We start from the raw sequence: 57,671 nt of genomic DNA, 5'->3' as shown, positions 1-57,671 counted from the left end.
ATTAGATCTGCATTGGATTTTACTGATTGCCTCTTTCCTGCTCAATAGATTCCCTTATACTGTCAAAGCAAACACACCCAGTTACAAATAATGCTCAGTGACAAATAATATTAAGTTATTGGTGTGAAAATACTCGCTCGGCCCCGTTCCGGCTGACGCGATGAGTAACTAAAAATAAGACATATATAACGGTAAGAGGCATCACTGGAAAACTATGGATAAGACACCTTCTGGATTTATCGGATTTATCATCCGCGGCAGTTTAGTTAAGCAGATACTGGTTGGCTTGATTGCCGGCATCATTTTAGCACTCGTGTCCACCCAAGCTGCTATTGCCGTCGGTCTGCTCGGTACACTGTTCGTTGGCGCACTAAAAGCCGTTGCACCGGTTTTGGTATTGATGCTGGTCATGGCCTCAATTGCCAACCACAAACAAGGGCAAAAAACCAATATCCGCCCAATTCTCTTTTTGTATCTGTTAGGCACTTTCTCTGCGGCGCTGATTGCCGTTGCTGTCAGTTTTATGTTCCCATCCACGTTAGTGCTGGCGACACAAAATGCAGATATCACCGCCCCCGGCGGGATTGTTGAGGTCTTAAAAGGCTTACTGAACAGCGTGATCGCAAACCCTATCCATGCGCTCCTGAATGCCAACTATATCGGTATCTTAGCTTGGGCTGTGGGGCTGGGTATCGCTTTACGACATGCAGCAGATACCACCAAGGCATTGATTACTGATATGTCGGATGCGGTGACTGTTGTGGTTCGGGTGGTTATTCGCTTTGCCCCGCTGGGTATTTTTGGTCTGGTCGCCTCTACCATCGCTGAAACCGGTTTTGGTGCATTGCTGGGTTACGCACAACTGCTCGTCGTCTTGATTGGTTGTATGTTACTGGTGGCATTGGTCATCAACCCACTGATTGTTTACTGGAAAATTCGCAGAAACCCTTATCCACTGGTGCTCGCTTGTCTGCGTGAAAGTGGTGTTACCGCTTTCTTTACCCGTAGCTCAGCGGCCAACATTCCCGTGAATATGGAAATGTGTAAGAAAATGAACCTGCATGAAGACACTTATTCTGTCTCCATCCCGTTGGGTGCCACCATCAACATGGCGGGCGCAGCCATTACCATCACGGTACTGACTCTGGCGGCTGTTCATACTTTGGGTATCACTGTTGACTTGCCAACCGCTCTGCTGCTGAGTGTGGTTGCGGCAATCTGTGCTTGTGGGGCATCCGGTGTCGCCGGTGGTTCGCTGTTATTGATCCCACTGGCTTGCGGCATGTTTGGTATCCCCAATGAAGTGGCGATGCAGGTCGTTGCCGTTGGTTTCATCATTGGTGTGTTGCAAGACTCCGCTGAAACTGCACTGAACTCATCGACTGATGTGATTTTCACTGCCGCAGTTTGCCAAGCTGAAGATGCACGATTGGCCGATCCTGATCCGTTGGCGAACCGTAAAAACGCCTAAATTAGCCGGTGACAATACATTAGCCGTGACAGTACAAATGACTCGGGGGCAATATAGCCCCCGTTTTTATTGAGTCACGCTTTCTTTCGTGGCTTTTTTCTCAACCTTAAAGGGGTCGATCCCTTTTAATTGCAAGCGGCGGAAACGGATAATATTAAACCCGTTGAGCAGCAAAAAACTCCCTTCAATTAATGAACCACCAATAGAACCCAACCAAACGTTATGGATAACCCAGCAAACGGTGGCAACCCACATCACACAACGGGTCGTCAGCCCATGAGTACGGAACAAGGCCCAAGTACTGATTACGGTGCCAAAAATCGGTAATATTTCTATCGCGTGCTGCATTCGCCAAATGCCAAACGCCAGCGTCAATATGATAAACACCATCATGGCAAAAAAACTGCGCGTTTTGGCGGCGACCAGATTACGCACTGCATTCAACATGGCGCTACTGCCCGCAGTACTGGCCCCCATCAGAAAGAAATGGCAACCAATAATGGCGCTGTAGGCAGAAAGTTGAAGTCTGAAACGCCGCTCATCGCGGTTGAAGAACATGGTGATGCCGACAAAAAATGCCAGTACACCAACGGCTTGAGCAAACCAATAGAAGGTCATGGTGGGAAAGTCCTGATGTGCGGTTGCCCACACTGTGTCTTACATCATTATCAATAAATCCCCTTAGCACTTGACGCTGTCAACAGGTTAACGACAGCGACAAGTGCTTTGGGCACCGTGTCTTATTCAATAAAAATAAAACACTGTTTCATATTAATTGAAAGACACCATTATTACAAGGTAACACCACTCTTAAAGATCGCCAGTTCGCGGAAGTCATTCACTTCATTACGAGCCGGTTTGCCGTTGGCAATATCCACAATCAGGTCAACAAATTCAGTCAGTAAGCTGTCCATGGATGTGCCATGAATCAATTTACCGGCATCAAAGTCGATCCAATGCGGTTTTTTAGCGGCTAACTCGCTGTTGGTCGCCAGCTTAACCGTCGGGACAAAACCACCGTAAGGGGTGCCGCGTCCTGTACTGAACAACACCATGTGGCAACCTGCCCCCGCTAATGCACTGGTGGCGACGGCATCATTACCCGGCGCGCTGAGTAAATTCAGCCCTGGGCGCTGTAAACGTTCACCATACTTCAGCACATCAACCACTTTGCTCTGCCCGGCTTTTTGGGTACAGCCAAGTGATTTCTCTTCCAGCGTGGTAATCCCACCCGCTTTATTGCCCGGTGATGGGTTTTCATAAATCGGTTGGTTGTGGGCAATAAAGTACTGTTTGAAGTCATTGACCATACTCACGGTCTTTTCAAATGTCGCTTCATCGCGGCAGCGGCTCATCAAAATACGTTCTGCACCGAACATTTCCGGCACTTCAGTTAATACCGATGTACCGCCATTGGCAATCACATAATCAGAGAAACGCCCCAATAATGGGTTCGCGGTGATCCCTGACAAACCATCAGAACCACCACATTCCAAGCCAAACTTCAGTTCGCTTAATTTGCCCGGTACACGCTGGTCATGGCGCATCACTTGATACAGAGCATGTAGATGTTCAAGACCGGCTTCGACTTCATCATCCTGCTGCTGGCACACCATAAAGTGCACGCGATCTTCATCCACCTCGCCCAGAGTGGTGCGGAAAACGTCTACCTGATTGTTTTCACAGCCTAAACCTATCACCAGCACCGCCCCTGCATTAGGGTGACGCACCATGTTTTGCAGCATGGTACGGGTGTTTTCGTGGTCCTGACCTAACTGTGAACAGCCAAATGGATGGCTGAACAGATAGACGCCATCAATCCCTTCAGCATCTTGTGTCTCTTTCAGGAAACGTTGCTGAATCTGACGCGCGATCCCATTCACACAGCCCACGGTTGGGATGATCCACAATTCGTTGCGGATCCCCACATTACCGTTAGCACGGCGATAGATCTGCACATCACGATCGGGCATTTGTGATGGCAACTCGCTGAATTCTGGCTGATATTGATACTCATCCAGATCGCTCAGGTTAGTTTTGGCATTTTGCGAATGGATATGTTCGCCCGGTTCGATCAGCGTTAATGCATGGCCGATAGGCAAACCATACTTAACGATCATCTGGCCAGATTCGATGGTTGTTATGGCAAATTTATGCCCGCGCGCCACCGGCTGAGCCAGCTTAACGCTAAACTCGCCGCTATCGATCACTTCATCAGCGGCCAAATCTTGTAGTGCAACGGCGACATTATCCAACGGGTGAATTTTTATAATATTTTGCATAATTAAACCTTTAGCTGTAAGTCGCTACTGCCGCTCTCATGCCGTTATCAATGATAGATTGCAGTTGCTCTGTCACTTGGCTGGACAGTTGCGGCACCGCCGTCAAATCCTGCCCCCAATGATTGGCATCAGACAACACGTTATTCACCAATTCAGCCACTGTGATGTCGCTGTGTTTTACGCCGCTCCAGAGTGTAGAGAAACGTTCCAGCCAGTGTGCATCATCCTGCAACGGGTAGGTTTGCCCCTCACGTTCGCCACGATAAAAGGCGATCAATGCAGCCAGTGCAAAGGTCAAGCGTGGGGGTAATTTGCCTTGCTGCTGCTGATAAGTCAGCAATTGAGGCAAGATGCGGGTGCGGAATTTTGTCATGCCATTCAGTGCAATAGATAACAGTTGGTGCTGAATGAACGGGTTACGGAAACGGCTCAATACCGCCTGAGAGAACGACAACAGTTCGTCTTCTGGTAAATCCAATACCGGTACAATTTCTTCGGTAATGGCTTTTTCAACGAAGCTGCTGATTTGCGCGTCGTCCATGGTCTGGCCAACGGTATCTAATCCAGACAGATAAGCCACTGGCACCAACGCGGTATGAGCACCATTCAAAATGGCCACTTTGCGTTCTTTATAAGGTTTGATGTCATCCACAATGCGCACGTTCAGATCTAATTGATCCAAACGAAGCTCTTGTGCTAACTCTTTTGGCCCTTGAATAACAAACAGATAGAAGTATTCTGCGGTATCCAAGAAACTGTCCTGATAGCCTAATTCAGTTTGTAGGGCAGCCACTTCATCACGTGGGTAACCCGTCACAATACGGTCAACTAAGGTTGAACAGAACGTATTGTTTTGCGTTAACCATTGGGTGAATTCTGCCGGCAGTTGCCAATGGCTCGCGTAGCGCAGGACTAATTCACGCAGGGCTTCGCCGTTGTAATCAATCAATTCGCACGGCAGTAATACCCAACCTTTATCTGCAGCACCGGCAAAATGTTCAAAGCGCTCGAACAGTAAACGGGTCAATTTAGCTGGGAAAGAACTCGGCGGTGCGTCGCTAAATTGGTCTGCTTCGTTCCAAGCAATACCTGCTTCGGTGGTATTTGAGAACATAAAGCGGATATTAGGATCACGGGCTAGCGCCAGATATTCATCGAATTGACGATAAATATTGATTTCGCGGTTAACGGAGCGGATCAGGCGGGATTCACGCACCGCTTCGCCCTGCTCGTTCAAGCCACGGATCACCGCAGTATACAAGCCATCCTGCGTACTGAGTGAAGGTGGGAAATCCGTGTCGATCGGGCGGATCACCACGATCCCCGCATTCAGATCGGTATGCTCATTCAGTAAATCGATTTGCCAGTCGACAAATGCGCGCAGGAAGTTACCTTCGCCGAATTGAATAATTTTATCTGGGTGGCTACGGCCGGGAAAGTCACGACGGTTCAGTGTTTGCATCAGGGTTCACCTCATAACGCATGTTGTTTGGACCGTGCATCACTGACAGTCCGTGCTTTTCAGCCAGGCGTTAAAAATAGAATAAGTTAGCGTTACCCCTTCGTCGTCGGTGTTGCAAACTGCTCACTGCCCGCAATACCAACGACGTTGGGTTTATCAATCAATGTTAATTAAGGTCAATGCTAATTAAGCGATTACAGCTCAATGGCGAAATACTGTTTCGCGTTATCGAAACAGATGTTTTTCACCATTGATCCCAGCAGTTCAATGTCTGCTGGCGCTTCGCCATCTTCCACCCAGCGGCCAATCATCTGGCACAGAATGCGGCGGAAATATTCATGACGGGTATAAGACAAGAAGCTGCGGCTATCTGTCAGCATGCCAACAAAGCGGCTCAGTAAGCCAAGCTGTGCCAGTTGGGTCATTTGACGTTGCATGCCATCTTTCTGATCGTTGAACCACCAGCCTGAACCAAACTGCATTTTTCCTGCTGCGCCTTCGCCTTGGAAGTTACCGACCATAGTGCCGATCACTTCGTTATCACGTGGGTTCAAGCAGTAAAGGATGGTTTTTGGCAGCGCATTACGCAGACCCTGTGCATCTAATAAACGGGATAGCGGTTGTGCCAGTGGTTGGTCATTGATGGAGTCGAAACCGATATCTGGGCCGACTAGATTAAACATGCGGCTGTTATTGTTACGCAGCGCACCGATGTGATACTGCTGTACCCATTCACGGCGATGATATTCGCCAGACAGGAATAACAATACGGCCGTTTTAAACTGCGCGATCTCTTCCGTGCTCGGCTGATTACCTGCCAGACGGCGCGCTAAGATAGCGTCTAACGTGGCTTCATCCGCCTCACCATAAACCACCACATCCAACGCATGGTCGGAGACTTTACAGCCGTGGGCGGCAAAGTGATCCATCCGCTTGTTCAGTGCAGTGCAAAGATCGGCAAAGCGGCTAATAGAGGTATCAGCGGCCGCTTCCAAGCGCTGCATATAGTCGTTAAAGCCAGCTGCTTCAATATTGAAGGCTTTATCCGGACGCCAGCTTGGTAACACTTTAATGTTAAAGCTGCCATCTGCGGCAATGGCTTTGTGGTGGCGCAGATCATCAATCGGATCATCTGTCGTCCCCACCATTTTGACGTTCATCTGCTGCATGATGCCACGCGCAGAGAAGCTGTCTTGAGCCAGTAATTCGTTACCACGCTGCCAGATTTCTTCTGATGTCGCAGGTGATAATAACTTACCTGTAATACCAAATGGACGGCGTAATTCCAGATGCGTCCAGTGATAAAGCGGGTTACCGATGGTATGAGGAACCGTTGCCGCCCATGCTTCGAACTTCTCGCGGTCACTGGCATCACCGGTACACAAACGTTCTGCGACACCATTGGTCCGCATCGCACGCCATTTATAGTGGTCACCTTTCAACCAGATGTCATACAGATTCTTAAAGCGGTAGTTTTCTGCAATCTGTTCTGGGGGTAAATGGCAATGATAATCATAAATCGGCTGATCTTTTGCATAGTCATGATACAGACGACGCGCGAATTCGGTGTCGAGCAAAAAGTCTTCGGTTAAAAACTGCGACATATTAGGTTCCTCACTTGAGTACATCTTAGAGCACTGCTTCCTGTTATCGCGAAGTTATCACACCAATTTCATCTATCGTCCAGTACTTTTTTATCGATAGAGATCGCAAAAAGCTAACAAAAAGAACAAATACTCAACATTTATCGTCTATTTAGTCCCTTGCGGCACTAAGTCTGTCGGGTTCTATTATTCCCTAATTGAAAAGTGGTTTTTGTGATATCACTCAACTTTTAAATCTGTATGACAAGTTATTGTTGCGTCGTCCTCAGTCAGGTCATGCGCAATGTTGGTTTAAACGCGCTGATTTGACCTAAATGGAAATCGACAAGCAAGAATGAGAGCAGTAACAGCACGACTGCTCTCAACAGGAAGGGATAACCAAAGCAGTTGAAGCAACGAATCTCATTCAAGCCTCAACTCAAGAAGAAAACATGATCCAAAGCAATGGCAGATTAGCGGCGGTAACCGCGATAGCTATTAGGAAAGATCAGGTACCACCGCATGCACAGTAATGTCGGGTTGGACCAAATTGCGCCATGAAATGCGGCTACAGACTGCGCTTCATAGCAGTAATCTTATACTGGGAGAAAGTTACAAATGATGCGTAAAATTAAAGGCTTACGCTGGTACATGATCGCGTTGGTCACTGTCGGCACCATATTGGGTTACCTAACACGTAACGCCATTGCGGTTGCCGCACCGACATTGCAAGAACAGCTACATATTACGACACAACAATATTCTTACATTATTGCCGCCTATTCTGCTGCTTATACCTTGATGCAACCGGTGGCCGGTTATGTTCTCGACGTGATGGGCACCAAAGTTGGCTATGCGATGTTTGCCGTCATGTGGGCCATTTTCTGTATGAGTACCGCATTAGCCAGCAGTTGGGGTGGATTAGCTATCGCTCGTGGTGCGGTAGGTGCGGCAGAAGCTGCGATGATCCCTGCGGGTCTGAAAGCTGCCAGTGAGTGGTTCCCAGCGAAAGAACGTTCTATTGCCGTGGGTTACTTCAACGTCGGTTCCTCAATCGGTGGCATGATCGCTCCGCCATTAGTGGTGTGGGCTATCGTTATGCACAGCTGGCAGATGGCATTTATCATCACCGGTGTGCTCAGCTTGATTTGGGCCATTGCTTGGTTGATTCTCTACAAACACCCGAAAGACCAGAAAAAACTGAGTGATGAAGAGCGTGAATACATCCTCAGTGGTCAGGAAGCACAGCACTCGACTTCTAATGCTAAAAAGATGTCTGCAATGCAGATTATCCGTAACCGTCAGTTCTGGGGGATTGCGATCCCACGTTTCTTGGCAGAACCGGCATGGGGAACATTCAACGCATGGATTCCACTGTTCATGTTCAAAGCTTATGGCTTTAACTTGAAAGAAATCGCCATGTTTGCTTGGATGCCAATGCTGTTTGCCGATTTGGGCTGCATTTTGGGTGGTTATTTGCCGCCAATCTTCCAGAAATACTTCAAAGTTAACCTGATTGTTTCCCGTAAGTTAGTGGTCACAATGGGGGGGCTGTTGATGATTGCACCAGGGACTATCGGCCTGTTCACTAGCCCTTATGTTGCTATCGCACTGCTGTGTGTCGGGGGCTTCGCTCACCAATCGCTGTCGGGTGCACTGATTACGCTGTCATCAGACGTCTTTGGTCGAAACGAAGTAGCAACGGCCAACGGCTTGACCGGTATGGCCGCTTGGACAGCCAGTACCCTGTTTGCTCTGGTGGTCGGTGCGCTAGCTGATACCTTAGGTTTCAGCCCACTGTTCGCTGCTTTAGCCGTGTTCGACGTGTTAGCGGTCGTGGTTATCTGGACCGTGCTGCAAAACCGTCCGGCAGTCGAAGCGACTATCGATCCGGTGCAGCAATCTCCGGCGGGACAGAACTAATCTGATTGACGATAGTGAGGTCTTCACCATCACGAAAACCCAGCCATGATTGGCTGGGTTTTTTTATTATCGATGGGCCTCAAATTACCGCACATTTTCCATCACAACTGTGATAGCAATGACTAGTACCCAATAGGGATAAGTGGTATAACAAGTCCCATTCTATCTCTTTCGAGATACCATACCTTCCAGACGAAATGAGCCGCTAGATTTGCGGCTTCAATTGATCCAAGAGCCTTAATCATGGAATTCACAGAAACCAGACGGTTGTACCAGCAGTTAGCCGCAGAGTTAAAGCAGCGAATCGAATCGGGTGTTTATCCGGTAGGCGATAAATTGCCTGCGGAACGCTACATTTCCGAAGAAATGAATGTCAGCCGAACCGTGGTCCGTGAAGCGATTATCATGCTGGAAGTAGAGGGTTACGTCGAAGTGCGTAAAGGCTCCGGCATCCATGTGATGTCAAATCAGCAAAAGCACTTGGTCATGCCTAATCAGGGGATTGAGTTCGCTACCGCCGGTCCTTTTGAATTACTCCAAGCACGCCAATTGATCGAAAGTAATATTGCTGAATTCGCCGCCACACAAGTTACGCGGCAGGATATCGTGCAATTAATCGAAATCCAAAAGCATGCACGGCAGGAAGACCGTTTCCGTGATTCACAATGGGATCTCAAATTCCATGTGCAGGTCGCGTTAGCGACTCAAAACACCGCGATGGCCACGATTGTCGAAAAAATGTGGAGCCAGCGGGTGCATAACCCCTACTGGCTAAAACTGCATGAGCATATTGATGATAAATCCATCGAGAGTTGGTGCGAAGATCACGACAGAATCCTCGAAGCGTTGATGCGTAAAGACCCTTACGCCAGCAAGCTTGCTATGTGGCAACATTTGGAAAATACCAAACAAATGCTGTTCCGTGCCACCACCGATGATTTCGAATTTAATGTGGACCGCTATTTGTTCGCAGAAAACCCCGTTGTTCACCTCGATATTCCCAAAGATATTGGGCTAGCAAACTCTGGGGTTGCAGGGACTGAACGCCGTTAATTTCCGCCGTAAAAGGGTTAAGATCGCAGGAAGGGAAACTGAGACTCATGTTTCTCTTCCTAGCGAAAATAGGCCACTTTGGGGTGATTAAATGTTGAGTTCTGTCAGTAAACGTCAGCATTAAGCCTATTTTTATAATACCCATCAATAAACACCCCGCTAGCATCTATATTTCCCTGTTTCATATCTCGCTATTTTGCTAAAGTGTCAGCACTTTTTTACTCGGGTGCTTTAGGAGCGAAACGCAAAGATATGCGCTGGTTGTTTGCTCTATTAGTTGCGGTATCTAGCTGGGCCGGTTCGGTCTCCGGTAGCATGATCTCGCACACGAACTCCAGCTCATCAGGTATGGCGTTATCCACGCTCAGTACTGCTTCTCCTGATGCCCCTCTTATTTGCGTTCCCCCCTCTGCTGCTGGTCAATTATCGTCCACTCTGAGTCTGAAAAATAACCTCATCTATCCGCAATTGCGTTTAGTGGGGATGCCAGCTAAAAAAACCGCCATAAAAAATCGGTTCGGTGCAGCAAAATTTACTGGCTCAGCCAGCCCTTCACTGGCGAATAGCAGCTGGGTTGGTGCAAATCTGGCGATATTACGCACCAATAGTGCAAATGAGATCTACAAGCAGCCACGGCAATCACTGCCACTGGTAAATTATTCCAACTGGATATTCCATGCCTCAACACAGCGAAATCGTGTGGGCGGCTGGAAAGAGAGTAATACTCAATATAGCGGGATGCTGACCTACCACCATGATGATGTGATGACTTTTCGATTGTCGTAGCATCAGAGTAACGACAACGAGAAGGGCATTTACCTCTTGATAGCGCGAATGGGTTTGTTTTGAATTCATTGATTAAAACCCTCGCTTAAACACGAGAATTATCGAGCCTCTTGGTAGACCGTGTTTATAAGCTAACGGATATACCCAAAGTAATTGCAGTTGCAGGCCAGCAGCAAATCAATACCCCCGCAGCTTTAAGTACCAAGGTTATATAACAATGACGTTTTAGGAATACCAGATGGACATCATTAAAGAACTCTTACATGCTTTATGGGCTCAAGACTATGAGACGCTAGCTAACCCGTCTCTGGTTTGGGCCATCTATATCTTACTGTTTGTAATACTTTTTCTGGAAAACGGCTTGCTTCCGGCTGCGTTTTTACCGGGCGATAGTCTGCTGATCCTGGTTGGCGTTCTGATTGCAAAAGGTGCCATGAGTTTCCCTGTCACGCTAGTGGTATTAACCACAGCAGCCAGCCTTGGGTGCTGGGTCAGCTATATTCAGGGTCGATGGCTAGGGAACACTAAAGTGGTACAAGGTTGGTTATCCCATTTGCCTGCCCATTATCATCAGCGCGCCCATAACCTCTTCCATCGCCACGGGCTATCCGCCCTGTTGGTCGGTCGCTTCTTAGCATTCGTGCGCACTTTATTGCCAACAATCGCTGGCCTTTCTGGCTTGAGTAATGCTCGTTTCCAGTTCTTTAACTGGATGAGTGGATTACTGTGGGTCTTGATCTTAACTACGATGGGCTTTGCGTTCGGTAAAACGCCTGTTTTCCTGAGATATGAAGATGAAGTGATGTTCGTCCTGATGTTGCTACCTTTGGCACTCTTGGTGATTGGCTTATTTGGCTCATTGTACGTGCTTTGGCGTAAAAAGAATGCTGCCGCCAGTCCCACGTCAACTGACGACGGCAACGATAAAGGTAAGCCAGAGTGATCAAGCTCAAGGGCCGTTTTAGCCGCCCAATCTGGCAGTATCTCATTCTGCCAGTAACTGCCTTGTTGCTAGCAGTACTGCTGCTTACGCCCATCATTCTGCGTACGGAAAGTGCGTTGAAGATTCGGCCTAATCAGCAGGGGTTATCGTTGCCTGATGGGTTCTCTCTGTATCAACACCTCGATCAGCGGGGGATCCGCATTAAAAGTATTGTCCCAGAAAAGGACAGCCTAGTAGTGAATCTGGAATCTCCTGAACAACAGGAAGAAGCTATCGAGGTTTTACAGGATCTTTTGCCGACGGGTTATGTCATTGTCTCGAGTGAGTCAAAAAGACGCCATCGATTGTTACCCGCATTCAGAAATAACCTACAAAATGTAGGGTAAACACTCCGGCGGGGGTATTCTCCCGTCGTGAGTCCCGCTTTATTCCCCTCTTTATTCTGCTGATATTTGATAAATCTATAAAAAATACTGTAGTAAACTTGGGTATCACATCATTCAGCGCTATGCTTAGTCATTCACGGCAACCTATTCCGTCCCGGAAACTTGCTGTAAAAAGGAAGCAATACTATGTTGTTACGTTCGACGTTATTACGTCATTCTCTCTTGTTGGTTTTACCTATCATCATGTTTACAAGTACCGCGTACGCTGCGCTTGATGATGAATGCGCTGTAAAAGCCAAAGAAATCCAACAACAGATCGATTATGCCAAACAGCATGGCAATACCCGTCGCGCCGCAGGTCTGCAAACAGCATTAAAAGAAGTGAAAAATAACTGCACTGCTGAAAGTCTAGAAGCGGATCGGCAGAAAAAAATTCGGCAAAAACAGCACGACGTCACTGAACGCCAAGAAGAGCTAAAAGAAGCTCAGCAAAAAGGTGATGCTGACAAAATTTCTAAGCAACAGAAGAAATTAGCAGAGGCACAAGCTGAGCTAAAACAGGCTAAGGAACGGAAGTAGCAACACCATTTTTACAGATGAAAACGGCGAACCACCCGAGATTATTTTAGGATGATTAACCTGTTAACCTTCGGATGAATTCGCTATGTTTGGTATTCACCTCAGTTATGTTAAGGAGCTATTACATGCCACAAGATAAAACCTCTGAACATTTGCGCGCTGAACTTAAGTCATTGGCAGATACGTTAGAAGAAGTACTGCACTCTTCGACCGACAAGCCGAAAGCTGAGTTAGACAAACTGCGGGCCAAAGCAGAAAGCGCGTTGAAAGATACTCGTGAGCGTCTGAGCGAAACTGGCGATAGAATCGCAGCCCAAACCAAAGAAATTGCTGATAAAGCTGACACTTATGTCCACGACAATCCTTGGGCTGGCGTCGGCATCGGTGCTGCCGTTGGTGTGGTGCTAGGCGTTCTGTTGTCTCGCCGCTAATTATGGCTGAACTTCCTCAAACTCAGGGCCCCGGCAAAGGGGTCTTGGACGCCGTTCAACGCATTGCCACCATTGTGGTTGGCATGGTTGAAACCCGTGTGCGTCTGGCAGCCATTGAGCTGGAAGAAGAAAAAGCAACACTGATTCAGGTGCTGCTCATGGCAGGGATCACTCTGCTGTTGACCGCTTTCGGTTTGATGAGTTTGCTGGTGTTCGTCATATGGGCGATTGACCCTGCTTATCGTTTAATGGCACTCGGCACCACAACTGCGGTGCTATTAGTACTGGCAATCATCGGCGTTATCTGGACACTCGCCAAAGTGCGCCACTCTAAGCTACTGGGTTCTACCCGTAAGCAGTTGGAAGTGGATCGCGAATTATTGGAGAAAGAGCGTTGAGCCGCCGTCACTTAGCACAGGAGAAAGCCGCATTGTTACGCGAGATCCAGCAGCAACGTTTGGATCTCGCCAATAGTGCAGCACATTGGATTGAAGTCACCGCACCTTACGATCGCGGCTGGGCAAAGATTGTCAGTATGCGAAAATATTTGATGGTGGGCTCCAGTTTGTTGGCACTATACAGTGTTCGTCACCCCAAAAAACTCATCCGTTGGTCGCGCCGAGCAGTGGGTGCATGGGGAACTATCCAATTGTTTCGCCGAACGTTTTCATTGCGTTAAAGCTTCACTGCCTCTACGTTAAGGCCATTCGTCGTATTTTATTGATAAAATTCTCTCCTCACCCCGTACTCCGCATCTACGGGGTATTTCCCGTCTTTCTTGCCTACCAATTCAGTTTTTTTGATGCAAACTAACAATTTTACTTACTAACAACTTATCAACTTCTCAACTAACATTCTTTCATCAACTCAGGGGATTGGCGGGATGACACCTGCTGGCCACTACAAACAAAACACGTTTAGATAACCATTAACGCCCGCAGATGCCAGGCATTAATACAAACAACTTTTTGGAGAAGTCGTCGATGAATAAATTACAAGATACTGGCCTGTTGGTAGCACGCATTCTGATGCCGATTCTGTTTATTGTGGCCGGTTACGGCAAAATGGGTGATGCCTATGCGGGAACTCAACAATACATGCAAGCAATGGGTGTCCCTGGTTTCTTCCTGCCACTGACAATTTTGTTAGAGTTTGGCGGCGGTCTGGCTATTTTGTTTGGTTTCCTGACCCGTACCACGGCACTGTTTACAGCGGGTTTCACCATTTTAACTGCATTGATCTTCCACACTAACTTTGCGGAAGGTGTTAACCAACTGATGTTCATGAAAAACTTGACCATCGCCGGTGGGTTCATCGTACTGGCTGTTGCTGGCCCTGGTGCTTTCAGTATCGATCGCTTGTTGGGTAAGAAGTGGTAATCAGCAGGCAGCGAAGATAACCAGCCAATAAAGACTAGAGTTAATAGTGACTAGAGTTAATAGTGACTAGAGTTAATCAAGACGATAGTTAAGATTACAGTTAATACGCCCTATCAATTGGTAGGGCGTGTTTATTTAGGGGGATAGTATGGGGCAACTCGTTGACGGCAAGTGGAAAGATATCTGGTATGACACGAAGTCTACCGGTGGTCACTTCAAACGCAGTACTTCGCAGTTCCGTAATTGGGTCACCGATGATGGTCAAGCGGGTCCACAAGGTAAAGCCGGTTTTAAAGCCGAGGCAAACCGTTATCACTTATATGTTTCTCTTGCTTGCCCGTGGGCGCACCGTACTTTGCTGATGCGCACATTGAAAGGCTTAGAATCGCTGATTTCCGTTTCTGTCGTACACCCATTAATGCTGGAGAATGGTTGGACTTTCGCTCGCGACTTCCCAGCCGCGACTGGTGATGAGCTCTATCAGCTAGACTATCTCTACCAGCTCTACCTACGCGCTGACCCTGATTATACTGGGCGAGTGACAGTGCCGGTATTGTGGGACAAACAACAGCAAACTGTCGTCAGTAATGAGTCAGCTGACATCATTCGTATGTTCAATAGTGCCTTTGATGATGTGGGTGCAATAGCGGGTGATTACTACCCTGCGGCTTTGCGCAGTGATATCGATGATATCAATAGTTGGGTTTACGATCAGGTCAATAACGGGGTATATAAGGCAGGATTTGCGACGACTCAATCTGCCTATGATGAAGCCGTAGCCACCTTGTTCGATGCCTTAGATAGGCTAGAGCAGATATTGGCAAAACATCGCTATTTGACGGGCAATACTCTCACTGAAGCAGATTTACGCTTATGGACCACACTGGTTCGTTTTGATCCGGTTTATGTCACACATTTCAAATGTGATAAACGCCGCATCAGCGATTACCCGAATCTTTATGGTTTCCTGCGCGAGATCTATCAAATGCCGGGGATTGCCGAAACCGTGGATTTCGCCCATATCCGCAATCACTATTACCGCAGCCACGGCACTATCAATCCGTTTGGGATTATCTCCATCGGCCCGCAGCAAGATTTGCTAGCAGCCCATGGCAGAGATAAAATTTTCGCTTGATGCGTACACGCAAAAGCGCCGCAAACGTCGTCATACTGAGCACGGCACAAAATCTTAGTATGACGACGCGAAACGGCTTATCCCCGCCCCAAAAGCTTAGGGATCTCTCTCAAACACCAGGATTTAGCCTCGCCCATACTGTCGCGGCGCCACGCCATAATAATATCGGCCTCACGGCTATATTCAGGCCCGACAACGCGTAAGCGACCTTCTTCGATATCTTTTTCGACCATCTCATAAGGCATGGTTGCGACGCCCAAGCCGGCTAATAGCGCTCGCCGCTTGTCTTCTATGGTACTGACGGTTAATCGCTGCTGCTTATCAAGCAATTGCACCGTTAACACCGGCCGTTCACGGGCGGTATCGGCGACAGCCACACCACGGTATTTCACTCGCGTCAGTTCTGACAGCGGCTCTGGTTCCAGATGGATGGGATGGTCTGGGCTGGCAACATAAACGCTGGTCACTTTGTACAATTTACGGCTGTTTATTTCTGAAGAGGCGCGAAAATGCATGTCTGGTGCGATGACGATATCTGCTCGCCCCTGCTCTAACCGCTCCCATGCCCCAGCCAAGACTTCGGTAAAGATAGAGACTTGCGTATTGGCTTTGAGCGCCAATTTGTCCACCAGCGGGAACAATTTCCACGCGGGAGATAACGCCTCACTGACAATAGTAATGTGAGTTTCCCAGCCACGGGCCAATGCCTCGGCATCGGTCGTGAGTTTGTCTGCCGCTTCCAACAGTACACGCCCACGATCAAGTAACATGCGCCCAACATTGGTAAATTTAGTGCGATGGCCAGAACGGTCAAATAACACGACATCCAGCTCTTCTTCGAGCTTTTGCATGGTGTAGCTCAATGCTGAAGGCACACGCCCTAGCTCGTCGGCTGCCGCTGCAAAACTGCCACGACGATCAATGGCATCCATCACTCTCAATGCTTCTAACGTTAGCGCCCGATCTTTGCCCATTATTATCTCAGTCAGGAAATTTGAACATAGCGACCAGATTAACTGGCTAACAATCCGGCGTCCAGACGCTTACCATCTGTTTACTGATTAATATCTACAAATTGTCCCCAAAATCACTGACGTTGCAGATAAACGAGAGAATCCCGATGAGCTGACACAAGTCAGTGATTCGGGTGAGTGAGTGCAGGCAACACACCTGCAACTTGAAAGATGAAGGGTATAAGGAGCAATCACTGTCATGATCACATGCAGAACAGCAAAACAATGCGGGCAGGCTGACTTTGGTTGGCTCCAAGCCCGATATACTTTTTCTTTTGGCCATTATTTTGATCCAAAACTACTCGGTTATGCTTCGCTGCGCGTTTTGAATCAGGAAGTGCTCGCACCCGGTGCTTCATTCCAACCTCGGACTTATCCTCGAGTGGATATCCTCAACCTGATTTTACAGGGCGAAGCAGAGTATAGAGATAGTTTGGGCCACCATGTCCGGGGCAAAAAGGGCGATGTGCTGCTTTTCTCGACGCAACCGGGTGTCAGCTACAGCGAGCATAACTTGAGTGCCGACCAACCTTTAACTCGCATTCAGTTATGGCTCAATGCCTGCCCTGATCAGGAGAGTCAAACGGCTCAGCAACTGTCATTATGCACGCAGCCATTACGACTACTGGCCTCCCCTGACGGCGAGCAAGGTAGCCTCAAGCTGCGCCAGCAAGTTTGGATTCATCATCTGGATTTAGCGGCTGGGGAACAATATACGATTAATCTTCACGGCCCTAGAGCTTACCTGCAATCCATCCATGGAACCGTTGCGGTAGAAGGACCACAAGTCAATGAGCCTCAACGCCTAACCTGTGGTGATGGCGCTTTTGTACAAGAAGAACAACATTTGGTGATTAAAGCAGAAACACCCTTGCGAGCACTGCTCATTGATTTGCCAGAGTAATACGGTTACCGCTTGAATCGACTTAAATGCCACAGCACCGTGGCATTTAAGTGATTGTGATGATTTAGGCTTTCAGTGATGCCATATCAATGACGAAACGGTATTTTACATCGCTTTTCACCATGCGCTCGTAAGCCTCATTTATATCTTGAATGTTGATCATTTCAATATCTGAAACGATGCCGTGTTTAGCGCAGAAATCCAGCATTTCCTGTGTTTCAGCAATGCCACCGATGCACGAACCTGCCACCGAACGCCGCGCCAGAATGAGTGGCATGGTATTTAGCATCGGGCTGAGATCCCCTAAATACCCCACCAACACCAGTGTCCCATCAACTTTTAATGTCGGGATGTAGGGCATGAGATCGTGCACATAAGGTACGGTATCAATAATTAGATCGAACTGCCCTTTAGCCGCCGTCATTTGCGCGTCTTCAGTGGATAACACAATGTGATGAGCCCCTAAGCGGCGGGCATCAGCCTCTTTGCTGGCAGAACGCGTAAAAAGAGTCACTTCAGCACCCAGCGCATTCGCCAGCTTTAATGCCATATGACCCAATCCGCCCAGCCCCACAACCGCCACTTTGCTGCCTTTGCCAATGTTCCAATGACGCAGCGGTGACCAAGTAGTGATACCGGCACACAAAAGCGGTGCAGCCGCTTTCAGATCCAAGCCTACAGGCATTTTCAGCACAAAATCTTCAGAGGCAACAATCGCTTGTGAGTAACCACCGAAAGTCGGTGTATGGTCATGGCGGTCAATACCATTGTAGGTTTGGATGTTACCGACTTCACAATACTGCTCTAAGCCCGCCTGACAGGGTTGGCATTCTCGACAGGAATCGACCATACAGCCAATGCCGGCAAAATCACCCACTTTGAATTTCGTCACCTCTTTGCCAATAGCCGTTACACGCCCAATCACTTCATGGCCTGGCACCAGAGGATAGGTGCTGAACCCCCAATCATTATGTGCCTGATGTAGATCAGAATGGCAAACGCCGCAATAAAGTACCTCCATCACTACATCATCGGGGCGTGGATCTCGACGGGTAAATTCTAACGGTGCGAGTGGGACTTGTGCTGATTTAGCGGCATAGCCGAGTACTTTCATTGTCATGGGATATCTCCAGTATTTTGAGTACGGTCAATTTCGATGCAATAAGCAGCCGAGTTATTTCCGGTACTGCTCATCACTGACTTTTTCCATCCACTCAACAGGGCTGCCATTGAGGGATTCGGCGATAGCGATGTGCGTCATGGCAGTATTGGGTGTCGCACCATGCCAATGTTTAACCCCTTCTGGGATCCAAACAATATCGCCCTGATTCATCTCTTTGATCTCATTGCCCCATTCCTGAATCCAGCCGCGCCCTTGCGTAATCATTAGAGTTTGGCCCAACGGATGCGTATGCCAAGCCGTGCGAGCACCAGGCTCAAATGTCACGACCGCGCCCCCGACACGAGCAGGAGAGGTTGCCTGAAAAGGTGCATCGATACGAACTTGGCCGGTGAAGTAGTTCTCAGAGCCGGGCTGGGAAGGTTGGGAACCACTTGGGATAATTTTCACCTTGTCCTCCACGTCGGCGAAAGCCGCCGGACTTAATATGGACAAGATAACTGTAGACGCTGTGGAGAATTTCATCGTTATTCCTTCGTTAAGATTTGACGCGACATTGTTCAAAATAGTGATAACGGTAGAAAAGGCACACCTGACCGTACCCCGCTCAAATAAGGTGAGGCATATATCAGAGCAATGGTGGTAATAGAGAAGGTAGCAAATATCTTAGTGGCGGATTAGCGGGTTAAATATGGATGCTTCTATGAGTATGGCTCATGAGTTAAGTTATACTCTTTAAAGTTCATCCTAAACAAGAATAGGAATGCGGATGTTAAAAGAGAATTTCAACGATTTAATCTCATTCCTGATGGTGGCAAGAGAACGTAGTTTTACCAAAGCAGCGGCAAAGTTGGGAGTATCACAATCTGCATTAAGCCATGCCATCCGTGGATTGGAGGAGCGCCTTGAACTTCGTCTGTTGACCCGAACCACTCGCAGTGTTGCGCCAACAGAAGCTGGGGAAAGGCTAGCAAATAGCCTTGGGCCGCGTTTTGCTGACATTGAGCGTGAACTGGATGCGCTTAGTGAAATGCGCGCACGACCGGCGGGAAATATTCGCATTAACGCCGGAGAGCATGCGGTCGATTCAGTTCTGTGGCCAGTACTGAAAACATTCCTCGCTAACTACCCTGACATCAATGTTGAAATCACCGTCGATAACAGCTTGACCGATATTGTCGCTGAGCGTTTTGATGCTGGCATTCGTTTAGGTGAGCAAGTGGCGAAAGACATGATTGCGGTACAAATTGGACCACAAATGAGTATGGCTGTTGTCGGTTCACCCGCTTATTTGGCTAAATATGGCATCCCTACCACGCCAACTGAATTACAAAGTCATCGTTGTATTAATATGCGTCTGCCCACCATGGGGGGACTTTATGCTTGGGAGTTCGAAAAAGAAGGACGCCAGATAAAAGTACGTGTTGATGGCCAATTGACCTTTAATAGTTTGCGCCAGCGTATTGATGCCGCTGCAATAGGCTTTGGTTTGGCATGTGTACCGGAAGATTCAGTCAAAACCGAGATCGCCAATGGTGACTTAGTCAGAGTATTAGAAACCTGGTGCGAACCCTTTCCAGGCTACTATCTTTACTACCCGAGCCGCAGGCAGCATACCACCGCCTTTTCACTACTGGTTGAGGCATTACGCTATCAATGTTAGTTGCAAAAACACTGTTGCAAATATCGTACGATGGTGAATTTAACGCTCACTTTGGCTGAAGGAATATAAAATTAGCTATTTCCCCAGACTATATCTTCAGAAAGAAGTACATCTAATTAATGGTATTTTTTAATTCACCCCGCCAGTCCGTATTTATACGTAGATAACGAGTAATTATACGAATTTACTCTTCATTTCAATATTACTAATCTTACCCAACCCTAAACGGGCTCAAATTTATACGTTATTTAGTGGATGCAGCAGATATCCATCTCATCAAGATCGCCTATAAATAAATATGTAAGGAACACATATCATGATTCGCAACTGTACTATTGCTATCGCCACCGGATTACTCATCGCCTCTTCAGCGCCAGCCCTTGCTGATCAAATAGATCAAGAGGGCTATTATGGTTCAATTAAACTTTTGAGAACGTTCCAAGAAGCGAAGAACATGGATACGAGTAGTCGTCCAGGTATTGGTTCATTTGTTTCGGGCCAAGATAGCGATAATTTTTATAATGGTGCGATTGCGGCCGGTTATCAATTTGGTAATGGCTGGCGTACTGAGGGTGAATACACCTTCAAGAATAAATCCACTTATACCAGTGGTTCGACTAACTTCCCGACAAGCTTTAATCATCAAAATATTAATTCCGAGCGGCTGATGTTAAACGCATATCGTGATATCGCATTGAGCTATGGCTTCGCTCTATATGGCACATTGGGTATTGGTGTTGCCAAAATCAGCTCTGATGGCTGGCAAGGTAACCCGGCACGACAATATGCGAGTAGCACGCAAAATAATCTCACCTATGCCATCGGCGCGGGCGTGAGCTATTCACCGATTGAGTCACTTATTCTTGACTTGGGTTATCGCTATGTTGACATGGGGAATGTTCAAAGCGGATTCAATCAATTTGCTAACGCCAGATCATTACAAGATGAACAAATGAAAGCCCATTTGGTTTCTAGTGAGTTCTTATTTGGTGCCCGTTATCTGTTTTAAATCCTCGCCCTCCTCATCTGAGGGGGGAGTATTCGTATCTCTGCGGCGGGAACGTATAAGGAAGAATGTGCTTATTTTTTTAAAATATTTTACATATAAAACCACAATATTATACCGATAATGATATAAAATATGTCTTCTTAAGATAATATTGCAGGGAAGAATTTATGGTATTTTGGGGACGTATTTGTCTGGCAACATTAGTGTCAGCAGCATTTGGTTTCACATTTCATGTCTTATATGGAAGAGGGTGGGCTGTAGAGTACATGGATGCTGCAACTAAAGCAGGCAGAATGGATGGTCTTTTGCAGGAGCCTTATCCTGTTTATATTGTAGTTATAGCTGCTTTAACTGCTTTAATCCCGACGCTGGGTAAAGTGTTTATTTGGTTATTTATTCGAGAGAAACTACCTGGAAAAAATCTTCTAATCAAAGGAATATGGTTTACTGTAATAATGATGATCGCTGACAGCGATTTGCTGCGTCAGGGTATTATGAATCTCCTTATAGGGATGCCTATAGATGTATGGTTTGTATACAGTGCTGAGCAGTGGATTATAGTACCCACTATGTGTTTTCTAATTGTTGCGCTATGTCCGAAGAATAAGGTTTGACGGTGAAAAGTTAGGACTTTACCCCTTTCCGATCCCATACCCCTTACCGCGCTTCGAGAAGCGGTACAATGGGTTTAAGTATCTGTCTGTTCTTCTAGAATTTCAGGGCGTAAGCCCTGAATCAATAAGAATATAATCCCCCTGACTATAAGATGTTGCAGGAGTTTGGTCTTTGTTGGTATGGCCCTTTTAGTGTGCGCGCTTAGCCAGATGTGTGCACTGCGAAGACCATTTTACGAATTTGGCGTTATAAACGGAGTCATCGTCACTGACGAACGAGATTTCACCCTCTTTCACACCTTCCTTCAACGTACCCAGCAAATCAGCCTGCACTGTCCGCGCTTCAAACTCTTTGCCTTTTTCATCGAACGCTTTGTAGCAACCGACAAATCCGGTTAATTCAATTGGCTGTTCCATTTTGCTGTACACAACAACCTTAAACGTCTTTTCGTAATTCGGCTGCCCTTCAATCGTCACCGTACCTTCCGAGGAAGGAATAGCCTGGATGATCAGTTTATTATGTAAATCTTCCGCCGCTACGGATGAAAATGAGAGTAGTACAAGCGAAGATAGAAGAACCGTGCATACCTTTTTCATTGAAAATATCCTTTATGAACAGAGTGTGATTTATTCCGTAACCAAATTACGGGAAAATACTTAAACCCAGCCCCAATGAATATTATCTAATACCTTTTGCATTCGTCATTTGCTAACACAGGTACTAAGCAGATCAGTAGAGTAATATTTACTGACAATGGCTCTTTTTCAAATATCAAGAACTATGCAGAACGGGTCCACCCTATTTTTATTTAAGGTAGCTAGAGGTAGAAAATACCGTTGCGGCGGAACGTATAAGGAAGAGTACAAAAGTTGGTGTATCCCATCATGTATCCCACTTAACGTGAAATGCAGACGGGACACACCAACTCATTGTTTTTAAAGAGGAGTGGAGTTGACCGGTAAGCCGGGTTCTGTCGTGGACAGTCATTCCTCTAGGCCAGCAATCGCTCACTGGCTCAAGCAGCCTACCCGGGTTCAGTACGGGCCGTACCATGCGAACCCCTATTTGGCCTTGCTCCGGGTGGAGTTTACCTTGCCACGAACTGTTGCCAGCCGCGCGGTGCGCTCTTACCGCACCCTTTCACCCTTACCTGATCCCACTTACGCGGGCCATCGGCGGTTTGCTCTCTGTTGCACTTGTCGTAGGCTTGCGCCTCCCAGGCGTTACCTGGCACCCTGCCCTATGGAGCCCGGACTTTCCTCCCCTTCACCTGTCTCCCCCGAAAGGGACGGCAGCGAAGCGGCGACTGTCTAGTCAACTCCGCGGCGGATTATAATGACATTACGGTTAAATGTCATCTTCCGCTTGCCCTTGGCCACCATTTTGTAGTTCAAGTGCATACTTATAGAGCGCATTCTTTTTCACGCCGTGAATTTCAGCCGCCAAAGCAGCGGCTTTTTTTAATGGCAGCTCTTTTTGCAACAGTGTCAGAGTGCGTAATGCGGCAGCCGGAAGCGCGTCATCGGTTTGGACTTTATGGCCCTCGACAATCAACACCATCTCACCACGGCGGCGAGTTTCTTCCTCCTGAACCCAAGCTAGCAACTCACCAACCGGCGCACCGTGGATAGACTCCCACGTTTTGGTCAGCTCTCTAGCCAGTACCACATAGCGTTGTGGGCCAAGTACAGTTACCATGTCCTGTAAACTTTCCAACAAGCGATGCGTTGATTCATAGAAGATCAGTGTTCGAGGTTCCTCAATCAACGCTTGCAGAGTATCCTTACGGCCTTTAGTTTTCGCAGGCAGGAAGCCTTCGTAGCAAAAACGATCTGAGGCAAGACCGGCGGCAGATAATGCTGTAATAGCCGCACAAGCGCCCGGTAATGGTACAACTCTGATGCCAGCTTCACGGCAACGGCGCACTAAATGGTAGCCCGGATCGTTAATCAATGGCGTTCCTGCATCTGAAACCAGCGCAATACTCTGGCCCTCTTGCAGTTTCGCCAGTAATTGATCGGCTTTTTGTTGTTCGTTATGGTCATGAAGTGCAAATAGGCGGGCGTTGATCGCGAAATGTTGTAACAGCAACCCTGTATGACGTGTATCTTCTGCCGCAATCAAATCAACGCTTTTCAGTACCTCTAACGCCCGGTGGGTGATATCCCCTAAATTACCGATAGGGGTAGGTACCACATAAAGCGTAGATGCAGAAATTACTGCTCGATCGTGTTGATTCATTGTTTCATCCGAATTACCGATTTAATATTGAGCATCTTGAAAAAAACATCACTGGATACAGTATGCTTTCCTCAACATTCGTTCGTTCCAAAGCAGGGCTATTCCCTGTTGTTCTCGCTGCACTGATACTGGCTGCCTGTTCAGGCAGGGCACCACAGACGCCACCACCAGCAAATATACAGGACGAAGCAAGCGCTAACGCCGATTATTATTTGCAGCAGCTGCAACAAAGCAATGATGATAACAAGGCTGACTGGCAATTACTCGCCATTCGTGCCCTGTTACGTGAAGGGAAAATCCCTCAAGCAGCAGAGCAACTCGGCACACTACCGGCTAATCTGAGCGATACGCAACGTCAGGAACAGCAATTGCTGACCGCAGAATTGTTAGTCGCGCAGAAAAATAACCCTGCCGCCGCGGATATTCTTGGCAAATTAGATGCGACTCAACTTTCGCCAAACCAACAGGTTCGCTTTTATCAGGCTCAGATTTCCGCCAATCAAGGCAGAGCTACGCTGCCATTGATTCGGGCATTTATCGCTCAAGAGCCGTTGCTAACAGATAAAGCCCATCAAGATAATATCGATAGCACTTGGCAATCGCTAGCGCAGCTCACACCACAAGAATTGAACAACATTGTGATTAATGCTGATGAAAACGTGCTGCAAGGCTGGTTGGACTTAACGCATGTGTATCAGGACAATAAGCAAGATCCTGAGTTGCTGAAGGCGGCCATTAAAGACTGGCAAAACCGCTATCCGCAAAACCCAGCGGCGAAAAGTTTGCCGACGGGGTTAACTCAGATAAGTAATTTTAGCCAAGCCTCCACCGCGAAAATTGCATTGTTATTGCCGTTGAGTGGCCCAGCACAGGTATTCGCTGATGCTATCCAGCAAGGGTTTACTGCCGCGCAAAATGGTTTACCGGTTGCCGCTTCTGCGCCAGTAACGCCTGATGTAACAGAAGGTGCGCCAACAGATGTGGCAGCAGCGCCAGTTGATACCGCTCCCATCGCAGCACCCGCTCCCGTCGCTCAGCCCGTTGCCACAAGCAATGCGCAGGTAAAAGTCTACGACACCACCACGCAACCCGTTGCCGCATTACTGGCACAAGCTCAGCAAGATGGCGCAACACTGGTTGTTGGCCCCCTGCTCAAACCTGAAGTTGAACAACTGAGCGCAACTCCAAGCACACTGAATATTCTGGCTTTGAACCAGCCAGAGGTCAGCACCAACAGCCCGAATATCTGCTACTTCGCCTTGTCGCCAGAAGATGAAGCTCGTGATGCCGCGCATCATCTGTGGAGTCAGGAAAAAAGAATGCCGCTGTTGCTAACGCCACGTGGCGCTTTCGGTGATCGTATTGCGAAAGCCTTCGCAGAAGAGTGGCAGAAACAGGGTGGGCAGACTGTCTTACAGCAGAACTTCGGTTCAACCGCTGAGTTGAAACAAGCCATCAACAGTGGCGCCGGTATCCGTCTGACTGGGCAGCCTGTCGCAGTGTCGAATGCGCCTGCCGCTGCACCGGCTTCAGTCACCATTGCAGGATTGACCATTCCAGCACCACCTGTCGACGCACCAGTCGTCTCTACGTCCGTTGGGGGCAACATTGACGCGGTATATATCATCGCAACACCGGCTGAATTGACGTTGATTAAGCCCATGATTGATATGGCCACCAGCTCACGGAGCAAACCTGCTCTGTTTGCCAGTTCACGTAGCTATCAGGCAGGTGCCGGCCCAGATTACCGTTTAGAAATGGAAGGCATTCAGTTTAGTGATATTCCATTGATGGCAGGGTCAAATCCCGCGTTGATGCAACAAGCTGCGGCTAAATATGCTAACGACTATTCACTCGTACGTTTGTATGCGATGGGGATTGATGCATGGACATTGTCGAACCATTTTGCTGAAATGCGACAGATTCCGGGCTTCCAAGTCAGCGGCACTACCGGCGATTTAACCGCATCCGCAGATTGTGTTATCACCCGTAAATTGCCTTGGTTACAATATCGTCAGGGCATGGTGGTACCAGCCGCATAATAAATGTCGATTCACTCTCCCAACGACGGGGGAGTGAATATCACTAACCCCCTCGAGTACGCAGGGGATAAGGATAGCCAATGAGTCAACGGATGACTGGCGCATACTACGAACAACAAGCCCGCCGCCACCTTGAACAGGCGGGTTTAATTTTTCAAGCGGCCAATGTCACCTATCAAAGTGGTGAGATTGACCTTATCATGCGCGATGGGCCAACCTGGGTTTTTGTCGAGGTTCGCTTTCGGCGCAATGCCCTATTTGGTGGTGCCGCTGCCAGCGTCACCTACCGCAAGCAACAACGGTTACTCCGAGCCGCCGCCGTTTGGTTGGCCCAGCGAAGTGCCAGTTTTGCCACGACACCGTGCCGTTTTGATGTTTTTGCTATCACTGGTAGTCAGATAGAATGGCTGCCTAACGCCTTCAATGCGGATTGATGACTTTCACCGGTTCTTTTTCCGGTTTTTACCTAACAAGTGAGTTAAATCAACGTGCTGGACAGAATTAAAGGCTGTTTTACCGAAAGTATTCAAACCCAGATTGCCGCGGCTGAAGCATTGCCTGATGCCATTTCTCGCGCCGCAATGACATTGGTTCAGTCACTGCTTAATGGCAATAAAATTCTCTGCTGCGGTAATGGGACGTCTGCGGCTAACGCGCAACACTTTGCTGCCAGCATGATAAATCGCTTCGAAACAGAACGGCCAAGCCTACCGGCGATTGCTTTGAATGCTGATAATGTTGTTCTGACTGCCATAACTAACGATCGCTTGCATGATGAAGTTTATGCCAAGCAAGTACGAGCACTCGGTCATGCTGGTGACGTTTTACTCGCAATTTCCACTCGCGGTAATAGCCGTGATATTGTGAAAGCGGTCGAAGCCGCAGTCACGCGCGATATGACCATTGTCGCCCTTACCGGTTACGATGGCGGTGAATTAGCGGGTTTGTTGGGTCAGCAGGATGTTGAAATCCGCATCCCTTCACACCGCGGCGCGCGCGTTCAAGAATTACACATGCTCACAGTGAATTGTTTATGTGATCTAATTGATAACACTCTATTTCCTCATCAGGACGATTAAAGGAGCACGAATGAAGGTTGGTTATATTTTTGCCATGCTACTCAGCGCCCTGCTATTGCAAGGCTGTGTCGGTGCCGTGGTTGTCGGCAGCGCAGCTGTTGCAACGAAAACAGTGACAGACCCACGTTCTGTCGGTACTCAGGTAGACGATGGCACGCTAGAGGCCAGAGTCGTCAACGCGCTGAGCAAAGATCAGCAGATAAAAAGCCAGACACGTTTTGTGGTGACCGCTTATCAAGGGAAAGTATTGCTGACTGGGCAAACACCAACCGCAGAACTGTCTAATCGCGCCAAACAGATTGCCGCAGGTGTCGATGGTGCAACCGAAGTGTATAACGAGATGCGCATAGGTAAACCCGTTGATCTGGGTACCGCGTCAATGGATACGTGGATCACCACCAAAGTCCGTTCACAATTGTTGACCGCCGACTCGGTAAAATCATCAAATGTGAAAGTGACGACTGAAAATAGCGAAGTCTTCCTTTTGGGTTTGGTCACTCAGCAGGAAGCGCAATCAGCCGCGCAAATTGCTAGCCAAGTGAGTGGCGTTAAACACGTCACCACCGCGTTCACCATCGTTAAATAATACTGTTACGTCATACGATTACGGGCTTAGCGCAATCTAAGCCCGTTTTTTATGTTTTCAATCTAATGAGCTTTCCTGCAAAAACTCCTTCCCACCTAACTGGCGCATTTGGCGCAAAATCCATTGTTGACGAGAATGCACATAGCCAGAGGGAGCATTCGCCTTAAAGCGCAGCGGGTTGGGCAATACCGCAGCCAATAATGCCGCTTCTGACGCACTCAATTTACTCGCCGGTTTTTTGAAGAAGTGTTGCGCTGCTGCTTCCACACCAAAAATTCCCTCGCCAAATTCGGCGATATTGAGGTAAACCGTCAGAATACGACGCTTAGTCCAAACCAGCTCAATACCGGCGGTCAGCCCTACTTCCAGCCCTTTACGTACCCAGCTACGACCATCCCAAAGAAACAGATTTTTTGCCGTTTGCTGCGATAGCGTGGATGCGCCACGGATACGATTTTGATTACGCTGATTATGGGTCAGTGCCGACTCGATAGCATCAACATCAAACCCCCAGTGTTCTGGAAACTTTTGGTCTTCAGCCGCCATGACGGCCAGTGCCATGTAAGGGGATATTTCATCCATGGGTACCCAGTCAGAATGCGCAACATAGGAAAAATCACCGGTTAACCATGCACCCAACTGCCTTTCAATCATTACCATAGAAAAAGGAACCGGCAGGAAAGCAAAAATCAAAATACCCGCCAGCCACAGCGCAACGATGCCAATAACGCCTCGTTTGACCCAATACCAAAGCCGATTCAGTAAGCGCCGAGGTGAAATCATTCGGTTAAATCCAGCACCTTTGTCACCAATTTATCAATCCCTTTTGCAGCGTCAGAAATTGACTCGGCTAACATATAAGCGGGCGTGGTCACCACTTTGTTATCGATATCAATCACCACATCCTCAACCGGGCAAACGACATGCTCTCCCCCCATAATCTCAATGGCATCAATAGTATCGGGATCGTTACCAATCGTCAGACGGATAGGTTTACCCAATAGTTTTGGCAACATCACAGGAGAAATACACATAAATCCAATTGGTTTACCTGACTTATGCATTGATTGAACTAATTTAGCTAAATCCGGATCGATGGCACATTCAGAACCTTTAATAGCGAAATCGCTGAGGTTCTTCGCAGCCCCAAAACCACCGGGAACAATTAAGGCGTCTAATTGCGTAGAATCGGCAGAGGAAAGTGGCGCAACCTGCCCCCGAGCGATACGCGCAGATTCCACCAAGACATTGCGCTGCTCAGCCATTTCTTCACCGGTAACATGATTAATAACATGCAGTTGTGGCTTATCAGGGGCGAAGCACAAAACGCGTGCGCCAGCGCGATCCAGCGCTAACAGGGTTAGGACAGATTCATGAATTTCCGCGCCATCGAAAACGCCACATCCACTTAGGACAACTCCAACTGTTTTCATCAACCTCTCCTTTTTTTATGCTGTCAATCGCTTAACCCGTTCTCGTCACAAAGACGAATCTCTATCACAAATTTTAATGAATCTTGTAACAAGAGCGCTTACATTTGCTATGTTGTTGCTTGTATGATGTATGGAAGAATCCTTACAACCTGCGAATCCATTCGAAATCGAAATATTAGGCTCTGAATAATTCAAGTTGCAAGAAGATGGCAACTGAGTGAATCCCAAATACTGACATCAGTTAGTCAACTGGGGTGAACGAAGTCTCCAACGAATGTGCAACTTGCACTATGACGGGTATCGCAGGTTAACGATTTCCCTGGTGTTGGCGCAGAATTCGCGCACCCCGGCCTCGGTCGGGGTTATTTTTTTTCAGCTTCCGCTGCCCACTCACGTAATACCTGTACATCATTGCGCCATTCTGATTTTAATTCATCAACCCAATCTTGCACATTATCCCACCATGCTGGCAGTGTTGGGGTTTGAATTTGTTGCGCTAATTGTTGGATATGACGTAGGCCAACAGAACCAGCTGCCCCTTTGATTTTATGCGCTTCTTCGGTAATCCCCTTCTGATCCCGTGCTGTCATGTTGGAATCCAACACCGCTAAATATCCCGGCATCATTTGTTCAAACATTTCCAAACTTTGATGAATCAATTGTGGGCCGACCAAATCGATGTATTGTTCCAACATCGCAGTATCAAGTAACGATTCATGGGTTTGCATCAATTTATGTTCCTGTTTTTTGGCTGAAGAAGAAGGCTTATGATCCCAAAATTGCTTAATCATGGCCGTAAGTGCAGGCACCGACAATGGCTTACTCAGCACGTCATCCATTCCGGCGTCTAAATACTCTTTTTTGTCTTTGAGGACGTTGGCGGTCAACGCCACCAATGGCGGCAGTGACTGCGAGTCAAATTGCGAACGAATTTGTCGGGCAATATCTAACCCACTCATATCCGGTAACTGAATATCTAGTAGCACCAAATCAAAATTATCTGGCTGGAACATGGCCAATGCATCGTGGCCATTCATCGCGACCTCAACGCTATTGCCGAGTTTTTCCAATACCGAACGCGCGACAATGACGTTCAGCTCAATATCTTCCACCAGCAAGACATGAAGTGCAGGCAATGGCATGTCATCGGCTGTTGGTGCCTGAGTGGTTTGCTGGACCGCCGGCGCTTTAATGGTCAGAGTAAAACATGAACCCGATCCTTTGGCACTTTTGACCGTGATATCGCCTCCCATGCTCTGCGCCAGTCGTTTAGACACAGCCAAACCAATACCTGTACCTGTTGCTGGACGACCGCCATTGCTGTCTTTCACCTGATAATACATGGCAAAAATTTTATCCTGTTCGTCTTCAGGGATCCCCATACCGGAGTCTTCCACTTCAAACGTCAGTTGGTCACTTCCCTCACGCCGTACCCGCACCACAACTTCACCTTGCTGAGTAAATTTCACCGCATTGCCAATAAGATTCCACAGAATTTGACGTAATCGCGTGCCGTCAGTGATGATCTTCTCTGGCAGTGGCAATTGTGGCTCCATCGTAAACTTCAGCCCTTTTGGCTGTACCAGCAAACCGGTGAGGTTCTCCAGATCCGCCATAAAACCGGTAAAATCAATGGGCTGATTATCCAGTTGAACTTTCCGGCGCTCGAGTTTATCCATCTCAATGATATCATTAAAAATATTACCGAGAGTGATGGCACTCACGTGAATGGTTTTCAGGTATTTCAGTTGCTCGCTGTCTAATTCTGTATCGAGCAAGATACGGCTCAGGCCCACTATGCCATTAAGCGGCGTGCGCAGCTCATGGCTGATGGTTGAGATAAACGTGGTCTTATCCCTACTGGCATTCTCTAACGCATCCTGATAGCGCTTACGCTCCGTAATATCGCGACCAAAGCCCATTAGGCCATGGCGTTTGCCAACACGATCGTAAAACGGCACTTTACGCAGCTCAAAACAGGCTTTTCGTCCATCGGGATAGACTAACCACTGCTCGTAGGTGAGAGAAACGTTGTGACGGAAGACTTTTTCATCGGTTTCCATGACTTTTTCTGCGATGTCAGGTGCATAGACATCTTTTGGCGTCAGCCCGACCAACTGTTTCTCACTTTTGCCCGTTAACAGCTCCATCGCCCGATTACAGCCGGAGAACTCATTGTCTTCGTTTCGGTAATAAACCAAGTCTGGGGAAGCATCGAGGAATGAACGTAGTAAAGCGGACTGCTGCCCGAGCTCAACCTGAGCTTGTTCACGGTGGCCCATCTCTTCTTTGAGCTTATCAACCACCTGTAAATGGGCTTTTTCCGCTTTTTCGCGTTCGACAATTTCCTGATTGAGCTGAGCAATGTTTTCGGTCAACTGTTTGTTCAGTTCTAAATCGCGGTAGCGCATCACTTCGAGCTTATCCACCAAGCGCGATAATCGTTGACGCGACTCTTCCAATTGCTCGACGACCACTGACAGGAAGTACACCGCCCAAGGTGTTATCAATAAGCCAAAGAAGATGGATCGCACCAGATCGAGGGTTTCCACTGACCCTCTCAGCGCAAAGGTCACTGCCATTTGTACCACCATGGCGAGCAGGACCAGCACCGATGCTAATAGCAACGAGAAGCGAATCAGCCCCAATTTCACCATTAAATCAACATAATACTGGGCCAATACCCTGATTTGCTTCATAAGAACCTCTGTCAGTGTTTCTGGGTCTCGCCATATTCTATTAGCGTTGCAAGTGATCCGATTTTGCGAAGATTCGGGTGTGCGAGTGCCGCTAACGCCCCTGTGGCTTCAAGAACGAGGGGGAAATAAATCATACCGTAAAATTAGCAATAGATAAGACAGCTTCCTCAGAAGTGTGGAAAAGACTGCAAATCCCAGTGAGATAGGAAGAAATGAGCAGATTTTTGCCGTTTCGTCGCCGCTTACAGCGCTGACGCTTGCCCACCATAAGCCAGCATATACTGATTCAACTCATTCATGCCGACCCAGCGATTTGCGCACCATAATGGGGCTAACAGCGTGGGTCTACGGGCACTGGCGGAAATTCGGTGATAAACAATGTCGGCTGGCGTGTGGCGAATCATTTCACCGGCGGTCTGCACGTATTCCTCTAATGCTAGCTCTGGCAAGCGCCCTGCTCGCCAAGCTTTCGCCATGGTACTGCCCTCGACAATATGCAGCGGGTGTAATTTCAATCCATCTACCCCTGTTGCCACCACTTTCTCCAGCGTTTCCATCCCTTGCGCCTGATCCTCGCCGGGCAGGCCAACGATCAAATGGCAGCAGACTTTCAAGCCACGAGCACGTGCTCGGCGCGCGGTCTGCTGATAACAGGCAAAATCATGACCACGATTAATGCGTTTAAGGGTTTTATCGTTTGCAGTTTGTAACCCTAGCTCGAGCCAAACCTCATAGCCCTGCTGATGATAGCCACTGAGCAAATCTAGCACGGCATCCGGTACGCAATCGGGCCGCGTTCCCACACATAAACCGACAATGTCAGCCTCAGCCAACGCTTGCTCATACATGGCCGCTAACGCATTCACCTCTGCATAAGTACTGGTATAAGCCTGAAAGTAAGCGAGGTAACGTTTTGCCCGATTGGTTTTTTTCGCTTGTGCCGCTAACTGCTGGGCAATACTTTGTTGCTGCATTTGCTCATCGGAAAATGAGGCAACCTGACAAAAGGTGCAACCCCCACGGCCAAGGGTTCCATCACGATTAGGGCAGCTAAACCCCCCGTGCAACGTGAGTTTATGCACTTTTTCACCATAGCGGCGCTGTAAATCCGCACCAAACATATTGACTAATTGCTGCAACTGCATAATCTTGGCACTGCCTGTCTGAAAAGAGCCCAAGGTTACCCGCCAACGATGTTGCGTGCGATGACAGAGATCAACTCCCAAGCCCTTGGGTGCAGCCGCGCATAACCATTCATTATAAATGCAAATAAAATCACTTGACCGATGATTAAATTTTCTTATTTCCACAAACCTATTAGCGCTTCTATTACAATTCAGTGAAAAACAGTGTTAAACGCCAATAAATATATCATTGCCAGCATATAACTCTAACATCCCCGCCAGCACTAGCATGGTGCAGAGATTTGTCGATTGCACTATAGTGAGACAGCTCACAATTCCGCGTCCACCACATGTGGCATCTCGAAGGCAAAAAACACCAATAAAATCATATTTTTCATAATGATAAATCCCTTTTACACCTTAAAGATATATCTTAAGCCTATATTTGACCTGAGTATTCTTTCTCGCTAAGTTGGAGGTCCGCTGGAAGCTTTCTAGACGGGCAAACGTCTAGTCATAATTATGCAGTAATTTAAGACTCCCTCTTAAGACAAGTCTTTTACCACTTGTGAGAACCGTCACAAGAGGCCATTGGCGGAGGGCGGAAAAGCAGATTTGCCGCGAAATACGCGCCTGTCAGCCCAACCGTCAACTGCAAAAATGTCCTTCTGGAGTCGGTTTGTGAGAGTCTCTCAGAGCCTGGGGAGGTTCACTGATATGTTGTACGATAAATCCCAAGAGAGGGACAACTGTGGTTTCGGCCTAATCGCCCACATAGAAGGCGAACCTAGCCATAAGGTCGTGCGTACCGCTATACACGCACTGGCTCGCATGCAACACCGTGGCGCGATTCTTGCTGATGGCAAGACCGGCGACGGTTGTGGTCTGCTTTTACAAAAACCGGATCGCTTTTTCCGGATGGTCGCTGAAGAACGCGGATGGCGTTTGGCCAAAAACTATGCCGTCGGCATGATGTTCCTCAGTCAGGACGAAGAACTCGCCAAGGCAAGCCGCCGCATTGTTGAAGAAGAATTGCAAAACGAAACGCTGTCGATTATCGGCTGGCGCGAAGTGCCGACCAACCCGGATGTTCTCGGTGAAATTGCTCTCTCCTCCCTGCCTCGGATCGAACAAATTTTTGTGAACGCCCCTGCTGGTTGGCGTCCACGTGATATGGAACGCCGCCTATTTGTGGCGCGTCGCCGTATCGAAAAGCGTATTTCAGGTGATAAAGATTTCTACGTTTGTAGTTTCTCTAACCTAGTGACGATCTATAAAGGCTTATGTATGCCTGCGGATCTACCACGCTTTTATCTTGATTTGGCTGACCTGCGTCTTGAATCGGCTATTTGCCTGTTCCATCAACGCTTTTCAACCAACACCGTGCCGCGCTGGCCTTTGGCTCAGCCATTCCGCTATTTGGCCCATAACGGCGAAATCAATACCATCGCCGGTAACCGTCAATGGGCGCGAGCACGTGCTTACAAATTCAAAACGCCATTAATCCCTGATTTGCAGGATGCCGCGCCTTTCGTCAATGAAACCGGTTCAGACTCCAGTTCGCTGGATAACATGCTAGAACTGTTCCTCAGTGGCGGTATGGATTTGATTCGTGCCATGCGTTTGTTAGTGCCACCAGCCTGGCAGAACAACCCTGATATGGACACCGATCTGCGTGCCTTCTTTGACTTCAACTCCATGCATATGGAGCCATGGGATGGTCCGGCTGGCATCGTGATGTCAGATGGTCGTTATGCGGCCTGTAACCTTGACCGTAATGGCTTGCGCCCTGCGCGCTACGTTATCACCAAAGACAAACTGATCACTTGCGCCTCTGAAGTCGGTATTTGGGATTACCAGCCCGATGAAGTGATTGAAAAAGGCCGCGTCGGCCCCGGTGAACTGATGGTGATCGATACCCGTAGCGGTAAGATCCTGCACTCCGCCGAAACCGATAACGATCTAAAAAGCCGCCACCCTTATAAAGAGTGGATGGAGAAGAACGTTAAGCGCTTGGTACCATTCGAAGATCTGCCAGAAGATCAGGTGGGTAGCCGTCAGTTAGATGATTCGACGCTGGAAACCTACCAGAAGCAGTTTGGTTACAGTAATGAAGAGTTGGATCAAGTCATCCGTGTGCTGGGTGAAATTGGTCAAGAAGCCACAGGTTCAATGGGTGATGATACGCCATTTGCTGTGCTCTCCAGCGGCCCGCGCATTATTTACGATTACTTCCGCCAGCAGTTCGCGCAGGTCACCAACCCGCCGATCGATCCGCTGCGTGAAGCGCACGTCATGTCACTGGCAACCAGTATTGGCCGTGAAATGAATGTGTTCAGCGAAGCCGAAGGTCAGGCGCACCGTCTGAGCTTTAAATCGCCAATTTTACTGTTCTCCGATTTCCAACAGCTCACCACATTGGAAGGGGAACATTACCGCGCTGATCGGTTGGATCTGACCTTTGATCCGACTGAAACTGATTTAGAACGAGCAGTACTTGCGTTGTGCGAAGAGGCAGAGCGCAAAGTTCGAGATGGTGCCGTCATGTTGGTGCTGTCAGATCGCGCCATTGCAGCGAATCGTCTGCCGGTTCCAGCGCCAATGGCGGTGGGTGCGGTTCAGACACGTCTGGTGGAAAAAAACCTGCGCTGCGACGCTAACATTATTGTTGAAACCGCCAGCGCACGTGATCCACACCACTTCGCTGTGCTGCTCGGTTTTGGTGCGACTGCGATTTACCCTTATTTGGCATATGAATCATTGGCTAAATTGGTTGATACCCAAGCTATTGATAAAAAGTATCGCGATGTGATGCTTAACTATCGTAACGGGATCAACAAAGGCCTGTACAAAATCATGTCCAAAATGGGCATCTCGACCATCGCCTCATACCGCTGTGCCAAGCTGTTTGAAGCTGTGGGCCTGCATCGTGACCTAACTAATCTCTGCTTCCAAGGCGTCGTGAGCCGTATTGGCGGGGCCAGTTTCAGCGATTTCCAACAGGATTTGCAGAATCTGTCCAAGCGCGCTTGGCTGAAGCGTAAGCCATTGGATCAGGGCGGTTTACTGAAATTTGTCCACAACGGCGAATACCATGCGTATAACCCAGATGTGGTCAGCACTCTACAAACTGCGGTTCACAGCGGTGAATACAGCGATTATCAGGCTTATGCCAAGTTGGTCAATGAGCGGCCTGTTGCGACGCTGCGCGATCTCTTGGCGATTAAACCGCAAGGCACGCCGATCCCCGTTGATCAGGTTGAGCCTGCTGAATCATTGTTTACCCGCTTTGATACTGCCGCCATGTCTATCGGCGCACTCAGCCCGGAAGCTCACGAATCACTCGCTATCGCCATGAATAGCCTCGGTGGATTCTCAAACTCCGGTGAAGGGGGCGAAGATCCTGCTCGCTACGGCACCAATAAGGTTTCTCGTATTAAGCAGGTGGCTTCTGGTCGTTTTGGTGTCACGCCAGCGTATTTGGTGAATGCTGATGTTATTCAGATCAAAGTAGCCCAAGGCGCGAAACCGGGTGAAGGTGGTCAATTACCGGGTGATAAAGTCACCCCGTATATCGCCAAACTGCGTTATTCCGTTCCGGGTGTGACATTGATCTCCCCGCCACCGCATCATGATATTTACTCAATCGAGGATTTAGCTCAGCTAATTTTCGACTTGAAACAGGTCAATCCGAAAGCCATGATTTCGGTGAAACTGGTGTCTGAACCGGGTGTCGGTACCATCGCGACCGGTGTGGCGAAAGCCTACGCCGACCTGATTACCATTGCCGGCTATGATGGTGGTACGGGTGCGAGTCCACTGTCGTCGGTCAAATATGCCGGTTGTCCGTGGGAGCTAGGGCTGGTGGAAACACAGCAAGCGCTGGTTGCCAACGGCTTGCGCCATAAAATCCGTCTGCAAGTGGATGGCGGCCTGAAAACCGGCGTTGATATCGTTAAGGCCGCGATTTTAGGAGCTGAAAGTTTTGGCTTCGGTACTGGGCCAATGGTCGCGTTAGGTTGTAAATACCTGCGTATTTGTCACCTGAATAACTGTGCAACCGGTGTTGCTACTCAGGATGAAAAACTGCGTCGTGATCACTACCACGGCTTGCCTGAACGCGTAGTGAATTACTTCCAGTTTATCGCGCGGGAAACGCGGGAAATCATGGCTGAGCTAGGTGTTCGTCAACTGGTTGATTTAATTGGTCGTACCGACATGTTGCTGGAGCTCGATGGTATCTCAGCCAAGCAGAACAAGTTGGATCTGTCGCCAATGCTGAAAACCGCAACGCCACATCCGGGCAAAGCTCTGCATTGTACCGAAAGTAACCCGCCGTTTGATAAAGGGTCACTGAACAAAGCGTTGCTATCGCAAGCCGAGCCCTATGTCGAAGCAAAACAAAGTAAAACGTTCTATTTTGATATCCGTAACACAGACCGTTCTGTTGGCGCATCATTGTCAGGTGCGATTGCCACTCAACACGGCGATCAAGGTATGGCAACGGACCCTATCAAAGCTTATTTCTCCGGTACAGCCGGTCAAAGTTTTGGGGTTTGGAATGCCGGTGGCGTTGAGCTGACCTTAACGGGCGATGCCAACGACTATGTGGGTAAAGGCATGGCCGGTGGTCGCATTGCGGTGCGCCCTCCTGTCGGTTCTAACTTCCGTAGCCACGAAGCCAGCATTATCGGTAACACCTGCTTATATGGTGCCACAGGCGGCAAATTGTTCGCCGCTGGTCGTGCCGGTGAGCGTTTCGCCGTACGTAACTCCGGTGCGATCACCGTGGTGGAAGGTATCGGCGATAACGGTTGTGAATATATGACGGGTGGGATTGTTTGCGTACTGGGCCGCACTGGAATTAACTTCGGTGCCGGTATGACCGGTGGTTTCGCTTACGTTCTTGATGAAGACGGTGAATTCCGTAAACGTGTTAACCCTGAGCTGGTAGAAGTGCTGGATGTCGACCAATTGGCCATCCATGAAGAGCATCTGCGTGGGCTGATCACTGAACATGTTCAGTTGACAAGTTCTAGCCGTGGCGAAGAGATTCTGGCTAACTGGCCAGAATGGGTGACCAAGTTTGCTTTGGTTAAACCGAAATCCAGCGATGTGAAAGCACTGTTGGGCCACCGTAGCCGTTCCGCAGCTGAGCTGCGGGTTCAAGCGCAGTAAGGGGTTGAGATGAGTCAGAATGTTTATCAGTTTATCGACCTTCAGCGCGTTGATCCGCCGAAAAAGCCGCTAAAGATCCGTAAAATTGAATTTGTTGAGATTTACGAGCCATTCTCGGAAACACAGGCCAAAGCACAGGCAGACCGCTGTTTGTCTTGTGGTAACCCGTACTGTGAGTGGAAATGTCCGGTGCATAACTACATCCCTAACTGGCTGAAACTGGCCAACGAAGGGCGGATTATGGAAGCGGCAGATTTGGCTCACCAGACCAACAGTTTGCCTGAAGTCTGTGGTCGGGTATGCCCGCAAGACCGTTTGTGCGAAGGGTCCTGTACCCTGAATGACGAGTTTGGTGCGGTGACTATCGGTAACATCGAGCGTTATATCAGTGATAAAGCCATCGAAATGGGCTGGAAGCCGGATATGTCTCATGTTCACCCAACCGGTAAACGTGTCGCGGTGATTGGCGCTGGCCCCGCAGGGCTCGCCTGTGCTGACGTCCTAGCGCGTAACGGCGTACAAGCTGTGGTATTTGACCGCCATCCAGAGATTGGGGGGCTACTGACCTTCGGTATCCCAGCCTTTAAGCTGGAAAAAGAAGTGATGGTTAAGCGCCGCAAGATTTTCACTGAGATGGGTATCGAGTTCCAGCTGAATATCGAAGTGGGCAGAGATATCACGCTTGATACCCTGCTGAAGGAATATGATGCCGTATTCCTAGGGGTGGGGACTTATCAATCCATGCGTGGTGGTCTGGAAAACGAAGATGCATCCGGTGTCTATGATGCACTGCCATTCCTGATTGCCAATACCAAACAGTTGATGGGTTACGAAGCGGCCCCTCACGAGCCTTACATCAATATGGAAGGTAAGCGTGTCGTGGTACTGGGTGGTGGTGATACCGCGATGGACTGTGTGCGTTCTTCTATCCGCCAAGGTGCAACGGATGTGGTTTGTGCCTACCGTCGTGATGAAGCCAATATGCCAGGCTCCAAGCGGGAAGTGAAAAACGCCCGTGAAGAAGGGGTTGAATTTAAGTTCAACCTGCAGCCATTGAGCATTGAAGTGAACAGCAATGGTAAAGTGTGCGGTGTAAAAATGGTGCGTACACAACTGGGCGTACCGGATGCACAGGGCCGCAGCATGGCTGAGCAAATCCCAGGCTCAGAACATGTGTTGCCCGCAGATGCCGTCATTATGGCATTTGGTTTCCGCCCACACAGCATGGAGTGGCTGGCTGCTCATGACGTGGCGCTGGATAAACAAGGCCGTGTCGTTGCCCCTGAAGGCACCGATAATGCTTTCCAGACCAGTAATCCGAAGATCTTTGCCGGTGGCGATATTGTCCGTGGTTCTGACTTGGTCGTGACAGCGATTGCTGAAGGCCGTAAAGCCGCTGATGGCATCATGAATTATCTGGAAGTCTGACACTAACAACACTGCGATATCTAAGGGCTGGTAACTGGTTTACTAGCCCTTTTATTTGCTACATTCCACCGTGTTTCCTTATCTTTACAAGATTTTGTAACAATCTCTCTCCTCCTTATTTGCAGCATTTTATATGCGAAGGGCTATAGTAAAGGCCGAGTTATATTTGCTTTTGGGCCAAAGCCGTTTGGCCTACATAGATAGTTTCGCCCCCGTTTTAAAGAAAGGATCATCTGTTATGAAATCTCACTTACTTTTTATTGCTGGCGGATTGTTAGCGATGAGTGGCAGCGCGTTGGCAATGTCTCTTAATTATCAAGAAGTTGGCTATAATATTGAAGCCCGTGGAGCCCGTGCCGTGGTGGCCGAACTGGCTAAAGCGGGGCAACTGCCCGCGGTAGAGAACAATATCAAGCTGGGTGATGATAACTGGATTGCCATGGCACCTAAATTGGCCGATGGAGGCAATGCGAGTTTCACCGCAGGCGTGAAATCAGCACTCTCTTCTGCACTGATTTATAACCCTGCTGCGGTCCTAAAAGCAGTCAATGACAGTAAAACACTCAAATTATCAGAGATTTGTACTGCCCCTGCGGATGTTAAAGATAGCGCCGCGAAAGCGAGTTTCCAGCAACGCGCCTCGCATACTTTATCGACAATCCATAACAGTGACATGATGAGTCAGCGTGATAGCTGTCTGGCAGAATTGAAAAAGCTGTCTTAATTTTGGCCCTATTCCCAAAATAATAAGGGCAGCCCAAAGGCCGCCCTTAAAAATACACCTGCTTTACCTGAAAACGAAGATAGCTATTTAACGACTCGCAACGCCGGACGACCACCATTACGAGGTGGCTGCGGCGGCTCATCATCAGATGAGCCATTATCGCCTTGCGTAGGCGTTGCTTCATCTGAGACTAGCATCAGGTTGTCAGCCGCAGTATTCGTGCTCTCATCTTCTTCGATGTTCTCGAAATTGCCTTCAGAATCAGAATCGTAAGCTTCTTCAGGTTCAAACATCGTGCCGGAACCATTTTCCCGCGCATAGATTGCCACAATCGCCCCCATAGGAACGATTACCTGAAGCGGAACACCGCCAAAACGGGCATTGAACGTCACGCTATCGTTGCCCAATTCCAAGTTACCGACCGCGCGCGGCGCCACATTCAATACAATCTGCCCATCACGAGCAAACTCCATCGGCACCGACACACCTGGCCGTGTGACATCCACCACCAGATGTGGCGTCAGTTGATTATCAATCAACCAATCGTAAAAAGCGCGTAACAGATAGGGACGACGCGGAGACATATCTGACATCTCCATAGCAATTAACCTCGGGTTTTCAAGTGCATTTCACGTTCAGCTTCTGTCAAAGAAGCCAAGAACGCATCACGCTCAAACACACGTGTCATATAGCCTTTCAATTCTTTAGAACCTGCGCCAGTCAGCTCAATGCCTAATACTGGCAAACGCCACAACAGCGGAGCCAAGTAGCAATCCACCAGGCTGAACTCTTCGCTCAAGAAGTAAGGCGTTTCATTGAACACAGGTGCGATAGACAGCAGAACTTCACGCAATTGTTTACGTGCCGCTTCTGCTTCCTGTGCATTGCCCTGTTCAATTTTATGCATCAGGGAATACCAATCTTGCTCAATGCGGTGCATCATCAAACGGCTGCTACCACGCGCAACAGGATATACCGGCATCAATGGCGGATGAGGGAAACGCTCATCCAGATATTCCATGATAATGCGGGATTCATACAGCGTCAGCTCGCGATCAACCAAAGTAGGGACGGTCTGGTAGGGATTGAGGTCAATTAGGTCCTGCGGCAGATTACCAGCTTCAACCTGCTCAATCTCAACACTGACACCTTTCTCCGCCAGTACGATACGTACTTGATGGCTAAAAATGTCGGTCGGGCCGGAAAACAGCGTCATTACCGAACGTTTGTTGGCAGCGACAGCCATGAAAACCTCCAAGATTATCTAGAAAACAGTGCGAATAGCCCACGGTGAGGTTGCTATCCTGAGTCGTTTGACCGCCAGTTCGCAATCTCAACAGCTGCTGCCGTAAATAAGCCTTGGTCGAGATAAGAATTCAGCCAGGGAGATACACGGACGCTAACAGTTCGCCGAACAGGCACAAAAGTGAGTGATAGTTTACCAGATTTTGAATGTTTTGTGGGGATCGTGCTGCTATTTCATAAAAAATCGTCTATCAGACAATAGGTTAGCGGCAAAAATATAATATATCGAGTGGTGGAAAAGGATTTTTCAGATGTGATTATCAGATGTATTACTCAGACAAATAAAAAAACCCGGTGAGACACCGGGTTTTTACCATCAATCTGATGCCATAAAGGCAAAAAATTAACGTTTGGAGAACTGTGGACGACGACGTGCTTTACGCAGACCCACTTTCTTACGCTCAACTTCACGCGCATCACGCGTTACGAAGCCAGCTTTACGCAGTTCACTGCGCAGAGACTCGTCATATTCCATCAGTGCACGGGTAATACCGTGACGGATAGCGCCAGCCTGACCTGAAATACCACCACCTTTAACAGTGATGTACATGTCAAACTTGGTAACCATGTCGACCAGTTCCAACGGTTGATTCACTACCATGCGGGCAGTTTCACGACCGAAGTAAACTTCAAGGCTACGTTGGTTAATAACGATTTTACCACTGCCCGGCTTAAGAAAAACGCGAGCAGCAGAACTTTTGCGGCGACCAGTGCCGTAGTATTGATTTTCAGCCATTGCCATAATCCCGATTAAATGTCCAGAACTTGCGGTTGCTGCGCCGCATGATTGTGCTCAGTACCCGCGTAAACTTTCAGTTTACGATACATTGCACGACCCAGCGGACCCTTCGGCAGCATGCCTTTAACCGCGATTTCAATCACACGCTCAGGACTGCGGGCAATCATCTCTTCAAAGGTCGCTTGTTTGATACCACCGATGTGACCGGTGTGGCGGTAATAAATCTTGTCTGAACGCTTGTTGCCAGTTACAGCAACTTTTTCTGCGTTCAAAACGATGATGTAATCACCAGTATCAACGTGCGGGGTGTATTCCGCTTTGTGCTTGCCGCGTAAACGACTAGCCAGTTCAGTAGCGAGGCGACCTAAGGTCTTGCCATTCGCGTCAACAACATACCAGTCGCGTTTTACAGTTTCTGGTTTAGCTGTGAAAGTTTTCATTATAAAAGCTTACCCAATTAATAAGTTACACGTTGGTGAACACCCAAACGTTCAAAAACAGTTGAGGCTCACACGACCATCAGTCCAGCAAACCTACCCCTTCGAATAGCCAATGCCGGCACTATCAAAGTTTTTGGGAAAAAAACTTTGTTGTAACGTGGGGTCGCAAGATTATAGAGAAGTCGACGTTAAAGATCGAACTGTTTTTGACGAGAAAGGTATAAATTAAACATGCTAAGTAAAGGCGAAGGAAAATCACCCGCGATAGAGTAGCATTTTAATACGCCAAAAGTGAATATCCTCGCCGCACTTAAAGCGGCGAAGGTGGCTGACAATGCACAAATATTGCAATACACAGGTGCTGAGTATTTTACGTGCCGCCATGCCTTAAATGACATGATTACGGCAGATGCGGTAAAGCAAGGTACTCTTCACTCTGCATCTCTTGTAACCGAGATAAACAGCGCTGATATTCGAATTTAAGGTGCTCACCGCGATAAATCTCAAACATGGATGCTTCAGCAGAAATGATCAATTTGACTCTTCGTTCGTAAAACTCATCGACTAACGCCAAAAAGCGCCGAGCCGTATTTTCATCACGTACCGTCGCCATACAGTGAACATTGTGCAGCAATACCGTGTGATAGATCTTCGACAGTGCAATGTAATCCAACTGGCTACGTGCTTCTTCGCACAACGTATGGAAATCTACCGCCAAAACCCCCTGTCCCGCACAAATCGCCGGTAATGGCCGGTGATTGACTTCCAACACCGGCGTAGGTTCGCCCTCTTTACCCGCCAATTTGACAAACATTTCGCCCATAACCTGCTCGGTCTGCGAATTCAATGGGGCCAGATAAAGATTGGCTTGCGTCAGGGTGCGCAAACGGTAATCAATACCCGCGTCGACATTCATCACATCGCAATACTGCTTAATCAATCCAATTGCAGGCACGAAGCGAGCGCGCTGTAAGCCATTTTGATACAAGTTATCGGGCGGAATATTGGAGGTTGCGACCAGTGTAATGCCTCTTGAAAATAAGGCGTCTAGCAATGTTGCTAACAGCATGGCATCGGTAATATCAGTCACGAAAAACTCATCAAAGCACAGTACATCAGTCTGCGTCTTGAAGTGATCAGCAATGATTTCTAACGGATTTTCATGCCCTTGCAGCTCCGCCAGTTCTTGATGTACCCGCAGCATAAAACGGTGAAAATGCAGCCGAAGTTTACGTTCGCCTGGCAAACTGTGGAAAAACATATCCATCAGCCAAGTTTTACCGCGCCCAACGCCGCCCCACATATATAAGCCCTGCACCGGACGTATGGCCGTTTTTGATGAGCCTCGGCCTATCAAACAGTTCAACCGCCCACGAATCCCCCCCCCAGCGGGTGGCTCAGGCTGACGTTGCATGAGTGCATGATAAATTTGGTCCAACTGTGCAACAGCGCGTCTTTGTACATCGTCAGGCTGGTAGTCGCCAGCATCAAGCGCCTGCTGATAAATCGTTGTAGGTGTACTTAGTTGCATGTTTATCATTAATCCCTGATAAAATAGTTATCTACTTTTCGCGTTACTTTCTCACTGATTTATCGTGCAATCGCAGCATTTACCGACTCTACACCTGCGAATAAATTCTGATAATCAAAACCAAAGTTGCATCAGGATTCCACTCAGACAAGGTTAACGGTTATAGTGGCTATTATTAAGTGAAAAGTCCTGCTGAACAATGAAGTCAAAAAAGGAGTCATCATGACCTGGGAGTATGCGCTTATTGGGTTGGTTGTGGGTATCATCATTGGCGCGGTCGCTATGCGCTTTGGCAACCGCAAATTGCGTCAGCAGCAAGTGCTGCAAAATGAGCTGGAGAAGAGCAAAACAGATTTGGAAGAGTACCGTCAAGAACTGGTTGGGCATTTTGCCCGCAGTGCTGAATTGCTGGATAATATGGCTCGCGACTATCGTCAGCTTTATCAGCATATGGCGAAAAGCTCCAATAACTTGTTACCGGACTTACCGTTGCAGGATAATCCATTCCGCTATCGCTTGACCGAATCTGAAGCTGATAACGATCAGGCACCGGTAAAAATGCCACCGCGTGATTACTCTGAAGGCGCATCTGGTTTGCTGCGTCCAGAGCATCAGACCCGCGATTAAATACAGATACATCATGCTGGCTACGGTCACGTAGTCAGCACATTTACACTTCTATACTCACCTTTCCTTGAATTACTTCGTAGCAAACCTTATATCAAGCGGTATCTCAGGATACTTATTTTAAGACTATAGTAGCCATTTGAAATAAGTGAATTTTTTAGCTAACTCAGAGTCTGAACTTACAACGGGCCTGTTACAGCCATCTACACTATTCATTCACCGTTAGGTATTGAGAGAGTTTAATCAATGAAGAAAAAGTCATTATTTCTTAGTGCGCTGGCAATGAGTGTCGGCTTAGGTCTCGCTAGCGTTCCAATGGTGAACGCTGCCGCACTGCCCGCAGCGGTGGCTGGGCAGGCTGTTCCTAGCTTGGCACCGATGCTAGAAAAAGTATTACCTGCCGTCGTCAGCGTTCATGTTTCCGGCACGCAGGTGCAACAGCAACGTTTGCCAGAAGAGTTCAAATTCTTCTTTGGCCCTAACGCGCCAACCGGTAAAGAGAGCAACCGTCCCTTCGAAGGGCTGGGTTCTGGTGTCATTATTAACGCTGAGAAAGGTTACATCTTAACCAACAATCACGTCATCAATAATGCGGATAAAATTCGTGTTCAGTTGAATGATGGCCGTGAATATGATGCCAAACTGCTGGGCCGTGATGAGCAAACTGATATCGCTTTATTACAGGTAACAGATGCGAAAAACCTGACCTCCATCAAAATTGCCGATTCCGATAATCTGCGAGTGGGTGATTTCGCCGTCGCCGTCGGTAACCCATTCGGTTTGGGGCAAACCGCGACTTCAGGGATCATTTCTGCCCTAGGTCGGAGCGGGCTGAATCTGGAAGGGCTGGAAAACTTTATCCAGACCGATGCGTCTATCAACCGGGGTAACTCTGGTGGCGCTTTGGTTAACCTCAATGGTGAATTGATTGGCATTAACACCGCCATTCTCGCCCCTGGTGGCGGTAATATCGGTATCGGCTTTGCTATCCCAAGTAACATGGCGCAAAACCTCAGCCAGCAGTTGATTGAGTTTGGCGAGGTAAAACGTGGGCTGTTGGGGATTCGTGGCAGCGAAATGACTGCCGATATGGCGAAAGCCTTTAATATTGATGCTCAACGCGGTGCATTCGTCAGTGAAGTTTTGCCAAAATCAGCCGCAGCAAAAGCAGGCATCAAAGCGGGTGACGTGTTGGTCTCTGTCGATGGAAAGCCAATCAGCAGCTTTGCTGAGCTACGTGCCAAAGTCGGCACCACTGGCCCAGGTAAAGTTGTTAAAGTTGGTTTGCTGCGTGATGGGAAGCCACTTGACGTTTCAGTCACGCTGGAAAATAGCAGCCCAACGTCTACCAGCGCAGAGACTTTATCACCATCATTGCAGGGTGCTTCCCTGAGTAATGGCGAAATCAAAGATGGCGGCAAAGGCGTTAAAGTTGAAAGCGTCACTAAAGGTTCACCTGCAGCGCAATCTGGCTTGCAGAAAGACGATGTGATTATTGCTGTAAACCGTGTTCGCGTGAAAGACATCGCTGAATTACGCAAAGCCATCGAAGCCAAACCTGCTGTCATTGCACTGAACATTGTGCGCGGCGGTGAGAATATTTACCTGTTAATACGCTAATTTGCGGAAAAATCGGACACAGCACCATGCTGTGTCCGCCAAACTCATGCTATCCTCCTGACATCCATTCATTCACGCCATAAACCTCATGTTTCTTAAGCTATTGCGTTCTATTATTTTGGGGCTAATTGTCGCCGGTATCTTGCTGGTCGCCATGCCTATGCTTCGTAATCCCGGTCACTTCTTTTCCGGTAGCAGCACTAGCTTAGAAGAAACCCCCGCCAGTTATAATCAAGCGGTGCGCAGAGCGGCCCCTGCGGTGGTGAATGTCTATAATCGCAGTCTAAGCTCAACTCAAGATGGGCTAGCCATTCGTACGCTGGGCTCTGGCGTTATCATGAGTGACAAAGGCTACATTCTGACCAACAAGCACGTTATCAATAATGCAGAGCAAATTATCGTTGCGCTGCAAAATGGCCGTGTATCAGAGGCATTACTGGTCGGTTCGGATAGCCTGACAGATTTAGCTGTTTTGAAAATTGATGCGGTCAATCTCCCCGTCATTCCCATCAATATTAATCGTGTCCCCCATATTGGTGATGTCGTCCTCGCCATCGGTAATCCTTATAACTTGGGCCAGACGGTCACACAGGGGATTATCAGTGCCACCGGCCGTATCGGTTTAAGCGATTCTGGCCGACAAAACTTTCTTCAGACAGATGCCTCAATCAATCAGGGCAACTCCGGCGGCGCACTGGTGAATACATTGGGTGAATTGATGGGGGTTAATACCTTATCTTTCGATAAAAGTAGCAACGGTGAAACACCGGAAGGGATTGGTTTTGCTATTCCAACGGCGCTGGCGACCAAAGTCATGGAGAAACTGATTCGTGACGGGCGGGTCATCCGCGGTTATATCGGAGTGACTGGCGAAGAGTATCCTCCTTTCAACGCAAGCGGTAATGGCCCCGATCGGATACATGGCATTAAAGTTAATGGGATATCGCCAGATGGCCCAGCGGCGAGATCTGATTTACAAGTGGGTGATATCATTCTTAGCGTGAATAATAAGCCTGCCACGTCTGTAATCGAGACAATGGATCAGGTCGCAGAAATCCGCCCCGGAACAACAATCCCAGTATTGCTCTTGCGTAATGGCCAACAAATAACGATACAAATCACCATTACAGAATTAGATCAAAATGCTGTACTTGGTCACCAAACAACACAACAGCCATAATTTTTTTGTTAAAAAAATGCCAGCTCGCGAGAACGGCTGGCATTTTTATTGCGATGAGATCGCTGGCTTAGTGAAAGATTATTCGCCTTTCACGCGCTCAATTTTGGCACCTAGCGCACGTAATTTATCTTCGATACGTTCATAGCCACGATCAATGTGATAAATACGGTCAACAATCGTGACGCCATCAGCGATACAGCCCGCTAATACCAAGCTGGCAGAAGCACGCAGATCAGTTGCCATCACCTGAGCACCGGATAGCTGCTCAACACCATAACAAATGACGGTATTGCTCTCGATTTCAGCATGCGCGCCCATACGAATCAGTTCAGGTACATGCATGAAACGGTTTTCGAAGATAGTTTCGGTAATCACTCCCGTCCCTTCTGCGACTAGATTCAATAGGCTGAACTGAGCCTGCATATCCGTTGGGAATCCTGGATGTGGCGCAGTACGTATCGTCACTGCTTTTGGCCGCTGGCCGTGCATATCGAGGCTGATCCAATCATCACCCACTTCAATGTCCGCACCCGCTTCACGTAGCTTGGCTAATACCGCATCCAAAGTGTCAGGACGCGCTTGGCGACAAACCACTTTCCCGCCAGAAACTGCCGCAGCAACTAAGAAAGTGCCGGTTTCAATACGGTCAGGTACTACACGATAAACACCGCCACCCAAGCGCGCAACACCTTCAATGGTGATACGGTCAGTACCCGCACCCGTAATTTTAGCGCCCAATGTATTGAGGAAATTCGCGGTATCGACGATTTCAGGTTCACGTGCGGCGTTTTCAATCACAGTGGTGCCTTCAGCCAAGGTTGCGGCACTCATAATGGTCACAGTAGCGCCAACGCTCACTTTGTCCATCACGATATTCGCGCCCTTCAGGCGACCATTGACCGAAGCTTTAACGTAGCCTTCTTCCAGCTTAATTTCCGCACCCAGTTGTTCTAAACCAGTGATATGCAAATCAACCGGACGTGCGCCGATAGCACAGCCACCAGGCAAAGAAACCTGCCCTTTACCAAAACGAGCAACCAGTGGCCCCAGCGCCCAAATAGAAGCGCGCATAGTTTTGACTAAATCATAAGGCGCACAAAACTCATTCACACCGCGAGCATCGACGAAAACGGAACCTGAATCGTCACGTTCAATTTTGGTGCCTAATTGGCCAAGCAGCTTGATGGTAGTATCAATGTCTTTTAGCTTCGGGACATTTTGCAGCTCAACTTGCTCTTCAGCTAACAGCGCAGCAAACAGTATTGGCAGTGCGGCGTTTTTCGCGCCGGAAATAGTGACTTCACCACTTAGGCGAGTCCGCCCCTCAACACGAAACTTATCCATTGTGACCACTCTCTATTGTCAAATTCGAATTTACCGCCCGCCGTTGAACTGTTCACAACATCATCAAACAGCCCACTAGCCAACAGTATTAAAAGCCGTTTAGCTTACGATCCCGCTGCCACTCTTGTGGCGTATAGGCCTTAATTGATAAGGCATGAATACGGTTATCCGCGATATATTCCATCAAAGGCGCATACACAGCCTGCTGTTTTTTCACTCGGCTCATGTCAGCAAATAGCTCACCGACCGCAATCACCTGGAAGTGACTGCCATCGCCGGTCACATGTGCTTCTTGTAATGCCAATGCTCGCATCAGCACGTCTTTAATTTCGTTAGTATCCATAAGATTCATTCTATTTTATGAGGAGCATAGCCAGTCAAACATATTAGTGGAATACGGCATGTTCCGAAACAAAGAAAAGCCCCTGCGTCATAATTATCTGCAGGGGCCACTCGTTTTCATTCTTGACGTAGCAGCGGTATTCGCTAGCCTGGATATATTTCTGCTGAGGCTGCGGTTTCGACTGGAATGATATCGCGAAGGTTGTACAGCTCAATCAGGGTAGATAGCCGGTCACTGACCCCTGTGATCGTGAGTGAAGTTCCTTGCTTGATCCTCAGTTCACGAAAATGTACTAATAGCGCCAAGCCAGAGGAGTCAACGCGTTGTAACTGACTGACATCGATATGGGTTTTATCCGCCAGCAGCACCTCGCGCTGCTGCCAAAGAGGCAACAGCGTCTCACGATCTAACTCACCTTGCAGTACCAGCGTATCCTGCTCTGAATGCCAGCTCAGTTCATTTGCCATTATTGCTACTTATCCCCGCCCTTACTGCTTATCTAAGGTAATTGGCTGTTTCGCGGCAAGCAGCAACTGTTGGGTCAAGCCATCAACACCTTTCTGACGCAGGATAGAAGCCCACTCATTTTGTTTGGTGCTGATCATGCTAACCCCCTCAGCTATCATGTCATACGCCTGCCAGTTGCCAGTTTGGCTATTTTTGCGCCATTGGAAATCTAAACGAACCGGTGGGCGACCGTTAGGATCGAGGATGGTCACACGGATAGCGACAATATTGGCATCACCCAGCGGCTGGTCTGGTGCGACATCATAAGTTTGGCCGTGGTACAACGCCAATGCTTGGCCGTATGCCTGCTCTAGATATTGGCTGAAAGCATTGAAGTAAGCTTCACGTTGTGCAGGTGTTGCCCCTTTATAATAGCTCCCTAACACCAGTGCCCCGGCATACTTGATCTGGACGAATGGCAGCAGCTCTTCGCGCACGATCGTCCGTAAATAGTCTGGGTTTTGCTTGATCTTTGCTTGTTCAGTTTTCAGACGTGTGAATGTTCTTTGCGCCGCTTCATCCATCAGACGATACGGGTTAGTTTGATCGACCGCATTCGCCAATGGCGCGACCACCAGCAATGCAATCATAAGGAAACGTTTAAACATTCTGATACCCTTTTATGGATGTTGAGTTGCAGGCAAGTGACTATTTGCTGCCGGTACAGTGGATTCAGTCGGTGCAGTTGCTCCAGCTGGCAGCGCAGTAGAGTTATTGGCTGGTGCATCAGAATTACCATCCCCACCACTTTTGTACAAGAACTGGCCGATAAGGTCTTCCAATACCAAGGCGGACTTGGTGTCTTGAATCACACCCCCGTCTTTCAAAATACTGGTGCCCATATCAGGATCTTCAAAACCGACGTTCAGAGCCAAGAACTGCTCACCTAATAAACCTGACGTGCGGACAGCTAATGAACTGGTGTCTGGGATATGGTTATAGCGCTGCTGAATATCCATCGCCACACGGGGGCTGTAGTTGCTGGTATCCAACGTAATATTCGCTACCCGCCCAACGACTACCCCACCAATTTTGACCGGTGAATTGTTTTTAAGCCCGCCAATATTGTCAAAATTTGCGTAAATCCGGTAAGTCGGTTGATTGCCCACTGCTTTGATATCGGCCACTTTCAGGCAGAGGAATATGACTGCCACGATAGCAATCAGTATAAACGCGCCTACCCAGATTTCACTTTTCTTCGTTTGCATCGACTCAGTTCCCAAACATCAGTGCTGTCAGCACAAAATCTAATCCCAATACCGCCAGTGACGAATGCACCACAGTACGGGTCGTTGCCCGGCTAATCCCTTCAGATGTTGGGATCGCATCATAACCATTGAACAGCGCAATCCAAGTCACGGTAATGGCAAATACCACGCTTTTGATCAGGCAATTCAGTAAATCTGTACGCCACTCAACGGCGCTCTGCATGGCTGACCAGAAGAAACCGCCATCGATGCCTTTCCAGTCAACACCGACCACTGAACCGCCCCAAATACCGACGGCAACAAAAATCGCGGTCAATAATGGCATACTAATCAAACCCGCCCAGAACCGAGGTGCGACCACTCGGCGCAAGGGATCAATAGCCATCATTTCCAAACTGGAAATCTGCTCTGTCGCTTTCATTAGGCCAATCTCCGCAGTCAATGCAGAACCTGCACGACCCGCGAACAGCAGCGCTGTGACGACTGGCCCTAATTCACGTAACAGTGACAATGATACCATCATGCCAAGACTGGCTTCTGCACTGTATGTGGTCAGGATCAAAAAGCCCTGTAATCCGAGAACCATACCGATGAACAGGCCGGAAACCACAATAATCAGCAGGGATTGCACCCCAACGCTATACAGCTGTTTAACCAATAGTGGCCACTGTTTTCGCGGTTCAGGCCGCCCCACGAGGGCATTGAACAACATTAAGCCTGCGCGACCAAAGGAGGCGCAGACATTAATGCCGCGACGGCCTAGAGACGCTAATGTCTGTACTAGCATGAATACCCCATCAACCTAACAGCTCAGTTTTATAATCCCCGGCAGGGAAACGGAAAGGCACCGGCCCGTCGGCAATACCATCAAGGAACTGGCGCACCCGCATATCATCGTTAGCCTGCAACTGTTCAGGTGTTCCTTCAGCAATCACATGCTGATCGGCAACAATGTAGGCATAATCGGCAATACTGAGCACTTCCGGCACATCATGGGAAACCACCACACAAGTGACACCCAATGCATGATTCAGCTCGTCAATCAGTTTTACCAACACCCCCATGGTAATCGGGTCCTGACCAACGAATGGCTCATCAAACATAATGAGTTCAGGATCAAGGGCAATTGCGCGTGCTAATGCCGCACGACGTGCCATCCCACCGGACAGCTCATTGGGCATTAAACTCGCCGCGCCACGCAATCCTACCGCCTCCAATTTCATCATCACTGTGCTATGCAGCAACTCTTCCGGTAATTGACTATGCTCGCGCAGTGGAAATGCCACGTTTTCGAACACGGTCAAGTCAGTAAATAGCGCCCCTGATTGAAATAACATGCTCATTTTTTTGCGCACATCATATAAACGCTGACGCGAAAGCGTAGGAATATTATCACCATCAAACCAGATTTCACCGGTATCCGGCGCTAATTGCCCACCGATCAGGCGCAGTAGTGTGGTTTTACCTATCCCTGAAGGCCCCATAATCGCAGTCACTTTTCCGCGCGGGACCGTCATATTGATATCGGCGAATATCGAACGCTCACCACGGGTAAAACTCATCCCATGGATCTCTATCAAATTCGACGCTATATGCTTCATTATCATTCGTCCCTTGAGCCTTTTATTACTCACCTAACCGCCAATGCTACATCAAATGGCGTTAACGAGCGCGATTGGGAAGTAGTTTGGCAACTTATTCGCGCTTTTTCGTAGCTAAAGTTGCCTTCAGTTTTACTTTTCCGGCACTCACAGTCAAAATTAGCAACTAAGCAAAAATAAGTTTCAAAACACGTTGCTAACCATTTTTGCTAATGGGCGATCTGCTGCCTGCACCCCATGGATCAGGATTATACCTAATAAAGGACTCTGCATGTTTCTTGCGATAACACTATTAGTCATTGGTTTGGTTTTATTAGTGTATGGCGCCGACCGATTAGTCTACGGCGCTGCGGTGTTAGCCCGCGCTTTTGGTATCCCACCGCTCATTATTGGGATGACGATTGTGGGTATCGGCACCTCGCTACCAGAGTTGATTGTTTCAGTCACTGCCGCACTGAATAACCAAACCGATATGGCTGTTGGGAATGTGCTGGGGTCCAATATTACCAATCTGTTGCTGATTGTGGGCGGTGCTGCCCTGATACGCCCATTAACGGTACGCTCTGAGATATTACGTCGCGAATTACCCTTAATGTTAGCGGTCACCGTACTGTGTGGTTTTCTGTTAGCGGATAATCATCTTAGCCGTGGGGACGGTATTATTTTGCTGCTGGCCGCCGTCGCATTTATTGTGTTGATGCTAAAAATCGCGCGATTGGCCCATGCACAGGGTAATGACATTCTAACCCGCGAACAGTTGGCAGAATTACCGCAAGATAGCAGCACGACCGTCGCTTTGTTGTGGCTGGTACTGGCCTTCATTATTTTGCCGCTGTCAGCCAAAATGATTATTGATAACGCGACTGTCATTGCCAGAGTCGCGGGCGTCAGTGAATTGGTCATTGGGCTGACCGTCATTGCTATCGGCACCAGTTTACCGGAGTTAGCCACTTTCATCGCCGGTGCGTTGAAAGGGGAAGATGATATGGCGGTCGGGAATATCATCGGATCGAACATTTTTAATATCGTGATTGTCTTAGGCGTCCCTGCGTTGTTGTCACCAGGGGAGATTAATCCTGAGGCTTTCCAACGTGATTATTGGGTGATGCTCGGTGTCAGCGTGATATTCACCCTGCTTTGTTTAGGGCGTAAACATCGCATCGGCCATCTGGCGGGCGCTCTGTTATTATGTGGGTTTATCGCTTATCTTGCGGTGCTATTCTTCGCCCCTTTAAGTGCGGCGTAACAGAAAACGATGCCACGTACAGGAACTCAGTATGTCTTCTTTTGATTCGCAACCAAGAATAGATTTTCAACAGGCGGGCAAACAGGTATTGCACATTGAGCGCGAAGGACTTGCACAGCTCGATCAATACATTAATGACGATTTCACTAATGCCTGCGAAGCCATATTTCATTGCCATGGCAAAGTAGTCGTCATGGGAATGGGGAAATCAGGTCATATTGGTTGCAAAATTGCCGCTACGTTTGCCAGTACGGGAACGCCAGCATTCTTTGTCCATCCAGCAGAAGCCAGTCATGGCGATCTCGGTATGGTAACACCACAAGATATCGTGTTAGCCATCTCCAACTCAGGCGAATCAAACGAGATTCTTGCGTTAATCCCTGTCCTAAAGCGCCAAAAAATCACATTGATCTGCATGAGCAATAACCCTGAGAGCACCATGGGTAAAGCCGCCGATATTCACTTGTGCATAAAAGTCCCACAAGAAGCCTGTCCACTGGGGCTCGCCCCCACAACCAGCACCACCGCCACCTTAGTGATGGGTGATGCACTCGCGGTAGCACTATTACAGGCACGCGGCTTCACTCAGGAAGATTTCGCGCTTTCACATCCGGGCGGAGCACTTGGGCGCAAGTTGTTATTACGAATCAGCGATATCATGCACACTGGTGCAGAAATACCACATGTCAGCCCTGATGCCTCATTACGCGATGCATTACTGGAGATTACTCGGAAAAATCTGGGTTTAACCGTAATCTGTGACGATTTGATGATGATTAAAGGTATCTTTACCGATGGTGACTTACGCCGGATATTCGATATGGGCGTTGATTTAAATCATGCGAAGATCGCAGACGTGATGACCAGTGGCGGCATTCGAGTTCGTCCAAACATGTTGGCAGTCGATGCACTCAACCTGATGGAATCACGTCACATCACCGCAGTGTTGGTGGCCGACGGTGACCAATTGCTCGGCGTGGTGCATATGCACGACATGCTAAGAGCCGGTGTCGTTTAACAAAGGAAAAATTATGAGCAGCACCGTCTATTTGGACACATGCTACGGCCCCGTGGCCGAGAGCGTCATGCAACGTGCAGAAAACATTCGTCTGCTCATTTGTGATGTTGATGGCGTGATGTCTGATGGTCTGATTTACATGGGTAACGATGGCGAAGAGCTGAAAGCATTCAACGTCCGTGATGGTTATGGTATTCGCTGCCTGATAACCTCGGGTATTGAAGTAGCTATTATTACGGGCCGTCGCGCCAAATTACTGGAAGACCGCGCCAACACCTTAGGCATTACCCACCTTTATCAAGGACAATCTGATAAACTGGTGGCTTACCATGAATTATTGCTAGCATTAAACTGCCAACCTGAGCAGGTGGCGTATATTGGCGATGACCTGATTGATTGGCCAGTCATGGCCCAAGTCGGGTTATCTGTCGCGGTGGCGGATGCCCATCCGTTACTTCTTCCCAAAGCACATTACGTGACGCAAATTAATGGCGGGCGCGGTGCAGTACGTGAGATATGTGATTTGATTTTATTGGCCCAGGATAAACTCGACGGTGCCAAAGGATTGTCGATATGAGTAAAACAAGGCTATGGATAACCCTAGCGCTAGCATTGATCGTTTTGGCTTTGATTGGTTGGAATATGTCCGGCTTCAATCAGCAAAGTATGCCAACGGAGGCAGACAATAATGAGCCATCGTCGCAAAGCCAGCATACGGTGACAGTGGTATTTAATCCGGTCGGGCAATTGAATTACAAATTAGTGGCAGAGGAAGTTCAGAACTTCAGCGCCCAAGAGCTGACTTGGTTTACTAAACCGGTCATGACGATGTTTGACGAGAATGCCGTTGCCACTTGGACAGTTCGGGCAGATCGCGCCAAACTGACCGACGATAAAATGCTGTATTTATATGGTCATGTTGAGGTCGATAGCCTGACACCCGATGCGCAATTGCAAAAAATTAGAACCGATAACGCCCAGGTTAATTTGATCACTCAGGATGTGTCCTCAGACGATGAAGTGACCCTCTTTGGGGTTGGATTCAAGTCTAACGGCATGAAAATGCGTGGTAACTTGCGGGATAAAACCGCTGAGCTGATTGAAAAGGTTAAAACCTCTTATGAAATCCAAAAATAACATTCGCCTTCTTTTACTTGCCAGTTCACTTTTGGCCACCAGCCTGCCAGCGCTGGCTTTAACGGGTGATACCGATCAGCCCGTCATGGTCGATTCTGCCAAGCAAGCGTTGGATATGGAGGCGAACACCGTCACCTTTACCGGCAATGTCGTTATCAAACAAGGCACCATTGAAATTAAGGCCGATAAAGTGGTTGTCACCCGCCCTGGCGGTGACCAAAGCAAAATGGTCATCGAAGGCTACGGCAATCCTGTTACCTTCTACCAAATGCAAGACAGCGGTAAACCCGTCAAAGGCCACGGTCAAAAATTGCGCTATGAAGTCGCGAATGATTTTGTGGTGTTGACTGGCAATGCTTATCTGGAGCAACTTGATAGTAATATCAAAGGTGACCGCATTACTTATCTGGTGAAAAAACAGCAGATGGAAGCCTTCAGTGATAAAGGCAATCGCGTCACAACCGTATTATTACCGTCCCAATTACAAGACAAAGGGCCAGCAGCGTCAGGCCAAAAGAAGAGTAAGTAATCATTTATGGCAACATTAATCGCAGAAAAGCTGGCTAAGGCGTACAAAGGCCGTAAAGTGGTCGAAGACGTGAGCCTGAGTGTAAAGTCAGGTGAGATTGTGGGTCTGCTGGGGCCAAACGGCGCGGGTAAGACCACCACCTTTTATATGGTTGTCGGCATTGTCCAGCGTGACGCCGGGCGTATTGTGATTGATGATGAAGATATCAGCCTCTTGCCTCTCCATGAACGCGCCCGTCGCGGCATTGGCTACTTACCGCAGGAAGCCTCAATCTTCCGCCGTTTAAGTGTTTTTAATAACCTGATGGCGGTGCTGGAAATCCGTAAAGATCTGACGACTGAACAGCGGCAAGAACGGGCTGACGAGTTGATGGAAGAGTTCCATATCACGCATTTACGTGACAATCTGGGGCAATCGCTGTCTGGTGGTGAGCGTCGCCGTGTGGAAATCGCCCGTGCGCTGGCAGCAAATCCTAAGTTTATTTTGCTGGACGAACCGTTTGCGGGTGTTGACCCCATTTCAGTTATCGATATTAAAAAAATTATTGAGCATCTGCGCGACAGTGGTTTGGGTGTACTCATTACCGACCATAACGTGCGCGAAACGTTAGACGTTTGTGAGCGGGCTTATATTGTAAGCCAGGGCCACTTAATCGCTCATGGCACACCACAGGAAATTTTGGCTGACGAACAAGTCAAACGCGTGTATTTAGGTGAAGAGTTCCGTCTCTAATCATCTACCGATGCTCGTAACAAGGCCGTTTCGCCAGTCATAAAGGAAAATTGATACCGCATTATGAAGCAAGGTTTGCAACTCAAGTTCAGCCAACAATTGGCAATGACTCCACAGCTTCAACAGGCCATCCGTCTGTTGCAACTTTCTACACTTGAACTCCAGCAGGAGATTCAGTTAGCGCTGGAGAGCAACCCACTGCTTGAGCAAACTGACCCTCATGAAGAGGTAGACACCAAAGAAACAGTAGACAGTGAATCGCTTGATACTCGCGAAGCGCTGGAACAAGCCGA

At 48.4% G+C, this 57,671-nt stretch carries 58 protein-coding genes and 1 other RNA gene (1 of these 59 running past the window's edge); 33 read left to right on the top strand and 26 right to left on the bottom strand.

Annotated elements, in window-relative coordinates:
* Positions 1-214 precede the first annotated feature (214 nt).
* Entirely contained in the window at positions 215-1,471 is a 1,257-nt protein-coding gene (gene sstT, locus DA391_RS02375; protein ID WP_050083145.1) for a serine/threonine transporter SstT, read from the top strand.
* 66 nt (positions 1,472-1,537) lie between these two features.
* Here the strand turns inward: sstT and DA391_RS02370 are convergent, their stop codons facing one another.
* The 4 genes from DA391_RS02370 to uxaC form a co-directional block, all read right to left on the bottom strand.
* Positions 1,538-2,089, bottom strand: coding sequence for a YgjV family protein (locus tag DA391_RS02370; protein WP_019212485.1), 552 nt, complete (start codon positions 2,087-2,089; stop codon positions 1,538-1,540).
* A gap of 173 nt (positions 2,090-2,262) precedes the next feature.
* The gene (locus DA391_RS02365) at positions 2,263-3,753 is read right to left on the bottom strand and encodes a UxaA family hydrolase (RefSeq protein WP_050286898.1); all 1,491 of its coding nucleotides are present in this window, start codon (positions 3,751-3,753) and stop codon (positions 2,263-2,265) included.
* Between the two features lie 10 nt (positions 3,754-3,763).
* Positions 3,764-5,215: a tagaturonate reductase gene (locus DA391_RS02360; RefSeq protein ID WP_050083148.1), complete on the bottom strand. Its 1,452-nt coding sequence runs from the start codon at positions 5,213-5,215 to the stop codon at positions 3,764-3,766.
* 194 nt (positions 5,216-5,409) lie between these two features.
* Positions 5,410-6,819: a glucuronate isomerase gene (gene uxaC, locus DA391_RS02355; RefSeq protein WP_019212482.1), complete on the bottom strand. Its 1,410-nt coding sequence runs from the start codon at positions 6,817-6,819 to the stop codon at positions 5,410-5,412.
* Between the two features lie 597 nt (positions 6,820-7,416).
* On the opposite strand from uxaC, the gene DA391_RS02350 reads away from it, so the two are divergent.
* The 11 genes from DA391_RS02350 to DA391_RS02300 all read left to right on the top strand — a co-directional run bounded on the left by DA391_RS02350 (position 7,417) and on the right by DA391_RS02300 (position 15,413).
* Positions 7,417-8,721, top strand: a complete 1,305-nt coding sequence (locus DA391_RS02350) for an MFS transporter (protein WP_072084820.1) — start codon at positions 7,417-7,419, stop codon at positions 8,719-8,721.
* Between the two features lie 243 nt (positions 8,722-8,964).
* On the top strand, positions 8,965-9,774 hold the full coding sequence (gene exuR / locus DA391_RS02345; RefSeq protein WP_050083152.1) for a transcriptional regulator ExuR: 810 nt from the start codon (positions 8,965-8,967) through the stop codon (positions 9,772-9,774).
* 252 nt (positions 9,775-10,026) lie between these two features.
* Entirely contained in the window at positions 10,027-10,560 is a 534-nt protein-coding gene (locus tag DA391_RS02340) for a hypothetical protein (RefSeq protein ID WP_050083153.1), read from the top strand.
* Between the two features lie 238 nt (positions 10,561-10,798).
* Positions 10,799-11,503 (top strand): DedA family protein, encoded by a 705-nt coding sequence (locus DA391_RS02335; RefSeq protein WP_050083155.1) that lies wholly within the window; start codon positions 10,799-10,801, stop codon positions 11,501-11,503.
* Entirely contained in the window at positions 11,500-11,889 is a 390-nt protein-coding gene (mzrA, locus tag DA391_RS02330; protein WP_050286895.1) for an EnvZ/OmpR regulon moderator MzrA, read from the top strand. The genes DA391_RS02335 and mzrA overlap by 4 nt, the downstream gene beginning before the upstream one ends.
* A gap of 186 nt (positions 11,890-12,075) precedes the next feature.
* A complete protein-coding gene (locus tag DA391_RS02325; RefSeq protein WP_108087304.1) occupies positions 12,076-12,468 on the top strand; it encodes a DUF1090 domain-containing protein in 393 nt (130 codons plus the stop codon).
* 125 nt (positions 12,469-12,593) lie between these two features.
* Positions 12,594-12,899, top strand: a complete 306-nt coding sequence (locus tag DA391_RS02320) for a DUF883 family protein (RefSeq protein WP_019212474.1) — start codon at positions 12,594-12,596, stop codon at positions 12,897-12,899.
* Between the two features lie 2 nt (positions 12,900-12,901).
* Entirely contained in the window at positions 12,902-13,297 is a 396-nt protein-coding gene (locus DA391_RS02315) for a phage holin family protein (protein ID WP_050083160.1), read from the top strand.
* The gene (locus DA391_RS02310) at positions 13,294-13,578 is read left to right on the top strand and encodes a YqjK-like family protein (RefSeq protein ID WP_019212472.1); all 285 of its coding nucleotides are present in this window, start codon (positions 13,294-13,296) and stop codon (positions 13,576-13,578) included. Before DA391_RS02315 ends, DA391_RS02310 begins: the two co-directional genes overlap by 4 nt.
* A 304-nt stretch (positions 13,579-13,882) precedes the next feature.
* Positions 13,883-14,278 carry a DoxX family protein gene (locus tag DA391_RS02305; RefSeq protein WP_019212471.1) on the top strand — a complete coding sequence of 132 codons (396 nt, stop codon included), beginning with the start codon at positions 13,883-13,885 and terminating at the stop codon, positions 14,276-14,278.
* Positions 14,279-14,426: 148 nt separating this feature from the next.
* Positions 14,427-15,413 carry a glutathione S-transferase family protein gene (locus DA391_RS02300; RefSeq protein ID WP_108087303.1) on the top strand — a complete coding sequence of 329 codons (987 nt, stop codon included), beginning with the start codon at positions 14,427-14,429 and terminating at the stop codon, positions 15,411-15,413.
* A gap of 77 nt (positions 15,414-15,490) precedes the next feature.
* Here DA391_RS02300 and DA391_RS02295 read toward each other — a convergent pair whose 3' ends face one another.
* On the bottom strand, positions 15,491-16,387 hold the full coding sequence (locus DA391_RS02295) for a LysR family transcriptional regulator (RefSeq protein ID WP_019212469.1): 897 nt from the start codon (positions 16,385-16,387) through the stop codon (positions 15,491-15,493).
* A gap of 238 nt (positions 16,388-16,625) precedes the next feature.
* Between DA391_RS02295 and DA391_RS02290 the strand changes: the two genes are divergently transcribed.
* Positions 16,626-17,330 (top strand): pirin family protein, encoded by a 705-nt coding sequence (locus DA391_RS02290; protein ID WP_049609917.1) that lies wholly within the window; start codon positions 16,626-16,628, stop codon positions 17,328-17,330.
* Positions 17,331-17,394: 64 nt separating this feature from the next.
* On the opposite strand, the gene DA391_RS02285 is transcribed toward DA391_RS02290, so the two are convergent.
* Positions 17,395-18,450, bottom strand: coding sequence for an NAD(P)-dependent alcohol dehydrogenase (locus DA391_RS02285; RefSeq protein ID WP_108087302.1), 1,056 nt, complete (start codon positions 18,448-18,450; stop codon positions 17,395-17,397).
* 54 nt (positions 18,451-18,504) lie between these two features.
* Positions 18,505-18,975 (bottom strand): (R)-mandelonitrile lyase, encoded by a 471-nt coding sequence (locus tag DA391_RS02280; RefSeq protein ID WP_230820148.1) that lies wholly within the window; start codon positions 18,973-18,975, stop codon positions 18,505-18,507.
* A gap of 244 nt (positions 18,976-19,219) precedes the next feature.
* Here DA391_RS02280 and DA391_RS02275 point away from each other — a divergent pair, with 244 nt between their 5' ends.
* From DA391_RS02275 to DA391_RS02265, 3 genes are all read left to right on the top strand, one after another.
* On the top strand, positions 19,220-20,113 hold the full coding sequence (locus tag DA391_RS02275) for a LysR family transcriptional regulator (protein WP_098905000.1): 894 nt from the start codon (positions 19,220-19,222) through the stop codon (positions 20,111-20,113).
* Between the two features lie 316 nt (positions 20,114-20,429).
* Positions 20,430-21,122 carry an outer membrane protein gene (locus DA391_RS02270; protein ID WP_108087301.1) on the top strand — a complete coding sequence of 231 codons (693 nt, stop codon included), beginning with the start codon at positions 20,430-20,432 and terminating at the stop codon, positions 21,120-21,122.
* Positions 21,123-21,289: 167 nt separating this feature from the next.
* A complete protein-coding gene (locus DA391_RS02265) occupies positions 21,290-21,736 on the top strand; it encodes a hypothetical protein (RefSeq protein WP_050083169.1) in 447 nt (148 codons plus the stop codon).
* Between the two features lie 189 nt (positions 21,737-21,925).
* Here DA391_RS02265 and DA391_RS02260 read toward each other — a convergent pair whose 3' ends face one another.
* The 3 genes from DA391_RS02260 to rsmI all read right to left on the bottom strand — a co-directional run bounded on the left by DA391_RS02260 (position 21,926) and on the right by rsmI (position 23,978).
* A complete protein-coding gene (locus DA391_RS02260) occupies positions 21,926-22,333 on the bottom strand; it encodes a DUF4354 family protein (protein ID WP_050083171.1) in 408 nt (135 codons plus the stop codon).
* 347 nt (positions 22,334-22,680) lie between these two features.
* Positions 22,681-23,059: RNase P RNA component class A (gene rnpB, locus DA391_RS02255), an RNA gene on the bottom strand.
* 25 nt (positions 23,060-23,084) lie between these two features.
* Entirely contained in the window at positions 23,085-23,978 is an 894-nt protein-coding gene (rsmI, locus tag DA391_RS02250; RefSeq protein ID WP_050083173.1) for a 16S rRNA (cytidine(1402)-2'-O)-methyltransferase, read from the bottom strand.
* Between the two features lie 62 nt (positions 23,979-24,040).
* On the opposite strand from rsmI, the gene DA391_RS02245 reads away from it, so the two are divergent.
* From DA391_RS02245 to dolP, 4 genes are all read left to right on the top strand, one after another.
* The gene (locus DA391_RS02245) at positions 24,041-26,020 is read left to right on the top strand and encodes a penicillin-binding protein activator (RefSeq protein WP_057645348.1); all 1,980 of its coding nucleotides are present in this window, start codon (positions 24,041-24,043) and stop codon (positions 26,018-26,020) included.
* An 80-nt stretch (positions 26,021-26,100) separates the two neighbouring features.
* Positions 26,101-26,454, top strand: a complete 354-nt coding sequence (locus DA391_RS02240; RefSeq protein ID WP_019212457.1) for a YraN family protein — start codon at positions 26,101-26,103, stop codon at positions 26,452-26,454.
* Between the two features lie 54 nt (positions 26,455-26,508).
* Positions 26,509-27,099, top strand: coding sequence for a DnaA initiator-associating protein DiaA (gene diaA / locus DA391_RS02235; RefSeq protein WP_019212456.1), 591 nt, complete (start codon positions 26,509-26,511; stop codon positions 27,097-27,099).
* Positions 27,100-27,109: 10 nt separating this feature from the next.
* Positions 27,110-27,685 (top strand): division/outer membrane stress-associated lipid-binding lipoprotein, encoded by a 576-nt coding sequence (gene dolP, locus DA391_RS02230; RefSeq protein ID WP_019212455.1) that lies wholly within the window; start codon positions 27,110-27,112, stop codon positions 27,683-27,685.
* Between the two features lie 57 nt (positions 27,686-27,742).
* On the opposite strand, the gene mtgA is transcribed toward dolP, so the two are convergent.
* The 4 genes from mtgA to DA391_RS02205 form a co-directional block, all read right to left on the bottom strand.
* Positions 27,743-28,468, bottom strand: coding sequence for a monofunctional biosynthetic peptidoglycan transglycosylase (gene mtgA, locus DA391_RS02225; protein WP_108087300.1), 726 nt, complete (start codon positions 28,466-28,468; stop codon positions 27,743-27,745).
* On the bottom strand, positions 28,465-29,118 hold the full coding sequence (elbB, locus tag DA391_RS02220; RefSeq protein ID WP_050286886.1) for an isoprenoid biosynthesis glyoxalase ElbB: 654 nt from the start codon (positions 29,116-29,118) through the stop codon (positions 28,465-28,467). Before elbB ends, mtgA begins: the two co-directional genes overlap by 4 nt.
* A gap of 362 nt (positions 29,119-29,480) precedes the next feature.
* Complete coding sequence (arcB, locus tag DA391_RS02210; protein ID WP_050083179.1) at positions 29,481-31,817, bottom strand: aerobic respiration two-component sensor histidine kinase ArcB; 2,337 nt, start codon at positions 31,815-31,817, stop codon at positions 29,481-29,483.
* A 242-nt stretch (positions 31,818-32,059) separates the two neighbouring features.
* Positions 32,060-32,962 carry a TIGR01212 family radical SAM protein gene (locus DA391_RS02205; RefSeq protein WP_050286884.1) on the bottom strand — a complete coding sequence of 301 codons (903 nt, stop codon included), beginning with the start codon at positions 32,960-32,962 and terminating at the stop codon, positions 32,060-32,062.
* 696 nt (positions 32,963-33,658) lie between these two features.
* On the opposite strand from DA391_RS02205, the gene gltB reads away from it, so the two are divergent.
* The 3 genes from gltB to DA391_RS02190 all read left to right on the top strand — a co-directional run bounded on the left by gltB (position 33,659) and on the right by DA391_RS02190 (position 40,271).
* Entirely contained in the window at positions 33,659-38,119 is a 4,461-nt protein-coding gene (gene gltB, locus DA391_RS02200) for a glutamate synthase large subunit (RefSeq protein ID WP_050286883.1), read from the top strand.
* A gap of 9 nt (positions 38,120-38,128) precedes the next feature.
* Entirely contained in the window at positions 38,129-39,547 is a 1,419-nt protein-coding gene (locus DA391_RS02195; RefSeq protein ID WP_019212450.1) for a glutamate synthase small subunit, read from the top strand.
* Positions 39,548-39,785: 238 nt separating this feature from the next.
* Positions 39,786-40,271 carry a hypothetical protein gene (locus DA391_RS02190; protein WP_108087299.1) on the top strand — a complete coding sequence of 162 codons (486 nt, stop codon included), beginning with the start codon at positions 39,786-39,788 and terminating at the stop codon, positions 40,269-40,271.
* A gap of 83 nt (positions 40,272-40,354) precedes the next feature.
* Here DA391_RS02190 and sspB read toward each other — a convergent pair whose 3' ends face one another.
* From sspB to zapE, 5 genes are all read right to left on the bottom strand, one after another.
* The gene (gene sspB / locus DA391_RS02185; RefSeq protein WP_108087298.1) at positions 40,355-40,870 is read right to left on the bottom strand and encodes a ClpXP protease specificity-enhancing factor; all 516 of its coding nucleotides are present in this window, start codon (positions 40,868-40,870) and stop codon (positions 40,355-40,357) included.
* A gap of 5 nt (positions 40,871-40,875) precedes the next feature.
* Positions 40,876-41,517: a stringent starvation protein SspA gene (gene sspA / locus DA391_RS02180; protein WP_019212447.1), complete on the bottom strand. Its 642-nt coding sequence runs from the start codon at positions 41,515-41,517 to the stop codon at positions 40,876-40,878.
* Between the two features lie 402 nt (positions 41,518-41,919).
* On the bottom strand, positions 41,920-42,312 hold the full coding sequence (gene rpsI / locus DA391_RS02170; RefSeq protein ID WP_019212446.1) for a 30S ribosomal protein S9: 393 nt from the start codon (positions 42,310-42,312) through the stop codon (positions 41,920-41,922).
* 14 nt (positions 42,313-42,326) lie between these two features.
* Entirely contained in the window at positions 42,327-42,755 is a 429-nt protein-coding gene (gene rplM / locus DA391_RS02165) for a 50S ribosomal protein L13 (protein ID WP_019212445.1), read from the bottom strand.
* A 400-nt stretch (positions 42,756-43,155) separates the two neighbouring features.
* Complete coding sequence (gene zapE, locus DA391_RS02160; protein ID WP_108087297.1) at positions 43,156-44,286, bottom strand: cell division protein ZapE; 1,131 nt, start codon at positions 44,284-44,286, stop codon at positions 43,156-43,158.
* Between the two features lie 222 nt (positions 44,287-44,508).
* Here zapE and zapG point away from each other — a divergent pair, with 222 nt between their 5' ends.
* From zapG to degS, 3 genes are all read left to right on the top strand, one after another.
* Positions 44,509-44,913 (top strand): Z-ring associated protein ZapG, encoded by a 405-nt coding sequence (gene zapG, locus DA391_RS02155; RefSeq protein WP_019212443.1) that lies wholly within the window; start codon positions 44,509-44,511, stop codon positions 44,911-44,913.
* Between the two features lie 246 nt (positions 44,914-45,159).
* The gene (gene degQ / locus DA391_RS02150) at positions 45,160-46,533 is read left to right on the top strand and encodes a serine endoprotease DegQ (RefSeq protein WP_050083193.1); all 1,374 of its coding nucleotides are present in this window, start codon (positions 45,160-45,162) and stop codon (positions 46,531-46,533) included.
* Between the two features lie 88 nt (positions 46,534-46,621).
* Positions 46,622-47,713 (top strand): outer membrane-stress sensor serine endopeptidase DegS, encoded by a 1,092-nt coding sequence (gene degS, locus DA391_RS02145; protein WP_050083195.1) that lies wholly within the window; start codon positions 46,622-46,624, stop codon positions 47,711-47,713.
* A 78-nt stretch (positions 47,714-47,791) separates the two neighbouring features.
* Here the strand turns inward: degS and murA are convergent, their stop codons facing one another.
* From murA to mlaF, 7 genes are all read right to left on the bottom strand, one after another.
* The gene (gene murA / locus DA391_RS02140) at positions 47,792-49,057 is read right to left on the bottom strand and encodes a UDP-N-acetylglucosamine 1-carboxyvinyltransferase (protein WP_019212440.1); all 1,266 of its coding nucleotides are present in this window, start codon (positions 49,055-49,057) and stop codon (positions 47,792-47,794) included.
* Between the two features lie 88 nt (positions 49,058-49,145).
* On the bottom strand, positions 49,146-49,400 hold the full coding sequence (gene ibaG / locus DA391_RS02135) for a BolA family iron metabolism protein IbaG (protein WP_005162441.1): 255 nt from the start codon (positions 49,398-49,400) through the stop codon (positions 49,146-49,148).
* 143 nt (positions 49,401-49,543) lie between these two features.
* Entirely contained in the window at positions 49,544-49,867 is a 324-nt protein-coding gene (gene mlaB / locus DA391_RS02130; RefSeq protein WP_050083199.1) for a lipid asymmetry maintenance protein MlaB, read from the bottom strand.
* A gap of 21 nt (positions 49,868-49,888) precedes the next feature.
* A complete protein-coding gene (gene mlaC, locus DA391_RS02125) occupies positions 49,889-50,515 on the bottom strand; it encodes a phospholipid-binding protein MlaC (RefSeq protein ID WP_050083201.1) in 627 nt (208 codons plus the stop codon).
* A gap of 12 nt (positions 50,516-50,527) precedes the next feature.
* A complete protein-coding gene (gene mlaD, locus DA391_RS02120) occupies positions 50,528-51,115 on the bottom strand; it encodes an outer membrane lipid asymmetry maintenance protein MlaD (protein WP_050083203.1) in 588 nt (195 codons plus the stop codon).
* A 4-nt stretch (positions 51,116-51,119) separates the two neighbouring features.
* Complete coding sequence (gene mlaE, locus DA391_RS02115) at positions 51,120-51,902, bottom strand: lipid asymmetry maintenance ABC transporter permease subunit MlaE (RefSeq protein WP_019212435.1); 783 nt, start codon at positions 51,900-51,902, stop codon at positions 51,120-51,122.
* Positions 51,903-51,912: 10 nt separating this feature from the next.
* The gene (mlaF, locus tag DA391_RS02110; RefSeq protein ID WP_049609873.1) at positions 51,913-52,716 is read right to left on the bottom strand and encodes a phospholipid ABC transporter ATP-binding protein MlaF; all 804 of its coding nucleotides are present in this window, start codon (positions 52,714-52,716) and stop codon (positions 51,913-51,915) included.
* Positions 52,717-52,987: 271 nt separating this feature from the next.
* Between mlaF and DA391_RS02105 the strand changes: the two genes are divergently transcribed.
* From DA391_RS02105 to rpoN, 7 genes are all read left to right on the top strand, one after another.
* Complete coding sequence (locus DA391_RS02105) at positions 52,988-53,962, top strand: calcium/sodium antiporter (RefSeq protein WP_050083205.1); 975 nt, start codon at positions 52,988-52,990, stop codon at positions 53,960-53,962.
* Positions 53,963-53,993: 31 nt separating this feature from the next.
* On the top strand, positions 53,994-54,980 hold the full coding sequence (gene kdsD / locus DA391_RS02100; protein ID WP_050083207.1) for an arabinose-5-phosphate isomerase KdsD: 987 nt from the start codon (positions 53,994-53,996) through the stop codon (positions 54,978-54,980).
* A gap of 13 nt (positions 54,981-54,993) precedes the next feature.
* A complete protein-coding gene (gene kdsC / locus DA391_RS02095) occupies positions 54,994-55,557 on the top strand; it encodes a 3-deoxy-manno-octulosonate-8-phosphatase KdsC (RefSeq protein WP_049609867.1) in 564 nt (187 codons plus the stop codon).
* Positions 55,554-56,117, top strand: coding sequence for an LPS export ABC transporter periplasmic protein LptC (gene lptC, locus DA391_RS02090; protein WP_050083209.1), 564 nt, complete (start codon positions 55,554-55,556; stop codon positions 56,115-56,117). The genes kdsC and lptC overlap by 4 nt, the downstream gene beginning before the upstream one ends.
* Complete coding sequence (gene lptA / locus DA391_RS02085) at positions 56,101-56,646, top strand: lipopolysaccharide ABC transporter substrate-binding protein LptA (RefSeq protein ID WP_050083211.1); 546 nt, start codon at positions 56,101-56,103, stop codon at positions 56,644-56,646. The genes lptC and lptA overlap by 17 nt, the downstream gene beginning before the upstream one ends.
* A 6-nt stretch (positions 56,647-56,652) precedes the next feature.
* Complete coding sequence (gene lptB / locus DA391_RS02080) at positions 56,653-57,378, top strand: LPS export ABC transporter ATP-binding protein (RefSeq protein ID WP_049609861.1); 726 nt, start codon at positions 56,653-56,655, stop codon at positions 57,376-57,378.
* Positions 57,379-57,441: 63 nt separating this feature from the next.
* Positions 57,442-57,671, top strand: partial view of an RNA polymerase factor sigma-54 gene (gene rpoN / locus DA391_RS02075; protein ID WP_050083214.1) — the 5' portion only. It continues 1,204 nt past the right edge of the window; the window shows 230 of its 1,434 coding nt (coding positions 1-230); the start codon lies at positions 57,442-57,444; its stop codon lies off the right edge, out of view.

The sequence above is a fragment of the Yersinia massiliensis genome (assembly GCF_003048255.1).
Taxonomy (GTDB): domain Bacteria; phylum Pseudomonadota; class Gammaproteobacteria; order Enterobacterales; family Enterobacteriaceae; genus Yersinia; species Yersinia massiliensis_A.
Note: the sequence above shows the minus strand (reverse complement) of the source record. Positions and strands in the feature narration are given on the sequence as shown.

Coding starts and splice junctions, on each gene's coding strand:
- sstT (WP_050083145.1), top strand. CDS start 215: ATGGATAAGACACCTTCTGGATTTATCGGATTTATCATCCGCGGCAGT.
- DA391_RS02370 (WP_019212485.1), bottom strand. CDS start 2,089: ATGACCTTCTATTGGTTTGCTCAAGCCGTTGGTGTACTGGCATTTTTT.
- DA391_RS02365 (WP_050286898.1), bottom strand. CDS start 3,753: ATGCAAAATATTATAAAAATTCACCCGTTGGATAATGTCGCCGTTGCA.
- DA391_RS02360 (WP_050083148.1), bottom strand. CDS start 5,215: ATGCAAACACTGAACCGTCGTGACTTTCCCGGCCGTAGCCACCCAGAT.
- uxaC (WP_019212482.1), bottom strand. CDS start 6,819: ATGTCGCAGTTTTTAACCGAAGACTTTTTGCTCGACACCGAATTCGCG.
- DA391_RS02350 (WP_072084820.1), top strand. CDS start 7,417: ATGATGCGTAAAATTAAAGGCTTACGCTGGTACATGATCGCGTTGGTC.
- exuR (WP_050083152.1), top strand. CDS start 8,965: ATGGAATTCACAGAAACCAGACGGTTGTACCAGCAGTTAGCCGCAGAG.
- DA391_RS02340 (WP_050083153.1), top strand. CDS start 10,027: ATGCGCTGGTTGTTTGCTCTATTAGTTGCGGTATCTAGCTGGGCCGGT.
- DA391_RS02335 (WP_050083155.1), top strand. CDS start 10,799: ATGGACATCATTAAAGAACTCTTACATGCTTTATGGGCTCAAGACTAT.
- DA391_RS02325 (WP_108087304.1), top strand. CDS start 12,076: ATGTTGTTACGTTCGACGTTATTACGTCATTCTCTCTTGTTGGTTTTA.
- DA391_RS02320 (WP_019212474.1), top strand. CDS start 12,594: ATGCCACAAGATAAAACCTCTGAACATTTGCGCGCTGAACTTAAGTCA.
- DA391_RS02315 (WP_050083160.1), top strand. CDS start 12,902: ATGGCTGAACTTCCTCAAACTCAGGGCCCCGGCAAAGGGGTCTTGGAC.
- DA391_RS02305 (WP_019212471.1), top strand. CDS start 13,883: ATGAATAAATTACAAGATACTGGCCTGTTGGTAGCACGCATTCTGATG.
- DA391_RS02300 (WP_108087303.1), top strand. CDS start 14,427: ATGGGGCAACTCGTTGACGGCAAGTGGAAAGATATCTGGTATGACACG.
- DA391_RS02295 (WP_019212469.1), bottom strand. CDS start 16,387: ATGGGCAAAGATCGGGCGCTAACGTTAGAAGCATTGAGAGTGATGGAT.
- DA391_RS02290 (WP_049609917.1), top strand. CDS start 16,626: ATGATCACATGCAGAACAGCAAAACAATGCGGGCAGGCTGACTTTGGT.
- DA391_RS02285 (WP_108087302.1), bottom strand. CDS start 18,450: ATGACAATGAAAGTACTCGGCTATGCCGCTAAATCAGCACAAGTCCCA.
- DA391_RS02280 (WP_230820148.1), bottom strand. CDS start 18,975: ATGAAATTCTCCACAGCGTCTACAGTTATCTTGTCCATATTAAGTCCG.
- DA391_RS02275 (WP_098905000.1), top strand. CDS start 19,220: ATGTTAAAAGAGAATTTCAACGATTTAATCTCATTCCTGATGGTGGCA.
- DA391_RS02270 (WP_108087301.1), top strand. CDS start 20,430: ATGATTCGCAACTGTACTATTGCTATCGCCACCGGATTACTCATCGCC.
- DA391_RS02265 (WP_050083169.1), top strand. CDS start 21,290: ATGGTATTTTGGGGACGTATTTGTCTGGCAACATTAGTGTCAGCAGCA.
- DA391_RS02260 (WP_050083171.1), bottom strand. CDS start 22,333: ATGAAAAAGGTATGCACGGTTCTTCTATCTTCGCTTGTACTACTCTCA.
- rsmI (WP_050083173.1), bottom strand. CDS start 23,978: ATGAATCAACACGATCGAGCAGTAATTTCTGCATCTACGCTTTATGTG.
- DA391_RS02245 (WP_057645348.1), top strand. CDS start 24,041: ATGCTTTCCTCAACATTCGTTCGTTCCAAAGCAGGGCTATTCCCTGTT.
- DA391_RS02240 (WP_019212457.1), top strand. CDS start 26,101: ATGAGTCAACGGATGACTGGCGCATACTACGAACAACAAGCCCGCCGC.
- dolP (WP_019212455.1), top strand. CDS start 27,110: ATGAAGGTTGGTTATATTTTTGCCATGCTACTCAGCGCCCTGCTATTG.
- mtgA (WP_108087300.1), bottom strand. CDS start 28,468: ATGATTTCACCTCGGCGCTTACTGAATCGGCTTTGGTATTGGGTCAAA.
- elbB (WP_050286886.1), bottom strand. CDS start 29,118: ATGAAAACAGTTGGAGTTGTCCTAAGTGGATGTGGCGTTTTCGATGGC.
- arcB (WP_050083179.1), bottom strand. CDS start 31,817: ATGAAGCAAATCAGGGTATTGGCCCAGTATTATGTTGATTTAATGGTG.
- DA391_RS02205 (WP_050286884.1), bottom strand. CDS start 32,962: ATGCAGTTGCAGCAATTAGTCAATATGTTTGGTGCGGATTTACAGCGC.
- gltB (WP_050286883.1), top strand. CDS start 33,659: ATGTTGTACGATAAATCCCAAGAGAGGGACAACTGTGGTTTCGGCCTA.
- DA391_RS02195 (WP_019212450.1), top strand. CDS start 38,129: ATGAGTCAGAATGTTTATCAGTTTATCGACCTTCAGCGCGTTGATCCG.
- DA391_RS02190 (WP_108087299.1), top strand. CDS start 39,786: ATGAAATCTCACTTACTTTTTATTGCTGGCGGATTGTTAGCGATGAGT.
- sspB (WP_108087298.1), bottom strand. CDS start 40,870: ATGGAGATGTCAGATATGTCTCCGCGTCGTCCCTATCTGTTACGCGCT.
- sspA (WP_019212447.1), bottom strand. CDS start 41,517: ATGGCTGTCGCTGCCAACAAACGTTCGGTAATGACGCTGTTTTCCGGC.
- rpsI (WP_019212446.1), bottom strand. CDS start 42,312: ATGGCTGAAAATCAATACTACGGCACTGGTCGCCGCAAAAGTTCTGCT.
- rplM (WP_019212445.1), bottom strand. CDS start 42,755: ATGAAAACTTTCACAGCTAAACCAGAAACTGTAAAACGCGACTGGTAT.
- zapE (WP_108087297.1), bottom strand. CDS start 44,286: ATGCAACTAAGTACACCTACAACGATTTATCAGCAGGCGCTTGATGCT.
- zapG (WP_019212443.1), top strand. CDS start 44,509: ATGACCTGGGAGTATGCGCTTATTGGGTTGGTTGTGGGTATCATCATT.
- degQ (WP_050083193.1), top strand. CDS start 45,160: ATGAAGAAAAAGTCATTATTTCTTAGTGCGCTGGCAATGAGTGTCGGC.
- degS (WP_050083195.1), top strand. CDS start 46,622: ATGTTTCTTAAGCTATTGCGTTCTATTATTTTGGGGCTAATTGTCGCC.
- murA (WP_019212440.1), bottom strand. CDS start 49,057: ATGGATAAGTTTCGTGTTGAGGGGCGGACTCGCCTAAGTGGTGAAGTC.
- ibaG (WP_005162441.1), bottom strand. CDS start 49,400: ATGGATACTAACGAAATTAAAGACGTGCTGATGCGAGCATTGGCATTA.
- mlaB (WP_050083199.1), bottom strand. CDS start 49,867: ATGGCAAATGAACTGAGCTGGCATTCAGAGCAGGATACGCTGGTACTG.
- mlaC (WP_050083201.1), bottom strand. CDS start 50,515: ATGTTTAAACGTTTCCTTATGATTGCATTGCTGGTGGTCGCGCCATTG.
- mlaD (WP_050083203.1), bottom strand. CDS start 51,115: ATGCAAACGAAGAAAAGTGAAATCTGGGTAGGCGCGTTTATACTGATT.
- mlaE (WP_019212435.1), bottom strand. CDS start 51,902: ATGCTAGTACAGACATTAGCGTCTCTAGGCCGTCGCGGCATTAATGTC.
- mlaF (WP_049609873.1), bottom strand. CDS start 52,716: ATGAAGCATATAGCGTCGAATTTGATAGAGATCCATGGGATGAGTTTT.
- DA391_RS02105 (WP_050083205.1), top strand. CDS start 52,988: ATGTTTCTTGCGATAACACTATTAGTCATTGGTTTGGTTTTATTAGTG.
- kdsD (WP_050083207.1), top strand. CDS start 53,994: ATGTCTTCTTTTGATTCGCAACCAAGAATAGATTTTCAACAGGCGGGC.
- kdsC (WP_049609867.1), top strand. CDS start 54,994: ATGAGCAGCACCGTCTATTTGGACACATGCTACGGCCCCGTGGCCGAG.
- lptC (WP_050083209.1), top strand. CDS start 55,554: ATGAGTAAAACAAGGCTATGGATAACCCTAGCGCTAGCATTGATCGTT.
- lptA (WP_050083211.1), top strand. CDS start 56,101: ATGAAATCCAAAAATAACATTCGCCTTCTTTTACTTGCCAGTTCACTT.
- lptB (WP_049609861.1), top strand. CDS start 56,653: ATGGCAACATTAATCGCAGAAAAGCTGGCTAAGGCGTACAAAGGCCGT.